Annotated in this window: 55 protein-coding genes, 2 tRNA genes and 3 pseudogenes (2 of these 60 running past the window's edge); 30 read left to right on the forward strand and 30 right to left on the reverse strand. The window is 58.1% G+C overall.

The window, feature by feature from the left end:
* On the forward strand, positions 1 to 813 hold the 3' portion of the coding sequence (locus P3T24_RS25255; RefSeq protein WP_429438952.1) for a UbiD family decarboxylase. 756 nt of this gene lie to the left of the window's left edge; only the last 813 of its 1,569 coding nucleotides appear in the window; the start codon falls outside the window, past its left edge; its stop codon occupies positions 811 to 813.
* 90 nt (positions 814 to 903) lie between these two features.
* Here the strand turns inward: P3T24_RS25255 and P3T24_RS25260 are convergent, their stop codons facing one another.
* From P3T24_RS25260 to P3T24_RS25270, 3 genes are all read right to left on the reverse strand, one after another.
* Positions 904 to 1,869 (reverse strand): threo-3-hydroxy-L-aspartate ammonia-lyase, encoded by a 966-nt coding sequence (locus P3T24_RS25260; protein ID WP_429438955.1) that lies wholly within the window; start codon positions 1,867 to 1,869, stop codon positions 904 to 906.
* 263 nt (positions 1,870 to 2,132) lie between these two features.
* Positions 2,133 to 2,432, reverse strand: coding sequence for a hypothetical protein (locus P3T24_RS25265; protein WP_074263591.1), 300 nt, complete (start codon positions 2,430 to 2,432; stop codon positions 2,133 to 2,135).
* Between the two features lie 416 nt (positions 2,433 to 2,848).
* On the reverse strand, positions 2,849 to 3,010 hold the full coding sequence (locus P3T24_RS25270) for a hypothetical protein (RefSeq protein ID WP_167379372.1): 162 nt from the start codon (positions 3,008 to 3,010) through the stop codon (positions 2,849 to 2,851).
* Between the two features lie 251 nt (positions 3,011 to 3,261).
* Between P3T24_RS25270 and P3T24_RS25275 the strand changes: the two genes are divergently transcribed.
* The 3 genes from P3T24_RS25275 to P3T24_RS25285 all read left to right on the forward strand — a co-directional run bounded on the left by P3T24_RS25275 (position 3,262) and on the right by P3T24_RS25285 (position 5,301).
* Complete coding sequence (locus P3T24_RS25275) at positions 3,262 to 4,200, forward strand: Rossmann-like and DUF2520 domain-containing protein (RefSeq protein WP_429438957.1); 939 nt, start codon at positions 3,262 to 3,264, stop codon at positions 4,198 to 4,200.
* A gap of 77 nt (positions 4,201 to 4,277) precedes the next feature.
* Positions 4,278 to 4,598, forward strand: a complete 321-nt coding sequence (locus tag P3T24_RS25280; RefSeq protein ID WP_074263589.1) for an EthD family reductase — start codon at positions 4,278 to 4,280, stop codon at positions 4,596 to 4,598.
* A gap of 139 nt (positions 4,599 to 4,737) precedes the next feature.
* The gene (locus P3T24_RS25285) at positions 4,738 to 5,301 is read left to right on the forward strand and encodes a YggT family protein (protein ID WP_074263588.1); all 564 of its coding nucleotides are present in this window, start codon (positions 4,738 to 4,740) and stop codon (positions 5,299 to 5,301) included.
* Between the two features lie 140 nt (positions 5,302 to 5,441).
* Here the strand turns inward: P3T24_RS25285 and P3T24_RS25290 are convergent, their stop codons facing one another.
* The gene (locus P3T24_RS25290) at positions 5,442 to 6,323 is read right to left on the reverse strand and encodes a hypothetical protein (protein ID WP_429438960.1); all 882 of its coding nucleotides are present in this window, start codon (positions 6,321 to 6,323) and stop codon (positions 5,442 to 5,444) included.
* A gap of 686 nt (positions 6,324 to 7,009) precedes the next feature.
* Here P3T24_RS25290 and P3T24_RS25295 point away from each other — a divergent pair.
* The 3 genes and pseudogenes from P3T24_RS25295 to P3T24_RS25305 all read left to right on the forward strand — a co-directional run bounded on the left by P3T24_RS25295 (position 7,010) and on the right by P3T24_RS25305 (position 7,893).
* Positions 7,010 to 7,083: transfer RNA gene (locus P3T24_RS25295), tRNA-Gly, on the forward strand.
* Between the two features lie 119 nt (positions 7,084 to 7,202).
* A pseudogene (locus P3T24_RS25300) lies at positions 7,203 to 7,340 on the forward strand (DUF6538 domain-containing protein); the annotation flags it as partial.
* Positions 7,341 to 7,521: 181 nt separating this feature from the next.
* Positions 7,522 to 7,893: a hypothetical protein gene (locus tag P3T24_RS25305; protein ID WP_429439415.1), complete on the forward strand. Its 372-nt coding sequence runs from the start codon at positions 7,522 to 7,524 to the stop codon at positions 7,891 to 7,893.
* Between the two features lie 83 nt (positions 7,894 to 7,976).
* On the opposite strand, the gene P3T24_RS25310 is transcribed toward P3T24_RS25305, so the two are convergent.
* The 4 genes from P3T24_RS25310 to P3T24_RS25325 all read right to left on the reverse strand — a co-directional run bounded on the left by P3T24_RS25310 (position 7,977) and on the right by P3T24_RS25325 (position 11,420).
* Complete coding sequence (locus P3T24_RS25310) at positions 7,977 to 8,480, reverse strand: N-acetyltransferase family protein (RefSeq protein ID WP_429438962.1); 504 nt, start codon at positions 8,478 to 8,480, stop codon at positions 7,977 to 7,979.
* A gap of 155 nt (positions 8,481 to 8,635) precedes the next feature.
* Positions 8,636 to 10,408, reverse strand: coding sequence for an ATP-dependent nuclease (locus P3T24_RS25315; RefSeq protein ID WP_429438965.1), 1,773 nt, complete (start codon positions 10,406 to 10,408; stop codon positions 8,636 to 8,638).
* Positions 10,409 to 10,502: 94 nt separating this feature from the next.
* Positions 10,503 to 11,012: a hypothetical protein gene (locus P3T24_RS25320; RefSeq protein WP_429438967.1), complete on the reverse strand. Its 510-nt coding sequence runs from the start codon at positions 11,010 to 11,012 to the stop codon at positions 10,503 to 10,505.
* 126 nt (positions 11,013 to 11,138) lie between these two features.
* A complete protein-coding gene (locus P3T24_RS25325; protein WP_429438969.1) occupies positions 11,139 to 11,420 on the reverse strand; it encodes a hypothetical protein in 282 nt (93 codons plus the stop codon).
* A 759-nt stretch (positions 11,421 to 12,179) separates the two neighbouring features.
* Here P3T24_RS25325 and trmB point away from each other — a divergent pair.
* Positions 12,180 to 12,965 carry a tRNA (guanosine(46)-N7)-methyltransferase TrmB gene (gene trmB, locus P3T24_RS25330; RefSeq protein WP_429438972.1) on the forward strand — a complete coding sequence of 262 codons (786 nt, stop codon included), beginning with the start codon at positions 12,180 to 12,182 and terminating at the stop codon, positions 12,963 to 12,965.
* Positions 12,966 to 12,993: 28 nt separating this feature from the next.
* Here trmB and P3T24_RS25335 read toward each other — a convergent pair whose 3' ends face one another.
* From P3T24_RS25335 to P3T24_RS25345, 3 genes are all read right to left on the reverse strand, one after another.
* Positions 12,994 to 13,830 (reverse strand): undecaprenyl-diphosphate phosphatase, encoded by an 837-nt coding sequence (locus P3T24_RS25335; protein ID WP_429438974.1) that lies wholly within the window; start codon positions 13,828 to 13,830, stop codon positions 12,994 to 12,996.
* Between the two features lie 92 nt (positions 13,831 to 13,922).
* Entirely contained in the window at positions 13,923 to 14,507 is a 585-nt protein-coding gene (locus P3T24_RS25340; RefSeq protein WP_074263584.1) for a DUF1439 domain-containing protein, read from the reverse strand.
* 28 nt (positions 14,508 to 14,535) lie between these two features.
* The gene (locus P3T24_RS25345) at positions 14,536 to 14,889 is read right to left on the reverse strand and encodes a YkgJ family cysteine cluster protein (protein ID WP_074263583.1); all 354 of its coding nucleotides are present in this window, start codon (positions 14,887 to 14,889) and stop codon (positions 14,536 to 14,538) included.
* Positions 14,890 to 15,122: 233 nt separating this feature from the next.
* Between P3T24_RS25345 and hemN the strand changes: the two genes are divergently transcribed.
* The 3 genes from hemN to P3T24_RS25360 all read left to right on the forward strand — a co-directional run bounded on the left by hemN (position 15,123) and on the right by P3T24_RS25360 (position 18,077).
* Entirely contained in the window at positions 15,123 to 16,508 is a 1,386-nt protein-coding gene (gene hemN, locus P3T24_RS25350; RefSeq protein ID WP_429438977.1) for an oxygen-independent coproporphyrinogen III oxidase, read from the forward strand.
* Between the two features lie 93 nt (positions 16,509 to 16,601).
* Positions 16,602 to 16,686 (forward strand) — tRNA-Leu (locus tag P3T24_RS25355).
* 173 nt (positions 16,687 to 16,859) lie between these two features.
* Positions 16,860 to 18,077: a tyrosine-type recombinase/integrase gene (locus P3T24_RS25360; RefSeq protein ID WP_429438980.1), complete on the forward strand. Its 1,218-nt coding sequence runs from the start codon at positions 16,860 to 16,862 to the stop codon at positions 18,075 to 18,077.
* 190 nt (positions 18,078 to 18,267) lie between these two features.
* Here the strand turns inward: P3T24_RS25360 and P3T24_RS25365 are convergent, their stop codons facing one another.
* The 3 genes from P3T24_RS25365 to P3T24_RS25375 all read right to left on the reverse strand — a co-directional run bounded on the left by P3T24_RS25365 (position 18,268) and on the right by P3T24_RS25375 (position 19,891).
* Entirely contained in the window at positions 18,268 to 18,882 is a 615-nt protein-coding gene (locus P3T24_RS25365; RefSeq protein WP_429438982.1) for a hypothetical protein, read from the reverse strand.
* 14 nt (positions 18,883 to 18,896) lie between these two features.
* Positions 18,897 to 19,439: a hypothetical protein gene (locus tag P3T24_RS25370; protein ID WP_429438985.1), complete on the reverse strand. Its 543-nt coding sequence runs from the start codon at positions 19,437 to 19,439 to the stop codon at positions 18,897 to 18,899.
* A gap of 185 nt (positions 19,440 to 19,624) precedes the next feature.
* Positions 19,625 to 19,891, reverse strand: coding sequence for a helix-turn-helix domain-containing protein (locus tag P3T24_RS25375; RefSeq protein WP_429438987.1), 267 nt, complete (start codon positions 19,889 to 19,891; stop codon positions 19,625 to 19,627).
* Positions 19,892 to 20,073: 182 nt separating this feature from the next.
* Between P3T24_RS25375 and P3T24_RS25380 the strand changes: the two genes are divergently transcribed.
* The 4 genes from P3T24_RS25380 to P3T24_RS25395 all read left to right on the forward strand — a co-directional run bounded on the left by P3T24_RS25380 (position 20,074) and on the right by P3T24_RS25395 (position 21,751).
* Positions 20,074 to 20,403 carry a hypothetical protein gene (locus P3T24_RS25380; protein WP_429438990.1) on the forward strand — a complete coding sequence of 110 codons (330 nt, stop codon included), beginning with the start codon at positions 20,074 to 20,076 and terminating at the stop codon, positions 20,401 to 20,403.
* 64 nt (positions 20,404 to 20,467) lie between these two features.
* The gene (locus P3T24_RS25385; protein WP_429438993.1) at positions 20,468 to 20,839 is read left to right on the forward strand and encodes a hypothetical protein; all 372 of its coding nucleotides are present in this window, start codon (positions 20,468 to 20,470) and stop codon (positions 20,837 to 20,839) included.
* An 81-nt stretch (positions 20,840 to 20,920) separates the two neighbouring features.
* Positions 20,921 to 21,199 carry a hypothetical protein gene (locus P3T24_RS25390; RefSeq protein ID WP_429438995.1) on the forward strand — a complete coding sequence of 93 codons (279 nt, stop codon included), beginning with the start codon at positions 20,921 to 20,923 and terminating at the stop codon, positions 21,197 to 21,199.
* A gap of 27 nt (positions 21,200 to 21,226) precedes the next feature.
* Positions 21,227 to 21,751, forward strand: coding sequence for an HD domain-containing protein (locus P3T24_RS25395; protein WP_429438998.1), 525 nt, complete (start codon positions 21,227 to 21,229; stop codon positions 21,749 to 21,751).
* Between the two features lie 76 nt (positions 21,752 to 21,827).
* Here P3T24_RS25395 and P3T24_RS25400 read toward each other — a convergent pair whose 3' ends face one another.
* On the reverse strand, positions 21,828 to 22,196 hold the full coding sequence (locus P3T24_RS25400; RefSeq protein ID WP_429439001.1) for a helix-turn-helix transcriptional regulator: 369 nt from the start codon (positions 22,194 to 22,196) through the stop codon (positions 21,828 to 21,830).
* Between the two features lie 473 nt (positions 22,197 to 22,669).
* Between P3T24_RS25400 and gspG the strand changes: the two are divergent.
* Positions 22,670 to 22,984: pseudogene (gene gspG / locus P3T24_RS25405) on the forward strand (type II secretion system major pseudopilin GspG); the annotation flags it as partial.
* Between the two features lie 94 nt (positions 22,985 to 23,078).
* Here the strand turns inward: gspG and P3T24_RS25410 are convergent.
* On the reverse strand, positions 23,079 to 23,438 hold the full coding sequence (locus tag P3T24_RS25410) for a metallophosphoesterase (protein WP_429439004.1): 360 nt from the start codon (positions 23,436 to 23,438) through the stop codon (positions 23,079 to 23,081).
* Positions 23,439 to 24,340: 902 nt separating this feature from the next.
* Here P3T24_RS25410 and P3T24_RS25415 point away from each other — a divergent pair.
* Complete coding sequence (locus P3T24_RS25415; RefSeq protein WP_429439391.1) at positions 24,341 to 24,886, forward strand: HNH endonuclease; 546 nt, start codon at positions 24,341 to 24,343, stop codon at positions 24,884 to 24,886.
* A gap of 49 nt (positions 24,887 to 24,935) precedes the next feature.
* On the opposite strand, the gene P3T24_RS25420 is transcribed toward P3T24_RS25415, so the two are convergent.
* Together P3T24_RS25420 and P3T24_RS25425 are read right to left on the reverse strand one after the other, a co-directional pair.
* Complete coding sequence (locus tag P3T24_RS25420) at positions 24,936 to 25,721, reverse strand: HNH endonuclease (RefSeq protein WP_429439007.1); 786 nt, start codon at positions 25,719 to 25,721, stop codon at positions 24,936 to 24,938.
* A 76-nt stretch (positions 25,722 to 25,797) separates the two neighbouring features.
* Positions 25,798 to 26,400: a recombinase family protein gene (locus P3T24_RS25425; protein ID WP_429439009.1), complete on the reverse strand. Its 603-nt coding sequence runs from the start codon at positions 26,398 to 26,400 to the stop codon at positions 25,798 to 25,800.
* 355 nt (positions 26,401 to 26,755) lie between these two features.
* Between P3T24_RS25425 and P3T24_RS25430 the strand changes: the two genes are divergently transcribed.
* Positions 26,756 to 28,045: a hypothetical protein gene (locus P3T24_RS25430; RefSeq protein ID WP_429439012.1), complete on the forward strand. Its 1,290-nt coding sequence runs from the start codon at positions 26,756 to 26,758 to the stop codon at positions 28,043 to 28,045.
* 225 nt (positions 28,046 to 28,270) lie between these two features.
* On the opposite strand, the gene P3T24_RS25435 is transcribed toward P3T24_RS25430, so the two are convergent.
* Together P3T24_RS25435 and P3T24_RS25440 are read right to left on the reverse strand one after the other, a co-directional pair.
* Positions 28,271 to 28,939, reverse strand: a complete 669-nt coding sequence (locus P3T24_RS25435; protein WP_429439015.1) for a hypothetical protein — start codon at positions 28,937 to 28,939, stop codon at positions 28,271 to 28,273.
* A gap of 219 nt (positions 28,940 to 29,158) precedes the next feature.
* Positions 29,159 to 30,124, reverse strand: coding sequence for a hypothetical protein (locus tag P3T24_RS25440; RefSeq protein WP_429439018.1), 966 nt, complete (start codon positions 30,122 to 30,124; stop codon positions 29,159 to 29,161).
* 775 nt (positions 30,125 to 30,899) lie between these two features.
* Between P3T24_RS25440 and P3T24_RS25445 the strand changes: the two genes are divergently transcribed.
* The 5 genes from P3T24_RS25445 (at position 30,900) to P3T24_RS25465 (ending at position 36,826) form a co-directional block, all read left to right on the forward strand.
* Positions 30,900 to 31,874, forward strand: coding sequence for a transcriptional regulator domain-containing protein (locus tag P3T24_RS25445; RefSeq protein ID WP_429439020.1), 975 nt, complete (start codon positions 30,900 to 30,902; stop codon positions 31,872 to 31,874).
* A 284-nt stretch (positions 31,875 to 32,158) separates the two neighbouring features.
* Entirely contained in the window at positions 32,159 to 32,371 is a 213-nt protein-coding gene (locus P3T24_RS25450) for a helix-turn-helix transcriptional regulator (protein WP_429439023.1), read from the forward strand.
* A gap of 115 nt (positions 32,372 to 32,486) precedes the next feature.
* The gene (locus tag P3T24_RS25455) at positions 32,487 to 33,560 is read left to right on the forward strand and encodes a phage/plasmid replication protein, II/X family (RefSeq protein WP_429439026.1); all 1,074 of its coding nucleotides are present in this window, start codon (positions 32,487 to 32,489) and stop codon (positions 33,558 to 33,560) included.
* A 426-nt stretch (positions 33,561 to 33,986) separates the two neighbouring features.
* Positions 33,987 to 36,377: an ATP-binding protein gene (locus P3T24_RS25460; protein WP_429439028.1), complete on the forward strand. Its 2,391-nt coding sequence runs from the start codon at positions 33,987 to 33,989 to the stop codon at positions 36,375 to 36,377.
* Positions 36,378 to 36,388: 11 nt separating this feature from the next.
* The gene (locus tag P3T24_RS25465) at positions 36,389 to 36,826 is read left to right on the forward strand and encodes a response regulator (RefSeq protein ID WP_074263580.1); all 438 of its coding nucleotides are present in this window, start codon (positions 36,389 to 36,391) and stop codon (positions 36,824 to 36,826) included.
* A gap of 79 nt (positions 36,827 to 36,905) precedes the next feature.
* On the opposite strand, the gene P3T24_RS25470 is transcribed toward P3T24_RS25465, so the two are convergent.
* The 3 genes and pseudogenes from P3T24_RS25470 to P3T24_RS25480 form a co-directional block, all read right to left on the reverse strand.
* A complete protein-coding gene (locus P3T24_RS25470; RefSeq protein ID WP_429439031.1) occupies positions 36,906 to 38,540 on the reverse strand; it encodes a PAS domain-containing sensor histidine kinase in 1,635 nt (544 codons plus the stop codon).
* Between the two features lie 106 nt (positions 38,541 to 38,646).
* The gene (locus P3T24_RS25475) at positions 38,647 to 39,282 is read right to left on the reverse strand and encodes a biliverdin-producing heme oxygenase (RefSeq protein ID WP_429439034.1); all 636 of its coding nucleotides are present in this window, start codon (positions 39,280 to 39,282) and stop codon (positions 38,647 to 38,649) included.
* A gap of 124 nt (positions 39,283 to 39,406) precedes the next feature.
* A pseudogene (locus tag P3T24_RS25480) lies at positions 39,407 to 39,688 on the reverse strand (aromatic amino acid transporter AroP); the annotation flags it as partial.
* Here P3T24_RS25480 and P3T24_RS25485 point away from each other — a divergent pair.
* A complete protein-coding gene (locus tag P3T24_RS25485; protein WP_429439036.1) occupies positions 39,641 to 40,129 on the forward strand; it encodes a transposase in 489 nt (162 codons plus the stop codon). The pseudogene P3T24_RS25480 and the gene P3T24_RS25485 sit on opposite strands and share 48 nt — an antisense overlap.
* Positions 40,130 to 40,424: 295 nt before the next feature.
* Here the strand turns inward: P3T24_RS25485 and P3T24_RS25490 are convergent, their stop codons facing one another.
* The 6 genes from P3T24_RS25490 to P3T24_RS25515 all read right to left on the reverse strand — a co-directional run bounded on the left by P3T24_RS25490 (position 40,425) and on the right by P3T24_RS25515 (position 50,483).
* Positions 40,425 to 40,910, reverse strand: a complete 486-nt coding sequence (locus P3T24_RS25490; RefSeq protein WP_429439039.1) for a hypothetical protein — start codon at positions 40,908 to 40,910, stop codon at positions 40,425 to 40,427.
* A gap of 3 nt (positions 40,911 to 40,913) precedes the next feature.
* On the reverse strand, positions 40,914 to 43,802 hold the full coding sequence (locus tag P3T24_RS25495; protein WP_429439042.1) for a muramidase: 2,889 nt from the start codon (positions 43,800 to 43,802) through the stop codon (positions 40,914 to 40,916).
* 461 nt (positions 43,803 to 44,263) lie between these two features.
* Positions 44,264 to 45,640, reverse strand: coding sequence for an amino acid permease (locus tag P3T24_RS25500; RefSeq protein ID WP_429439044.1), 1,377 nt, complete (start codon positions 45,638 to 45,640; stop codon positions 44,264 to 44,266).
* Between the two features lie 181 nt (positions 45,641 to 45,821).
* A complete protein-coding gene (gene poxB / locus P3T24_RS25505; protein WP_429439047.1) occupies positions 45,822 to 47,546 on the reverse strand; it encodes a ubiquinone-dependent pyruvate dehydrogenase in 1,725 nt (574 codons plus the stop codon).
* Between the two features lie 143 nt (positions 47,547 to 47,689).
* Positions 47,690 to 48,934 carry an MFS transporter gene (locus P3T24_RS25510; RefSeq protein WP_429439050.1) on the reverse strand — a complete coding sequence of 415 codons (1,245 nt, stop codon included), beginning with the start codon at positions 48,932 to 48,934 and terminating at the stop codon, positions 47,690 to 47,692.
* A 118-nt stretch (positions 48,935 to 49,052) separates the two neighbouring features.
* Positions 49,053 to 50,483, reverse strand: a complete 1,431-nt coding sequence (locus tag P3T24_RS25515) for a PLP-dependent aminotransferase family protein (protein ID WP_429439052.1) — start codon at positions 50,481 to 50,483, stop codon at positions 49,053 to 49,055.
* Between the two features lie 210 nt (positions 50,484 to 50,693).
* Here P3T24_RS25515 and P3T24_RS25520 point away from each other — a divergent pair, with 210 nt between their 5' ends.
* From P3T24_RS25520 to P3T24_RS25545, 6 genes are all read left to right on the forward strand, one after another.
* A complete protein-coding gene (locus P3T24_RS25520) occupies positions 50,694 to 51,833 on the forward strand; it encodes a mandelate racemase/muconate lactonizing enzyme family protein (protein ID WP_429439055.1) in 1,140 nt (379 codons plus the stop codon).
* Between the two features lie 101 nt (positions 51,834 to 51,934).
* Positions 51,935 to 52,975: an ABC transporter substrate-binding protein gene (locus P3T24_RS25525; RefSeq protein WP_429439058.1), complete on the forward strand. Its 1,041-nt coding sequence runs from the start codon at positions 51,935 to 51,937 to the stop codon at positions 52,973 to 52,975.
* A gap of 80 nt (positions 52,976 to 53,055) precedes the next feature.
* Entirely contained in the window at positions 53,056 to 54,045 is a 990-nt protein-coding gene (locus P3T24_RS25530; protein ID WP_429439060.1) for an ABC transporter permease, read from the forward strand.
* A 36-nt stretch (positions 54,046 to 54,081) separates the two neighbouring features.
* Positions 54,082 to 54,903: a quaternary amine ABC transporter ATP-binding protein gene (locus P3T24_RS25535; protein WP_429439064.1), complete on the forward strand. Its 822-nt coding sequence runs from the start codon at positions 54,082 to 54,084 to the stop codon at positions 54,901 to 54,903.
* 118 nt (positions 54,904 to 55,021) lie between these two features.
* Positions 55,022 to 55,726: a pseudouridine synthase gene (locus P3T24_RS25540; protein WP_429439067.1), complete on the forward strand. Its 705-nt coding sequence runs from the start codon at positions 55,022 to 55,024 to the stop codon at positions 55,724 to 55,726.
* A 189-nt stretch (positions 55,727 to 55,915) separates the two neighbouring features.
* Positions 55,916 to 56,104, forward strand: coding sequence for a hypothetical protein (locus P3T24_RS25545; RefSeq protein ID WP_074263569.1), 189 nt, complete (start codon positions 55,916 to 55,918; stop codon positions 56,102 to 56,104).
* Here the strand turns inward: P3T24_RS25545 and P3T24_RS25550 are convergent.
* Positions 56,097 to 56,616 carry the 3' portion of an NAD-binding protein gene (locus tag P3T24_RS25550; RefSeq protein ID WP_429439069.1) on the reverse strand. It continues 488 nt past the right edge of the window, so the window shows 520 of its 1,008 coding nt (coding positions 489–1,008); the start codon falls outside the window, past its right edge; the stop codon is at positions 56,097 to 56,099. The two genes, P3T24_RS25545 and P3T24_RS25550, sit on opposite strands and share 8 nt — an antisense overlap.

Consider the following 56,616-nt stretch of genomic DNA (forward strand, 5'->3'; position numbering starts at 1 on the left):
CTGCTGCGTGGCGGCCGCACCGAGCTCGCGAAGTGCATCACGCCCGGCGTCGACACGCTGCAAGTGCCGGCGCGCGCGGAGATCGTTCTGGAAGGGTTTATCTATCCGCAGGAAGGCGCGCCTGCGCCGGCTCCCGCAGGTGCGCCGCCGCGGCCCTCGAAAGGTGCGAGCGCTACCTATGAACACGCGCTCGAAGGTCCCTACGGCGATCACACTGGCTACTACAACGAACAGGAGTGGTTCCCCGTGTTCACCGTCGAGCGCATCACGATGCGACGCGACGCAATCTACCACTCCACCTACACCGGCAAACCGCCCGATGAACCGGCCGTGCTCGGCGTCGCACTCAATGAAGTGTTCGTGCCGTTGCTGCAGAAGCAGTTCGCCGAAATCACCGACTTCTATCTCCCGCCCGAGGGCTGCAGCTACCGGATGGCCATCGTGCAGATGAAGAAAAGTTACCCCGGCCATGCCAAACGGGTGATGTTCGGCGTGTGGAGTTTCTTGCGACAATTCATGTACACGAAGTTCATCGTCGTGGTCGACGAGGACGTGAATATCCGCGACTGGAAAGAGGTGATCTGGGCCATCACGACGCGTATCGATCCGGTGCGCGATACGGTGCTGGTGGATCGCACACCGATCGACTATCTGGATTTCGCCTCGCCGGTGGCGGGACTCGGTTCGAAGATGGGTCTCGACGCCACCAACAAATGGCCGGGCGAAACTGATCGAGAGTGGGGCCGCCCCATCGAGATGGACGCTGCGGTGAAGCAGCGTATCGACACGTTGTGGGGCGAACTGGGTCTGTAGTTAGGTGCGCTCGTCGGACCGTGAATTAGGTGCGTGGCCTGGGTCAATTACTTAAGTCCGTAACTTGCGGCCTTAGCTTTGGTCCTTAGCTCACGCAAGAAACTGCGCGAGGCGCGCCAGATCCACATTGCCGCCGCTGATCAGCACGCCAACCCGCTTGCCCTTCACCGGGACAATGCCGTTCATCACGGCGGCCGCGGCGAGGCAACCCGTCGGCTCGGTAACGATCTTCATGCGCTGCGCGAAAAAGCGCATCGTCTCGACCAGTTGCGCATCCGTCACCGTCACAATCTGCTCCGCCAGACGCTGGATGATCGGGAACGTGTAAGCGCCCAGGTGTGGAGTCGCGGCGCCATCGGCGATGGTTTGCGGCACGTCGATGTGCACGATCTCGCCGCGCGCCAACGATTGCTGGCCATCGTTGCCGGCCTCCGGCTCGACGCCGATCACCTTGCATTGCGGACTCAACTCGGCTGCCGCGAGCGCGCTGCCGGAAAGCAATCCGCCGCCGCCGAGACACACAAACAGCAGATCGAGCGGACCGGTTTCCTCGAACAGTTCTTTCGCCGCCGTGCCCTGCCCCGCGATGACATGCGGATGATCGTACGGCGGGATCAGTGTCATGCCGCGCTCTTTCGCGAGGCGCCGGCCGATCTCTTCGCGATTCTCTTTATAGCGGTCGTAAATGATCACTTCGCCGCCGTAGCCCTGGGTGGCGGCGACCTTCGCCGCAGGCGCGTCGTGCGGCATGAGAATCGTTGCGTGGATTCCCGCGAGACGTGCCGACAGTGCAATCGCCTGAGCGTGATTGCCCGACGAAAACGTCACGACGCCAGCGTCCCGCTGCATGTAGTCGAAGTGCGAGATCGCGTTATAGGCACCGCGAAACTTGAACGCACCCATGCGCTGAAAATTTTCGCATTTGAAGAAAATCGACGCACCGGTCCGTTCGTTGGCCGTGGTGGACGTCAGAACCGGCGTGCGATGCGCGACGCCCTCGAGACGCGCAGCGGCATCGACGACATCGACATACGTGGGAGCGGGAAGCACTTGCATTGGCGGGACACTCCAGAGCGGTGAAATAAGCAGGCATTCTCCCAGCTTCAGCCGCACTATGGAATGCACGAGGGCGACGTCAGCGCCTCGCCGGATGTCCAACGAATTCGCAAAATAGGCGTAGCGCCGCTCAAATGAAAACGGCGTGATGCAGGCAACCGAGCCTGCATCACGCCGTTTAGCCGTTTCACCGACCTTCGATAAACATTTGAGCCACGAACTACGTCGAAGTCAAACTGCGACGCATCCCGCGAGCGCGTTTATCAATAGTGGTGATAGCCACCGTGGCCGTAGCCGCCGTGACCATAATAACCACGCCCGTAGTATCCACGATGGTAGTACGGGTGACCGTAGTAGCCGTAGCCACCACCCACCACAACGACCGGCGGCGGAGCATAGACGGGCGGCGGTGCGTAGTACACCGGCGGCGGCGCCGCATAAACCGGATAGGCCGGAGCCACCGGAATGCCGATCCCGATACCAACGGACACATGCGCCTCGGCAGCAGAGGCAAAGCCAACACCAAGCGCAGCGGCAACAACAAGCGGAATGATCTTTTTCACTTTTCTTCTCCAAGCGCGGCCGGATGACCGTGTCGCATGACATGCATGCTATGGAATTGAATGTATCGAAAAAGGACCCGCATAGCTGTTCGCATTTGTTGCAAATTGCAATCGGTGTAGACGAGCCGTAATTCGCCGCAACGGGTAAACGCGTGAACACTCTTGCACACCCTGCCCGCAACATCTCGGAAACCAAGGGTTTGCGCCGGATCACCCATCGGCAAACTCCACTTTTACCGGCCAGCAGTCTGGGAAATCCCCGGCAGCGGTAATCTTTAATTACAAATTCACTTCAATCACGTTCGGGTTGAAGGCTGACCGAAACCAAACGCATATCCGCTCAACGCGCATCGCCGCTCAGAAAACGAAAATGCCCGGCTCATGGCCGGGCATTTTTTACACATAGGGACAAATCTTTAACCCACCTTGACGTAGGTAAATTCGCGTATGACATTCGGCGGCACATAGGCACCGCTGATTTTGACACGTGGCGTCAGGCGCTTTTTTTGATCCCACCAGCGGCGCCGCTGCGAATGAGTCAAGAACCGCAAGTGCTTTCGGTAAGAAAAGATGCTCATGGTGACCTCCCGAATCAGACTGCGAGACAGAAAACTCCAACCCCTCACTTCATCGACCAAATTCATTGTGAGCAGTTTCCGGGCCTGCAGGGGTCGCGCGGGCAAATGTGCCGCCGGCCAAACCATATGGCACGAAATTTAATCTGAGGAAAGGTTTCGCGCAGTGCACCGCCACCCCGCCGTCTCGCGAGCGACAATTGAATGCGCGATACTCCAGCTTTCCGTTCATCGTGCCGTCCGGAGCAGTAACCATGTCCCAGCCGTCCATGCCGCGTCTCGGCTTCATCGGCGCAGGGCGCCTTGCGCGCTGCCTTGCGCTCGGCTTCGCCCGCGCCGGCTATGCGGTCACCGCGGTGGCCAGCCGCACGCCTCAATCAGCACGCCAGCTCGCCGCCCAGATCGACCAGTGCGCGGCGTACGACAGCCCCCAAGAGGTTGTCGACGCCGCCGATATCGTCTTTTTAACCGTTCCCGACGACAGCATCGGTTCGACGGCGAACACTTTGCGCTTTGATTGCGCGCCGCAAGCCGCTGGGCGCGTGCGCGCGCTGGTGCATTGCAGTGGCGCCTCGCCGGTGGATCTGCTCGCGGCAGCCGGGGCGCAGGGTGCGTCGATAGGTGGTTTTCACCCACTCTACCTGTTTAGCGGCGATCTCGCAGATATCGAGCGCATCGCTGGCTGCTCGGTGACCATCGAGGCCGACGGCGCACTGAAAGACGCGCTGACTGCGCTCGCGCTGGCGTTGCGCTGCCACCCACTGTCGATTCCACCGGGCACGCGCATGCTTTACCACGGCGCCGCCCACTACGCTGCCAGCTTCGCCTTGTGCGGCCTCGCCGAATGCGTCGCCCTGTGGCGCACCCTCGGCTTCGCGGAGGACGACGCGCTGCGCGCGCTCCTGCCGATGCTGGCCGGCACGATCCAAACGGCCCGTGAAAAGGGCTTGCCGGGCGCCCTCGCCGGCCCCGTGTCACGCGGCGATGCGGGCGTCGTGCGCAAGCAGCTCGAACTGTTCGAAACGCTCGGCGGCGACCATGCGGCGCTGTACGGCCTGATGAGCCGGCGCGCGATTGCACTCGCGCGGCGCCGGGCTACGCCGCCGGCTGCCATCGACTCAATTGCCGACGCCGTTGAAGAATCGCTCGGACGGTCGCTGAATCAGGCGCCGGCTGGTACTAGCGTCAACTAAGCCGTGATAATGTGACGTCCGGCGCAGCGCGCAATCCGCCAGCGCCTCGCACCGGGACCAACCGACGAGAACACATAATGATCAAGGTCAGCATCCTCTATCCGTATCGAGAAAACGGCCGCTTCGACATGGACTACTACTGCGGCACGCACATGCCGCTGGCCGCGAAGCTGTTCGGCGCGGCACTCAAAGGCTGGTCCGTCGACGCCGGCATCAACGCCGGGCCGCCGGGCACGCCGCCACCCTTCGTCGCAGCTGGGCATTTTCTGTTCGATACGCTCGAGGCGTTCTATACGGTATTCAAGCCAGCGTCCGAAACACTGCTCGCCGACATTCCGAACTACACCGACGGCGGCAACGGCTCGATCCTGATCAGCGAAATCAAGGTAACGGTGTAACTCATCGCGGTGTGGCCCGGTCTCGGCCGCGCCAGCTCGCAGTATGCAAACTGATAAACACGTCGGCGCGTCCATAGCGGCGTGCCGACGCCCGGCGGCCGGTTCGCACCGGCCGCTACCCTGAAGGAAAGGACACGAGATGTTCGGCGATATCGCCCGTTTTCTGCTCAATACCGTTTTCACGTTGTTCGGCGCGGCATTGCTGTTGCGCGCATGGCTGCAGGTCGTCCGTCTGCCGCCGTACAACCCGGTCTCGAACGCCGTCATGCATGCCACCAACTGGATCGTGCTGCCGCTGCGCCGGATCGTGCCCAGTACCCGCCGCATCGATTGGGCGAGCATTCTCGCCGCGCTGATCGCAGCGGTCGTGTATGTGATGCTGATGGTGGCCGTGACCGGCGTCGATCCGCTCGCGCTGTGGCCCACGCTGCTGATCGTCGCACTGCTGACGGTGATCAAGTGGGGGCTCAACCTGATCATCTGGCTGACGATCCTGATGGCGCTGCTGTCGTGGCTCAACCCGCGCTCGCCGGCAATGCCGATTCTGTTTCAGCTCACCGCGCCATTTCTGAATCCGTTGCGCCGCGTGGTGCCAAACCTGGGCGGCATCGACCTGTCGCCGATCCTGTTGTTCGTGATCGTGCAGGTGCTGTTGATGGTCGTGACGCGAGCCGCTGTGCAACTAACGTATTTCGTGATCTGAGCGGCGAGTGCGGGCGCGGTTGTTGGCCGCGTCCGCCTCTGCATGTGTAGACCTCAGAACCGGTAGCCGCGAGCGGTCCCGATAAGGCGAGCGCCGCCGCCTGTCTGACGCGACGGCGGCGGCGTTATTTCATGCTGCTTTTATTGCGGCGACACCTGACCGTAGGCGACGGCCGAGTTGTCCGACGAGTGGATCACGTAGAGGATCGAGCGCGCGTACAACGTGCTGCCCGAGATCGGCAGAAACACAATCGCCGCGTTGCCCGAAAGCGTCTTGCCCGGAGTTGCGCACGCTGCGGCCGTGCCGGTCGTGAGGCTCAACGAGTAGAGATTCTGACTCGAGCCTGCACTCGTCAGCAGCAGCGTGCCGGTGACCGGGCAGCTGCTCAACGTGCCGGTGACGGCGCCGCTGCTATCGACCGTGATCGAGGAGTTGGTCTCTGCCCACGTCCCCACTACGGATGCCTGCGTCACAGCGAGAGCGTTCGCGGGATCGTAGGTCCACGACAGATTGACCGTGCTGCTGTTAGCGACAAAGCTGCCACTGAATGCCTGATTGCCCGTGAACGTCCCCGAGCCCGAGGTGGTCGCGTAGAAGAAGGGTTGCAGAAACTGGACGCCCGAGGTCAACGTCCACGTCGTGCTGGTCGGCGAGATGACGCCGAAGAACTGCGACACGGGGAGCGTGAGAACCGTGCTCAGATACGAAATGTTGTTTTGCGCATCGATGAAGGCGGTGGTTTTGTCGCCGCTCGCGTTCGCCGTCCAGATCCCCTGCAGACCGTTGCCGGTTGCCGCGGTCGAGCCGGCTTGCGGGCTCGTCAGACTTGGCAGCGTTTCGCCGTTGACGGTGGGCGTCGATGCCGCCACCGGAGCGCTGGCGACCGGCGCGCTGGCCGCCGAAGGTGATGAAGCACTGGTCGCGGCAGGCGTCGTCGACGAACCGGAACCCCCACCGCCCCCGCAAGCGGTCAGAACAAGCGATGCAACAAGAGACAACGCCAATAGTGGTTTGTTTTTCATATCTGTTTGTTTTATCCAGGCGAGCACGGGCTCTCACGTCCACAATCTCACGCCATTAGTTAGATTTGACCTCGATTTTTCCTGCTAGCACGTGCTCTCGGAATTACTTCTCGATCTGCTTGACAGGTTTCTTCAAACGGATCCATGTAATTTTTTGAAAGGGTGCTGAAGATGTATACGGCACGGTTTTCGCGATCTTTAGTTACGATGCGAGTATTTTTCTGCGAATCTGGGTGAACGTGGATTGGGTGACGCGGAATGGTGAGCGCTTATGGATAGGGGCTAGCGCGTCGATCTGCGGCGCTCGGGGGCTTGCTTGTTCATCGACGCATATATCTATGCGCTTTAGGTAGATATTTGACTTTTCGGATGTAGTGCGCCTGTCATGCTTGACTGAAAGACGGCAATCAGTTAGTGCCTCAGATAAATTAGCTCGTTAGCTTCAAGATTAATCATTTGGCATAATAGTGCTTGCGCTAGCGGGATATTCATTTAGCAAAACGAATTGATACGGATTCGGGAGCGGTGATAGATCTCATTTGGATAATTCTCGAAGTACCGCGTTAAGACTTTGAATTTCCGGCTAATTCTTGCGGCCACCAGGCTCGGATGGGATCCACGCGCCCGTCACCCTACCGCCCCGCATTTGCCTAAACACCCCAAACCCGCGTAAAATAGCGCGCTCTGCGGGCGTCGTATAATGGTAATACCCTAGCTTCCCAAGCTAGAGCCGTGGGTTCGATTCCCATCGCCCGCTCCAAAATGGCTCGGAGCCTTGTCCCATAAGGCTCTGCCATTCGGCCAGAAGTGGTCGTACCCACACCTTTTACTCACACCAGCTACCCACACCTGTCCCAAAATAGGCGCTAGGAGCCTTCCTTGCCTATCAAGACACCACGGCTACACCGTGACAGGAAATCGGGTGGATATTTCTTCCGGTACAAACTTCCGGCTATCCTTGCGGAACGGCTCGGGAAGGTAAGCGTCTATCAGTCGCTCAAGACGAAGGACTTTGCCCTAGCACTCCGACCGAAAGCGAATCCGTCAACCGATCGCTCAGTCTACGCGGGAGCATTGGCGAGGCGCATAACGAAGGAAAGACTTCACCCCGACATGGGCATGAAGCAAGGCACGTACACTGCGAAGAACATCGAATCTGTGCTTATGGGGAGGAATGTTGAGCGCGTGCAGTTCAACGGTGCTGGTGACATTCTCGTTAAAAAGGACATCGCCGACACTGGGGCCAAAAACGCCATACAGCCCTTCAAAGCGAAGATTGCAGAGGTTCGCATCGACACCAGCACAAGCGTCTCAGGCCGCCTCGAAGCCATCAGGAAGCGTTCCAACCACACACAGCACCGATCTCACCTCCATCAATCTCGCCATCGGCAATCTTCAAGGCTCCCTCATTGAAGCAGCGGCCAAAGGTGACATCGAAGGAGCCGCTAAGATCAAGCAGCAGATTGCGCAACTGGAAGCACAGGAGCGTGAACTCATACGTCAAGCCAACGACCGAGCGTATCAGGAGCAAATCAACGCATTGAATGCCGGTAGAGCCCTTAGCAATTGACGAAAAACACGCACTGGCGTTTCTTGGCGTGCACTATCCCCTCGCGATAGCAAGCTGCGACTCATCCAACTGGGCCTCTCTGATTACGGCTTTCGTAGGTAGTGCATTCCAGAGCCTGGGGAAATTCGCTCTACACGATATCCGTGCTTTTGAAGAAAAGCGATTGCCCACGTTGATTTCGGATAGCACCTGGCATAAAACGACGTCCCGGCCACATGCCGCTCCTCCTCGGTTCGAATGAGCGCAGATGCCACGCCTTGCCGGCGCGCTGATCTGAGTACACTCAGCACATAGATCTCGATTGCCGACGTATCAGCAGGTGTTTCTGGTGACGTAAGCAAAAAGCCAACAGGCTTTCCGTCCGCTTCAGCTATAGACGTAGCTATTCGGACCTGCTCAATGATAGAAGACCCATCAGGCCGAAAGCATTTTCGCACCATGAAGCCCTTCGCCAACCACTCATGCCATATTCTCGCGGTCGGCACCCCGGGCTGCCCAGCAAAATGGCCACCTGAGACCCCTTCGTCAAATTGTCCAACTAGAAACGGCAGGTCGTCCAGTGTTGCGTCACGGATAATGGCTTTCATTGTAATTACTTGGCTTCTCTTCACATCTATTTGGTGATGTGTAGCAATTCGCGTTCAGCTATCGACAGAAATTTCCTATTCCCTGCTTCTTTATAAATTAACTATGTTGCAGTCTGGTACTGTAATCGCAGAGATCAAGCGCTCTAGCCAAGCGCTTATTTTGCGACACCAGCCTCAAGCTGTTCAAGTGCATTCCAACGGATACAGCCGTCGGGCACAGGCAGATTTGAGTCTAAAAGTGCATCAAGCAGCCCACAAACCTTCGTCTGCAACGCCTCGTCATCACGGATGCGCACAAGCGCGTTGTATGGCTTGTCACTCGTGGCCGCCTTTTCGAACATCGCCGCTTCGAAGTTTTCGATGCATGCGACAAGGCGAATGGCGCTGGAATCCGAGGCGCTGTTGACGGCGCTCAGAATTCCGGAATTCATGCCCCATGCTGGATTCTTGTCGCCCTTGTCCGTTTCCGGTTGATCGGAATCGTGCAAGATGGCATAAGACGACGAGAATTGATTAAGAATCTTGGCAATTGTCGCGATGATACCCTTTCCTCGGGCACGGATCACGTGCAGATCCCTGTACTTCTCAGGAAAGAGGTCTCGGACAAGCGAAAATGCTGTGTATTCGGTGTCTCCTTCAACAATCACAACGCGGCCACCAAAGAAGAATTCATTCACGTACGGATCACATACGTTTAATGCCTTCAAATTCCTCTTGTCGTCATCATCAAGTTTTGAGCGATTTGGTCGGTAGAGCGTGACTCCGTGAATTGCGTTATCTTGTGCCCGTTCAACGCGGACGATAGTCGTGTTATCTCTGGAAAGGTCGATGAACACTGGCGAGTGGGTCGTAATCATTACCTGCCACGTCTTGGTCTTCGGAAGGTCGTACAGAACTGTCCGGGCTTCACGGATAGCCGAAGGATGCAGACAGATTTCAGGCTCATCCAGCAAAAGCACGTGAGGTCGAGTACCACCATCGTTTGGAGTCTTCGTTTCGGAAACGAATTTTAGGGCAGTCCACAAGAGTGTGCGCCTAGCACCGCTGCCCTGTTGGGAAACTTTGGAGAAGTAGCCGTCTTGCGGTCCCATCAGCAAGTCAGCGGATGCTTTAAATGGCGTATATGTCTTCTCCGGATCGACCTCGGGTTTCGCATCCAACTTGATGCGGTATTTCGGAAAAACCTTTTCCAATAGGGCCGACACCTGCCCTTCCACTACATCAATTTCTGCCTTCGTGGATTCAACGACATTCTTCTGCAAGTTAGAGATCGATTCCATCAACTGGTCGTAGTCGGACTTCTCCTGTCCTTCGCCCCCAGTTTTGTGGGTCTTGATACGATCTTTCAAGATCCCCATCAGCAAGTTTGAAATCTCGCTCGCCTGAATTTCCGGAGACGCAAACGCTTCGATTCGATGCGGAAGCGGCCGACGCGAATTCGCAACAGCAGGTGCCCCCCAAGGTACCTGGTCGTCCCAGTCGCCTTTCTGAACATCAAAACCTTGGCGCTTCGGCTGGACATTTGGACTACTCCACGTCCACTTTTCACGGATGAGCATTTCACCGTCTTCGGTCGCGCCTATCCACCTGTCGCCTGGTGCCTTATCGAAAACGATCGTTTGAAGCTCGATTTCCGGTAGTGCAGCGTTATCCACAATGCCATTCGGAAAGTCTTCCGTTTCGAGCTTGCCTTCGTTCGACCCTTGTTTCATCACCAAGTCGTAAGCGCGCAGGATCGAACTCTTGCCGGAGTTATTCGGGCCAACTAACACAACAATCTCATCAAGCTCGATCACAACCGGTTGAGCGCCGATAGCACGGAAATTTTTGATGATTAGCTTGTGCAGCCTCGGCCGTGGAACATTCGGGTCATCGGGGATTAACGAGATGGTGTCATTGCCTGCATCTTTCTTCGCCGCTCGTGCCATAGGTCACTCCGTCTCCGAACTATTTCCACACGTTCCACGCCCTACAATCAGCGACAACCTGAGTCGCAGCGATGGCAGGCAAAAAATCGGGTGTTTATTTAAGCATTGCTACCAAGCTGCCAACCGCACCACCGAGGACCGCGGACACAGCGGGCGAATTCAGGAATGCCGCTAATTTCGAGAGTGCCCCCTGCTTTTCCTCTAACGTTGCCCCCGAGTCTTTGACGAGTCCGACCAATTTTTCCAGTTCATTCACTATGGATATCGAGTTGTGGTCGCCGATCTGCACATTGGATGACGAATGGACGTTGATGTGCTGACTGTGATCGAACGAAATAGAAATGCTAGAACTGCTCGTGCGTTCAACAACATCAACCCCATGCGCGGTTATCCGAACCATCCCACCCTCTGTCCCACCCAACGTTCGAATTGATTTCCATTCGACTAGACTATGATCAGAAAGCTGATCGCAAATTGCGAAGAGAACGTTAGATTGGATGCCGAGGGCGGACAGATCATCGTTTGTCCACTGGTGGAATCGATCAAGGTGTCGGTACTCATAAAGTTTCTCAAGCACCAACGCCCGAAGTTCGTTGTCTTTCATTCATTTCCCTAATGCGTGCGATTCGATATTGTCAGATAAGTACGTGATTTAGTCCGTCAATCTCTGCATGAGATCGGGCGAAATTTCTTAGATCAATCTACTTCCATTCGCGACGAGTTCACCGGTTTATTCGGGAGCCTTCTTGATCGACTTAGAAATTTTCTCAAAAACTACAAGTGGGAGTTTGTTCGTCACGATGCAGCCATTCTTCCCCGCCGCCTTGACCGCAAGTACAACTGAATTTTTTTGGGACTCCGCGAGCGATCTACCTTTCTCTGGATTAGCCTCTTTGACATGGCCCAAGGCTTTCGTGGCAGCGGCTTCTTCGCTCGGCGCTGACACAATCATCTCCAGCACATGTGGGTGATCAAGCGTCTTTACATATGCCTTGTACAGTTTCTCGGCCATATTATTCCCCAGCTTCTAACGAAAACCATCGCCACGCATAGCGCATAAAGCACCAAGTGACCTCGTGGCGTCCCATCGCCTATACACAGGCGTTCAGATAGACGCTCCGTAGGCAACATGTGCATCCACCACGTTCACAAAACAAAACGCAGGCGGCTACGTTTTGAAAGTTACGAGGTAGCTGGGATGTTTTACCCGAGGGGATGCCGACTATTCCGGTAGTTACAAGGCCAAGTTCAATCAGCAATCCGAGTAAGCCGGCTCCCCCAAGATCGGTATGCAGCGTCGGCAACTATTGCGCACTAATGTACTGCGATTTGTCAGACTTAGAAAGTTTTTACTACTCGGAGTGAACGATATGCAAAATGCATTGGTAATTTTTACTCGGCAAGCGAAAACCTGGCGCTTCGGAAGCCGCTCTGGACGATGGGTTTTGGGTTGTGCTACCCTACCCACCCTTGCAACGCAGGACTATTACTCACACTTTTTGCCTATTTTTTGTGCAGACGAAGCGCTGTAGCTGTTGATTCATAAAGGTTTTTGGGTCGAATGGGTTACTCTCCCATCGCCCGCTCCACATTCAGCTGACCCTCAGCGGAATTCCAGCACGAGAGCCGCCTCCACGAAGGCGGCTTTTTTGTACTGGCCGTACTGACGGGACGGCGGTCACTGCCGGCTATCGATGCAGTCGCGCCTTCCGGTGCACGCAACGCCGCCCATACCGCCTTGACCTTGCCGCTACCGTTGTAGCCATCGAAGATGACCCACGATCCGAACCAAGCCGACCTGCCCGGCGAAGCGAACCAGGAACCCTCCGCAACTTCGGCTGAAGGCACGGCGGGCGACGCGACCGGCTCGAACGAAGCGCTGCGTTTGCGCCGCATCCGCAGCTTCGTCACCCGCGCGGGGCGCGTCTCGACCGGTCAGCGTCGTGCAATGGACGAATTCGGTCCGCGCTTTGTGATTCCGTACGCACCGCAGCAGCCCGACTGGAACGCGGTGTTCGGCCGCGAAGCCGCACGCGTGCTGGAAATCGGTTTCGGCATGGGCGCGACCACGGCCGAAATCGCCGCGCATCGCCCAGACGACGATTTCCTCGGCGTCGAGGTCCACGAACCTGGTGTCGGCGCCTTGCTCAAGCTGATGGGCGAGCAGCAACTGTCGAATATCCGCATCATCCAGCACGATGCGGTTGAAGTGCTCGAACAGATGATCGCGCCGGAAAGTCTCGACGGCGTGCACATCTTTTTCCCGGATCCGTGGCACAAGGCGCGTCATCATAAGCGCAGGCTGATTCAACCGAAGTTCGTCGCGCTGCTCGTCTCGCGTCTGAAGCCAGGCGCGTATCTGCACTGCGCCACTGACTGGCAAAACTACGCCGAGCAGATGCTCGAAGTGCTCGGCGCAGAACCAGCGCTCGAAAACACCGCCGACGGCTACGCGCCGCGCCCCGACTATCGTCCGGTGACGAAATTCGAGCGCCGCGGCCTGCGGCTTGGTCACGGTGTCTGGGATCTGGTGTTCAAGCGGCGCAGGGGCAGCTGAAACGCAGGCTAAAGCCAGCGAACAGCCGTCACTCAGCCCAGTCCAGCTGGTCGCTGTATCCTGCGACCAGGATCAGCAAACCGAACGCGATCCGATACCACGCGAACACCGTGAAATCATGGGCCGCGATGTAGCGCAGCAACCAGCGCACGCATACGAAGGCGCTCACAAACGCGGCGACAAAACCAAGCGTGAACATCCCCAACGCATTTGCCGACAGCAGATGCCAGCTCTTGACCAGTTCATACGCCGTCGCGCCGAAAATAATCGGCATCGCAAGGAAAAAAGAGAACTCGGTCGCCACCCGCCGTTCGAGACCGAACAGCATGCCGCCGATAATGGTCGAGCCCGAGCGCGACATCCCCGGTATGAGCGCGAAGCACTGAGCAAGGCCTACTTTGAGGGCATCGAGAGAGGTCAGCGCGTCGACCGACTGCACGCGCGGTGGCACGGCATCGCGTGTGCGCTGCCGCCCTTCGGCCCACAGGATAATCACGCCGCCCACCACCAGCGCGAACGCGACCGGCACAGGTGAAAACAGCGCATCCTTGATCGCCTTTTCGAACAGCAAGCCGAGTAAGACCGCAGGAATGGTCGCGATAATCACGTTGAGCACGAAGCGGCGCGCGTCGGGACTCGCCGGCAAACCCGTCAGAACATCGCCGATCCGCCGCCGATACTCCCAGCACACCGCCAGAATCGCTCCTAGCTGGATCACGACATCGAAGGTTTTGGCATGCTCGCCGGTGAAATCGAGCAGGCTGCCCACGACGATCAGATGGCCGGTGCTCGATACCGGCAAAAACTCGGTCAGGCCTTCGACGATGCCGAGTATCAAAGCCTTGCAAGCGAGTAACCAGTCCATCTACCCCCCTCATCGCCAACAGTTGTCGAATCAGGGCTTGCAAGGCGCACGGAAACAAGCGGCGCACGGCGGCCCTGGCGGCCGCGCGCGCGTCATTTCTCGACGATCTGCACGCGTATGCCGTTTGTAAGGATGGTGATTGTACCGGGTTCGTAGTTCACGCCGGCAAATTGCAACTGGTCCGGCTTGAAGGTGTAGATGGGATAGTTGTTCAGCAACTGCGTCGCTAGCAGCGCGGCGGCGGCATTGATCTGCTGCGTGTAGGCCTGCGCCCCACCGCTCACGTTCACGCTATCCACATTCGGCGATTTCAGCACCACGGACTTGCTGGCTTCGTCATAGGCCAGTTCGCTAGACAACGTGAAGACGCCATCCACCGGTTCCTGCAGGAACGGGCTGGCGAGGTGCGCATCGAGCCGGATCGAGACGCGGTTGGCATCCGGCAGGAAGCCGACCACCGGGTTGGCCAGCTGAACCTGGAACACCTGCGAGATGGTGCGCTGATAAGGAAATTTGCGCTGCACGGCCTCTTGCACCTGCTGCTGCGAGAACGTGTAGTGCGACGGGATGAACGGAAACGTCGAGGCCGCGCAAGCCGCCAGCGACACAGTGATGCCCACCGCCGCAGCGGCCATGAGCAGAAATCCGCGCCGGGTCGGCGCAACGGGTTGGGTCATGCAGGTTCTCCGGTCCAATGCAAAGCTCTTACGCCATTCCCATGCAACGGGTTGCGGTTGAAACAGCCCCGTTGCGGGGATCGGATGGCAGGGCGGGTTGCGTCAGCGTTTCGAGCTGGGTGAGCCAGGCGAGCGCTTCGGTACGCGTCGTGCCGCACATCTCGCCCTGCGGTTGCAGACCGGAGCAGCACGCTGGCCGTTCAGGCTCGCCGAAGATCGCACAACGCAGATCGTCGCCGAGCTGGATGCAACGCACGCCCGCCGGCTTGCCGTGCGGCATGCCCGGGATCGGGCTCGAGATCGACGGCGCAATACAGCACGCCCCGCAATCTGGGCGGCACGCATGACCGGCTACATTGAACGGAGATTCGACGACAGTCACCAGACTCTTCCTGAAACGCCCAACAACCTACTGAACGCGCGCTTGCGGCACGCCAACCCTGCATTGTGCCATTGAGCGGCGTGCGACCTTATTACACAAGGCCTAGCTGAAGTGCTCCCGTAAACTGGACCGCTACACAAGGCCACGCTCGAGAGGCGCCTGTCCCGTTCCACCGGTCTTGCCGGCACACAGGTGTCTCCGTACTTCCCGGCGTGGCGTCCACCGAGCCGCCCATGACCACCGCCGACACCCTCTTCCGTCCCGATCTGCTCGCCAGATACAGCGCAAACGGCCCACGGTATACGTCCTATCCAACCGCACTTCAGTTCCGCGACGATTTCGATCACGCCGACTATCTGCGTGCCGCGGCTGATCCGGGCGCGTCGGCGACGGATCTCTCGTTGTACTTCCACATCCCCTTCTGCGACACCGTGTGCTTCTATTGCGGCTGCAACAAGATTGCGACGAAAAACCGGGCGCGTGCCCGTCCTTACCTCGAGCGGCTCAAGCGTGAGCTCGCCTTGCAGGCGGCCTGCTTCGATACCGCACGGCCGGTTTCACAACTGCATTGGGGCGGCGGCACGCCAACGTTTTTGTCGCACGACGAGATGAGCGAACTGATGGCGGCCACCCGCCAGCATTTCTCGTTGACCCCGGACTCGCAGGGCGAGTTTTCGATCGAAGTCGATCCGCGCGAAGCCTCCGCCGAAACCATCGCCCATCTGCGCAAACTCGGCTTTAACCGGCTAAGTCTCGGTGTGCAGGATTTCGATCCGGTGGTCCAGCAGGCTATCAATCGTATCCAGCCGCTCGAGATGACCGCATCGGTGATGCAAGCCGCACGCGCCGTCGGTTTTCATTCGATCGGCGTCGATCTGATCTACGGCTTGCCGCATCAGACAGTCGACAGTTTCAGCCGCACGCTCGATACCATGCTTGCTCTCACGCCGGATCGGCTGTCGGTGTTCGGCTATGCACACATGCCGCAGATCTTCAAGATGCAGCGCCAGATGGACGCTGAGGCGCTGCCCTCGCCGGCAGTGCGGCTCGCGATTCTCAAGCTGGTTGTCGAGCGTTTGACGGGTGCGGGATATGTGTACATCGGCATGGACCACTTTGCCTTGCCTACCGACGAGTTGGCTATCGCGCAAGCCCAGCGCAGCTTGCATCGCAATTTCCAGGGCTATAGCACGCGCGCGGAATGCGATCTGATCGGCTTCGGGGCGTCGTCCATCGGCAAGGTGGGGGATGTCTACGCGCAGAACGCCAAAGACCTGGCAGACTACGACGCCGCAATCGACGCCGGACGCCTCGCGCTCACGCGCGGGGTGCGCCTGACCGCCGACGACCGCCTGCGCCGCGACATCATCACGCAACTGATGTGCAATCTCGAACTGCGTTTCAATGACTTCGAGACTGCGTATGGCATCCGCTTCGCCGAGACGTTCGCGCCGCAGTTGGAACGTCTGCGCGGGTTCGCGGAGGACGGCCTGGTGTTATTGAGCGGTGGCAAGCTCGAAGTGCTGACGGCCGGGCGGATGCTCGTGCGCAACATAGCGATGGTGTTCGACCGGTATCTCGGTCAACAGACCTTGGAGCGGTTCTCGCGGACGGTTTGAGGCGGTCGGCGCGCAACTTGCCCGGAACGGCAATTTCGGCCATAATCTGCGTTTCCCGCCGCGCGCATCCTTTGCGCACGTGTCGCAAGACAAGCCCAGGTGGTGAAACAGGTAGACGCAGGGGACTCAAAATCCCCCGCCGCAAGGCGTGCCGGTTCGAGTCCGGCCCTGGGCACCAACAAATCTTCCTAGCAATTCCCGACAAGTCGCAAGAAACCCGATAAATCGAGGCTCGGAGGGAATTTCTGTTCCTGAAGATTCCGGTCGAATCTGTTGAGAGCCGGGGGTATTCGGGGGTACAAATTGGGGTATGTCCTCGCTTTGAGGCTCCGACAGGAAGGAGATACCCCCTTGGCCCTCACCGATACCGCGCTCAGGAGCGCTAAACCACAACCCAAAGCTAAAAAGCTGTTCGACGGTGGCGGTTTGTTCTTGCTGATCACGCCGACCGGGCACAAGTACTGGCGATACAAGTACCGCTTTACCGGCAAGGAAAAGCTGCTCGCGCTCGGGGTGTACCCCGACGTCTCACTGGCGGCAGCTCGCCAAAAGCGCGACAAAGCACGGGCGAAAGTCGCGGCTGGTTTTGACCCGAGCGAGGCGAAGAAAATCGAAAAGCGCTCCGCCAAGTTGAACGCCGACAATACCTTTAAAGCGGTGGCACTCGATTGGCTGGAAGAACGCAAGTCCACCGTCGAAATCGCCCAGCATGAAAAAACCTCGGCGCGCCTAGAAAACGATGTATTCCCGTGGCTCGGCAAGCGTCCCATCAAGGAAATTGACGCCCCAGAGATTCTGTTGGTGCTCAAACGGATCGATAAACGTGGTGCGCGCTTTACGGCCCATCGGGTCCGCAGTGAGATCAGCCGCGTTTTCCGCTACGCTATTAAGGAAGGTAAGGCAGAAAGCGATCCGGCCAAAGATTTGATCGGCGCGATTCCACCGGCAGTCGGAACCCACTTTGCCGCCATTACCGATCCGAAAAAGGTCGGCGAAATGCTACGTGCGTTCGACGGGTTCAGCGGTACTTTTCCGGTGCACTGCGCGCTCAAGCTCGCGCCAATGCTGTTCGTTCGTCCTGGCGAACTTCGGAAAGCAGAATGGAACCAGTTCGACCTCGACAAGGGTGAGTGGCGCTATCTCGTCAGCAAAACCAAGACGGAACACCTAGTGCCGCTCTCGACACAAGCCGTTGCGATTTTACGTGAACTACAAGCCTTGACGGGACGAGGTCGCTATGTTTTCCCAGGTGGCCGTTCCGTCGATAGGCCGATGAGCGACGCGGCGATTAACGCGGCACTCCGCCGCCTCGGTTATGACACACGGACCGAAATCACCGGTCACGGCTTTCGGGCGATGGCGCGCACCATCCTGCATGAAGAACTAGAGCAAAAGCCGGAAGTCATCGAACATCAACTGGCGCATGCAGTACCGGACAACCTTGGGGCCGCGTACAACCGTACAAAGTTCATCAAGGAACGCCGCCTGATGATGCAATCGTGGGCGGATTACCTAGAGCGGCAAAAAGTTGGCGCGGAGATTATTCCACTCAGCGTTGCGGCAAGCTGAGCCGACACGAATCGGGTTGTGCCAGCAGCAACTGGCATATATTCCACGTCACGTAACGACATCGGCACAAGGACGGCTGAACCGATTTTTGTCAACGGACGATCTTTTGTTCATCGCGGACGCTTAGAGTTTGTCGGGACGTAAACGGTTGAATTCATCTTCGAGCACTGAGCGGAGCGCTGTCCAAATCCTAACTAGTCGGCCAGACGTTCTTGAAGTCCATCTTCACCCTGATCGGCGTCTCGAAGTCCATGATCTTGCGAGCGCAGTCGACTTTTCCCCACCACCGATCTATTACATAGGTGTTGATCTGGTCGCGGTAGTGATACAGGTTGTTGCCGATTTTTTGATCGGCGTTTGCCGGGGCCAAGACGCAGATAAGGCCGAGGCCATAGATGGCGCTCTGCGGCAGGGTCATCGACTGATTTTTGAAGTCGATCAGAAACTGCTGATGACCGTCCGCAATTTGCACCGATACTCCGAAGCCATCGGGGAGTTCGTCTCCGTGGGCTAGGTTGCAACGAAATTTCTCGTAGACGATGTCAGCGAATTTGATCCCAATATTCCCCTTCGAATCTTTGAACGGGAATAGCGTTTCTTCCAAGTTCATCCCTCCAAACATTAGTTCGATGATATCCAAATGCTCATTGACGAACTTGCGATAACGCTCGCCAACTTTGTTGATGTTCGGGTAGGTTTTCTTAGCCGTGCCATCGACGGCCAAGCATGCGTGCAACATCGCTTGATCCAGCTCCTTTCGGTCGCTGGCGTCAATGGAAAGCTTTATATGCTCGGAAATCTTCAAGTCATCACCTCTGCCTATTCTCCGCTCGCCTTCTTCTCCTCTTGGATCACTGCGGCGAGGGTGTACAGTCCGTCATCATTCAACTTCTGCGCCAACCCCGGCGCCATAGCTCGCAGGGCCATGTTCACGTCGCGCGGCGTGACGTGCCCCGATGATCCGTTGTAAATCTTGAACACCGCATTGAAGGTATCGTACATCGCATCATCGTTGTCGGTCTGGCCGCGAGCTTCTACGATGTTCATGTATTGATATGCTTGGTCGCCGATAGGCGTCTTGTCACCCTTCATCTGCATTGCGGACATGGCCGTCGCAAGTTCTTTGGCGATCTTGATAGACGGCACGTGACCAATAGAATTTTGGATCGTCTGACAGACGGTCGCCTCGTCTTCATGCGAGAGCATATCAACATCTAGTGCGTCCATTTGATCCCAATTACAGGCCGTTAGGGTGGTGCGCTTGGGCGTGGCCGCTGTGTCATTGGTGCTGGAGTCGCAGGCGGAAAGTAGAGCGAGTGATGCGATGATCGCGCCGATCGTTCGGGCGTTTGATGTATTCACGGTGGTCTCTCGGGTCGGGCCTCTAACCGCAGGTCTGGCGGAAGCATACCAAGGATCGCCGCTCGCCCGCGCCCATATGCCCCCGTACGGCCCCCTTGATGCGCATGTAGCGCGATTGTCCTCTGTGCTGCCTGATTTCGTCTCGTTCTCCGCCTGAGAGCGGCAGTCAGCAGCGCAATGCCCATTCACCGCCGCGCCGTTTTAGCCTCGTCAGCCAGGACTATGAACTGCTTCAGCAGTTGAATCGGGTCAGCGCCGAGTATGGCCACCACGTCAAGAAATTCGACCATATCCAGTCGCCGTACACCGCTTTCGTACTTCGACACGAACGCCTGCGGTCGATTCAGTTGGTCCGCGACGTCCTGCTGCAGCAGACCTTTCTGCTTGCGCAGGTCGCCTAGCATCTTTGCCAGGACTTGATAGCGAGGTTCGTGGACTGGGTGTTGGGCCATGTGCGGCAAAATTCGTTATACGTATTTCGATTGTATCAGCCCCGACAGACGAACTTTGTTCGTGGCTTATACAAACATTCTAAATACATATATAGGATCAAGTGATCAATCGGTACGTACCGCACTTCGGATGTTCGCTCATGATATATTCGTTATACGTATACAGTATAAATGGTGGTCCGATGCTTCTTTCCGGCTGGTTTGTTTTCGCCGCGCTCGCGGCAATTTCCATCGTGCTCGACATGCGACGCCTAGCCGTGCATCTCGCCGGGTCGCGCTTGCTGGCGTGGGTCTTCTGCTGCGTTGTTCTGGGTCCGCTTGTTTGTCCCGTGTACCTGGTCGTTCGGTCGCGGACGAAACGGCGTTACGTTTGTGCGACGTGGCGTGCGGTTGGCGGCGATGACACGCCAGTCGAGGACCGTCGACAGCGGCTCGTTGCACTGCACGAGATCGGTATGGTTGGCGAGCCGATTTTCCGTCACTGTTCGCGCGTGCTCGATTCGATCCAGTAATGCCGCAGGCCTTATTTACTTCAGGTTGTCTGGTTCCGCAGAGAACTTAACGAGGGAAAAAAAGTTGAACAGACCACTTTTGAAATTTATAGCTGCTGCTATCTGGCTGACCAGCGTTTCGGTCAACGCACAAACTGTCTACGACGCTCGTAGTCAACTGATGAACTCGATAATCACGCAGTCCTGCGACCAGTTTGCCCAGTTGGGCAACGTCATTGCCCAAGCCAATGGTAAAGGCATTCGACGGGAGACAGTCAAGGCAAAGCTCGCACAAGCGCCAGATGCACAAGGGCAACCGCTTGGTAACAACCCTGACGCACTGAACCTGATGTATGCGATCACCGATGCTGTCTACGCACAGGGAGCAAAGACCAACGAGGCAGGCGAGGTTATCGGGCGTCAGGTGTGCACGCAGACCTTGACAGCCGACGAGTGATTTTCCCTTTCTCGTTCGTATGCCAGCAAGCTTTATTCAGCCAACAACAATTGGGGTACCGGAATGAAGGCAGCAGAGGTTGTGGCACGAACCATCGTTGAGCACCTACAGGAGGCGGGGCGTCCACCTGTCGCATGGATCAAGCGCACGGATGTCGCACACATCTCCGGCGTCCTGCCGTCCATTCTGGTTGAAGAAATCTGCAAGGAACTGGCAATGGCGTCTCTCATTTTCGCCGAGGTGCCCGGCGTGGGCTTCCTTCTGATCGATCCGACGAAATTCGTGGAGATGCAGACGCCAACGCTGTGTCTAACGCCATCGATTCACCAACGACGCGGCATCGTGCCGACGCCCGAATGAACGACTGGGCGTAAATCGGAGAGCACTATGCACAGAATTATCCAAGCGATTGCCTTCGCGGCGGAAAAGCATCGGGGGCAGAGGCGGAAAGACCGCGATGCGTCTCCTTACATCAATCATCCGATTGCACTTGCAAACGTCTTGGCGAACGAAGCAGGCATCGAGGATGAATCGGTCTTGGTCGCTGCAGTGCTGCATGACACTATCGAGGACACGGACACATCAGAAGAGGAGATGGCGCAGCTGTTCGGTCAGGCGGTAGTGGATATCGTCAACGAAGTGACGGACGATAAGTCGCTTCCGAAAGCTGAGCGGAAGCGCTTGCAGATCGAACGTGCGTCACAGGCTAGCAGAGAGGCCAAGCTGGTCAAGCTCGCGGACAAGATTTGCAATCTGCGCGATCTTGCGGGTAGCCCACCCGCCGATTGGTCCTTTGAGCGAAAACAAGAATATCTCCGTTGGGCTAAGGCAGTTGTGGACCAGATTCGCGGCGTGCATCCGACACTCGAACGATTGTTTGACGAGGCCTACCGGCTTGGTCTATTGCCATGAGCCAATATCTGCGTCGTTCCCCACGCAGCCTGGCTTGTCGATCCGACAACAAGCCGGAGCGATCCGTGAACTCTACTTACTTACGACGCTTCTTTCCGTCCGAAAGGCGAGCGCACATGGCAGCAACCCAATCTCTGACAAATTCACGATCAACATCCGGGAGGTCGTTGATAAGTAACGACACGTCGAGACCTGGATCGAGGGAGCGGCCAGCTCCGCCAGCCACAATAGTTTCCGGCAGCACGTTATATAGCGACGCAAGCTCAAAAAGACGGCTCAGCGGCGGCAGCGTATGGCCGCGTTCGAACCGGCTGATCGTCTCGGTATTGACGCCCAGTTTTTCTGAAACCTGTTCCTGGCTCATGCGCGCCGCCTTACGAGCCTGAGTCAACGCGTGGCCAATTCGTTTCGCATAAATTTCTTCCCGAACTGCAGCCCTCGCCATTCGACACCCCGTGTTGGACACCACAAAAAATCAGGGTCAATAGTCGTCTCGTACGGGAAGCTGCGTAACACCTTTAAATGTCGATATCAACTCTAAATGTTGCTCTCAAGGTGCCGTTAAAAAGGAAGACATACGGGAAGTCGAGAGCGCGGTTTGGAGGGCGATGACCACGCCTCCGACCTCCAGCAACCCTGCGAACCCAAAATAAACAACATCGCTTTCGAGGAATTTTATCTATGAAAAAACTCGCGATAGCAGTCACTCTATCTCTAACCGCCGTTGTAGCCGTCAGTAAACCGGCCACAGAAATTCCGTCGCTTGGTCGCGTCTATACCGTGGACGAGTTTGACCGAGACTTCGCTCTGCGTCAGCGTGTTCTCACCGCGTGCAACTCAAACCCCGGTCAGTTACGCAACGACCCGAACTGCGTAAACTCGTTGGCATCCCACCTTGGAAACGGCGCGGACGAAGACAGGCAATATCAAGTGCGGCGCGTCGCCGCTGCACAGGACATCGGCGTGATTATGGTTTCCCTTATGCTCTACCGGCTGGACAACGGGGCGTACCCAACCCAAAAACAAGGACTACGGGCACTAACTCAGAAACCAACGATCACGCCAATTCCCAGCAACTGGAAAGAAGGTGGATATCTTCAAAGTTTGCCGAATGACCCATTCGGTCATCCATACAAGTACCTTGATCCAGGCGTTCATGGAGATATTGACGTCTACAGTGTTGGAAGCGATCAGCTCGCGGGCGACGAAAGCGCGGTCATAGGATCGTGGCAACCGTGGGTACACAAGTACACCGAGGCTGTTATGAAACAGGCCCAAGGGTCCGCCCAATAACGATGTAGTTTGCGATTAATGCGACAGAGCGAAATTATTCGGAGACAGCTCGGCTTCCCCGCTCCACCGATACGCCACGAGTGGGGCGCCATTTCCCGCGCTGTAACCAGTTGATGATCTCAGCGTGAAGATTCGGATTTCTCTCAAACTCCTCAAGAAACGCCACGTGCTGACGGCGATTTTTTGCCCAACGTCGCCGTTGCGGGGGCGTAGATACCCGTCGCCATGATCTGGATCGCGCAAGTACCAAGCAACGGCATTCGTGGTTACCCATCACTCCCAGCGCACTCCCGGACTCGACCATTGGACGAACAATGTTCAACGTTTCGAGTTGAGCTGGACCTCGGTCGATGAAGTCGCCGACGAAGATTGCGGTTCGGTCAGGATGCCTCATTGCGCCGCCTCACTTTACGTAACCTAGACGGTTCAATAGCATCCTCGGTTTATCCGCGTGCCCGTGCACATCGCCGATGATGTCAAATTCTTTGGAGATTACCCATAAGTCGCCGCACCGCACTCTATACGCGGCATTTTTGAAGTCTTAATACAGATATCATGTGACCCGAGACGTTGAGAGTCGTTCGGTCCAAGCTAGGGAACCCCGCCCACATAAATGTTCCTGTGCGACGCTAAGCGGCCTAGGTCGAAATTCAACACGGCCGGCTCGGTCGGTGATAGTCGGAATATGTTGAATGGATCATCTTTTGAATCCTAGCTCATCACGCGCATTACAGGAGAATACAGATGCCTGTTCAGCCGCATAAAACGATGGCACAAAGCCATTGGTGGGTTCGCGACCCAGCTGAGCGGTTTTGGTTGGAGGCAACTGATAGGGCTGACATTGGAGCCGATCTGAGGGCGCCCGTCACTGACGCGAGCGGCCGCGATAACTGGCGCTATTCCTTGCTCAAGGAGGCACGGATTGGGGATGTCGTTCTGCACTACAACAAGAACCCCGCAGTCGGCGGCATAGTCGGCTGGTCGCGAATCGCTGCTCCTCCGCACGATGCACCCATAGTGTGGGCAGCACGGGGGACGTTCGCGCGCGCAAGAGGGGATGATCCAGTATCTCGACCTGGCTTTTTGATTCCACTATCAGACTTTCATCAACTGCCGCGCGCATTGACTCTTGAGGTATTGAGAAAGAGCGCACCAACTATGAGGCAGCTCGTAGACGACATGCACGCCCGCCACGGTCCGAAGACGTCACTATATTTTCCATTCGACGTGTCAGGCGTACGCGATTTGCGACTGCTACAGGGCTACGGCTTCAAGTTGCCGAAACACTTTCTGGACATGTTCTCCGAGCTGTCCAGCGTGCCGCGTGATGGGCCTCTCCCACTCGCGGCCGAAGACGCTGACACGAATGCCTTTGATCCTAGAGGGATTGATGACGCTCGCGAACGGGTAACACGCGGAATAAAGATTAGGCGTGGTCAAAAGAACTTTAGAGACGCGTTGCTGGCCGCCTATGATGGTCGCTGCGCAATCACGGGATGCGATATTCAGGACGTGCTAGAAGCGGCGCATATCACGCCCTACCTTGGTCCCGAGACTAATCACGTAACCAACGGGCTCTTACTGCGCACGGACCTTCATACGCTGCTTGACTGCCACTTGCTTGGAATCGAGCCCGCTACCAAGAGAGTGCTGTTGGCGCCGTCACTTCGTACCTCTGTGGATTATGGACATCTGCATGGACAATCCTTGAGGTGCGCGAGCCCGGTATCAGATTCTCCTAGCATTAAGGCGCTTGAAGCCGCCGCTCTCCGCTTAGCGTGGATGTCCGAGACGGTCGACGAGCAGCAGACAACTAGGCGTGGCCACGCGCGTGTGTCTTGACGCGTGGCCGGAGCGCTGATGCTGGAGAATCGGAGAGCGCGCCTAGCCGTCAGCAGTGCAGGTATTGTCCATACACTTCCCGCAGACGCTCGTTCAATTCGACTATCCGGTGCTGGGGATCGAGCTTTATCAGACCAGCATCATATGCGCGATGCAAATCAACGCGCAACGGGATGCCATCGAGCGCGCCGTTGTCGCCGTTCTCCCAACTCCGGTCCTTGAGGTGTGCCGCCTCAAGTAGCTCGGGGACTTCACACCCGGTGACGACACAGCGCGCGCGGTGGTGGGCAAAAACCGCCTTTCTGAATGCTTTCTGCTGCAGGCGCTGCTTTATCTCCGCCATTCGGTAGGCCGGTCCGTCACGTCGGTCCATGTGCGTATCGACGTAGCGATGGATAACCCGACCGCGGAGGTCTGGAAGAAGATCAGCCGGATCAAAGTAGGAATAGATCACAGCGCCGTTTTGCTTCAGGACCCCCTTTAGCCCCTGCTGTCGCTGATCGTCAAAGTTCAAATCCGTGATCTCAAAGCATTGCACATTGCCAACGATCAACGAATAGACACCGCCACCCTCCTCGCGCTCCTTAGCACCGAGGTAGTCTCCAAGCCATAGTCGATTGTGGCGCTCCACGAAGTGGATGGCGAAGCCTTCACCGGGCGATACGCCCGTCGGGCTACCAACCCAATAGCCGTCAAGCATGTCGCCGGGACGTCGCGCGCGAGGCCGATAGTTCGTCTCCGAATCTGGATGCTTGTTCTTTGTGATTACAGCTGGAGCGCCGAGTGACGCAAGAGTTGCGAACAGTTCATCGGCAGTGGTTGTGATCACGTCCATTCTATCCCCCGTCTGTTTGACGAAGGATATTACCTTTGTTTTGGATCGTACTCTGTCTTGGTACGTCGTCTGCCTGTTACGCAACTACGAGGACCCCAACGTTCACAAGTCGTTGGCTGCGGCCTTCCTGATGGTCGGATGGCACTCCATACTCTTTCGCGAGACCGCGTGCTGAAGCACCCGCCTCAAGCTTCAGTTTAATTTCGGCGCGTTGCGCGGCTGACAGCGATAATGGACGCCCGGAAATTTTGCCTTCTGCCCTGGCCCGTGCCAGACCGGCGCGCGTGCGCTCCACAAGTTGATCGCGCTCGAACTGAGCGAACGCCGCAAACATGCGCATCACGAGATCGCCTGCTGCACTTGTCACTTCCATAACCGGCAAGTCCAACACGATGACCGCGACTTTCATATCTCGCAGCATCGCGACCGTCGAATCAATGTCGCGCGCGTTCCGTCCGAGTCGATCCAGCTTTGTGACCACAAGCTTGTCGCCTTCGTCGAGTTTGCCGACCAGCTTGGCAAACACCGGGCGGTCCATAGCCGCGACCGTGCCGCTGATCGTCTCGGCGTACACGTGACGAACTGCGACCACGTAGCCCGCTTTCTCCGCCAACAAAACCTGATTCGCAGTCGTCTGTTCACTGGTGCTGACGCGAGCGTAAAGAAAAGTCTTGGACATGGCGAGCTCAGTGGAAAGATAACGTGGAAATAATATCATGCGGAAACAAATATAGAAACACGGACTTTATTTCCACATTTCCAGAGCGTTCTAACTCGGCAAGGAAACGACCGTTTATTTGCCGCTTTACTCCCGCCAAGCACACGTCGAGGTACGTCTACCGCTCAGGCACGTTTTCTGTCGCTTTCTTGCCGCTCGATTCAGGCGGCCCGAGCACGGATCGTTACGCCCGGCCTAGTTTATGCCGTGCTCAAACTCGCCCTCGGGTAACTAATACTTGAAAATCACGTGAAAATTGCGTATACCGCAACTGGTTAGACTAATGCGTAAAAAATAAAGATAACGGGAGACCTAAGTGACTTGCGAAGTCGCGGTGCTCAATCGCATGGCTGTTGCGCTGGCCGCAGATAGCGCTGTCACGTTCAGCGCATTTGCAGACGGCCAGCTGAAAAGAACCTATGCTTCGGGGGCAAACAAAATATTTCAGTTATCGACAATTGCTCCCGTGGGCGTGATGCTATTCAATAACGCCACGCTACAAGACGTGCCTTGGGAACTGATTATAAAAAGCTTCAGGACAAAACTTGGAACGAACGTAAAGAATTCCGTTCGTGAATATGCTGATGCGCTGTCCGAATTCGTGCGGACCAGCGCAGATTTGTTTCCGCCTGCTCACCGAGAGAAACACTTTAAGCAGCTTGCCGCTCGGTCAGTTTTCTACCTATTACTTAAAGCGCAAACGGAAAAGCCGGTGTTGGCGAGCGCGGGAGACCTCGCGTTGCAGCAAGCGGCCATTACCGATTTCTTTGCATCCGAGACAGCAGTCAACGCGGCCACGACGTTAAATCCGATTTTCGTCGACGCGGACATAGCTAACGCAAAGAACAGCCATGCTGGATGGCTAGCGCATGAAATTGCAACGTATTTGACGGACAGCCCTCAACTTCAACACTTGGCCGCCGTTATATCTGCTCAGGAGTTCGCCGAACTGGCGATAGATTCGCTTTATCGGTTCTATCACGTGCATTTCAACTCGAATCACACTGGTATCGTAGTCGCGGGCTTCGGCGACCATGATTTCTTTCCCCTCTATTCGGAACTCGGGTATTACGGCTTTCTGTTGGACCGACTAGTTGTGGAGCACGTCGCCTCAAAGGCGATCAACCACGACGTCGAAGCGGTAATTGAGGCGTTCGCGAAGAAATCGATGGTCGATACCTTTGTGTCGGGATTCGGCCCCGAGGTTTGGGCAACGGTAAATGGGCTGTTCCGAACACACGCAAGCCAGTTTGTCAACGGCCTCGCTCTTGCGCCGGCGATAGCAGCTACGGTACCCACGCTGCTCGCAACTGCCGAAGGAGAATTCGCAAAAGCCTGGTCGGATCAGATATGGCAAACGCACTATGGTCCACTGAAAAACGTCATTTCAGGGCTCCCGCCCAACGAGATGGCAGAACTGGCAGAGACATTAGTGATGCTAGAATCGTTAAAAGAGAAGGTGACCGAGCGTACACAGTCTGTAGGTGGGCCTGTGGACGTTGCAGTCATCACGAAGTCCGAAGGCTTAGTATGGATCAAGCGTAAGCATTACTTCAGCCCAGAGTTGAACCCTAGGTACTTTGCTCGCCAATCGCAAACACAGTGAGGTTTCAATGACTACGCGCAGTGTTCCAACCCCGCAAGAGTTGATCGAGCAGTTGCGCTCGACGCGTCGGAGTCCGTTCACATCTACGAAGGTAAGATCGGTCGACGCGCCGCCAGCGCAGGACTCGATTTCGTCGCAGGAAACATATGAACGTCTGCGGCAAGAGTTTGATGACAACACACGAGGCGGAGTGAGCCTGACGCGTCTCGCAACACGCTAGCATCACTAGGTGGGCTGGATCAAGGTACCCTCGACGTCCTTGAGCAAGCGCGCAAGTGCTTCCATGTGACAAAACGAGGCGCGAAGGGCCAATGTCCCTTCTTCGTACTCGCAAAATGCGTACGCGAATAGCAGCGTTGCGAACGCACCCGATTTCGCGACCATTTCGAACGCATCGATCCACGGCCCTGCGTGTGCGTGCAATATCGCCAGCCCTCCCTCCATCATACCGTCCTGCCGTCTCACGAAATGCAGATTCGGCGCAAGAACGTTCACATTCGGATGCGCGCCGAAGTCAATCGCTCGTTGATGTAAGCTTCGCGATATCGAGGCAGCGGTTTCGTCGTACAGCCTGAGCTTTTCCACTATCGCGCTGAAGCTGAATTCTCTGCCCCAGACGCGACGGGTTGTCTTGTGCGTTGGCTTCGCTCGCCACCTAGCGACTGCGTCCGGAAACACAAGCAAGTACCAACCGTACAAAGCTGACTCAACTACCGTCCGGCCTATCGCATACGCGCTCAATGCGTGCCCAGTCGATACCATCGATGCTGCGGCCAGAAATTGCGTCCGAGCCGTCGCGAACAGCAATGGCCCATCAATGTCCGGAAAGTCATCAAGACGAGACGCCAAGTAGATGGAAATCGATTCCAACTCGGCTGCGACGTCGTTCAGCACGCTATACCACTCGCGACGTTCCGAAAACAACCTATACCGGTTTTGCTGCCCGTGAACCTCGAAGGCAGATAAAGGATCATCTCCCCAGCCTTCCGGCACATCGAACGAACTTGTGACTCGTGAGTTCATTTTTCTATCCCCTTGGCGGCGCCTCCATCGCTGACCACTTCCCATTTAGCTAGTTGTATCATCGGTAATCGCTACTCCACTCGGACAAGCTCACAACTGCTTCAGGATGCCGTCCAAGGTCACTATCAAACGTGCTTGAAATTCCGCGAGGATTTCGGGCAAGCGCTCGTTGATCTTGTCTTCCCGCGAAAAGAACAGATTGCGGTTTCCAACCCGGTCAAACCTGCCCTCAGTCATATCCGGGAAAAGCAGAAACTTTTCTACAGCAACTCCGTTCTCGATCCGCTCGTACGCCTTTGGCATGTCGTCCAGAAGCCCGTCGTGGATCAAGTGATTGCGTAGTGTTTCAATGAATGTGATGAGCTCGCAGTCCTCAAACAGTGAGCCTGGCAGCTTGTTGAAGCTGACCCACTTACGCCCCCCGAACTGCTTGTTCGCGCTACGCATCTTCGGATACTTCGTGAAGTCTGTCGGCAACCCGTCTGTTTCCAATGCTAACTTGACCGTATAGTCGAGAAGGCTGTGCATGCGCACGAACGTGAACGTCAGTAAAGCGAAAAGCTTGGTCACAGTCGGCGACGTGTTGTACCGAATGCCATCATCTTGCAGGATTGGCGGAACGAACAGCGCCTCTGTATTCAGCGTTCGATAGAACTCACCAACCATCTGAATGAGCTCTTTCTGGCATTCCTGAATCGAGCTTATCAGTTTCTGGACGTCGTACAGGAAGAGAAAACGTTTGATCTCGGGGAAGTTTGCTGTAACGCAGATGACTTTCTCGAAGTCGGTCTTCGACAGGGTTGACTCGGAGTTCAATCCGGCTAGGCAAGCGAACTGAGGGACCCGTGGGAGTAATTCGTTGTAGGTGGCGTCATCGATGATGGCCCGCCTCAATGCCTCGTGGAGTCGGACGCAGATGCCTTCCACATCGTAGGACATGTCACCATGACTCAACCTCCATACCCCTTGGGGGTCGAAGTGGAGGAACGGGATACCATCTTGTCTCGGCTGCTCTGATGGGACTCCATTGAGGTTCAAATAGATCGTGTCAGGCATAGGACATTCGGCATCAAAGAAAAGCCCGTTGAGACTGTCGACTCAACGGGCTGGAATTGGTGGGGGCGCGTCAGCTCTTGACTACTGCAATCCGCTCTCGGTTATCCCTCGCTCTATCGGCCCGGCGCTTAATCCCCCATAGTGACGCGCACTCGGACTTCACAGCATTGAAGACGGTGAACAGGTTAGTTTTCATATAGACCTCTAGGCTGAAAGTGATTGAAACTTCAACGAACAACCGGAGAGAAAACACCAGGCCGCTTGCAAGGTCTTGAATTGAGGTAACGGTAGACAGCATTACTGCCAAGTCTTTGCCAGTTCCAGTATACCGCTAACAATGGCCTGAGTCCCGCAGAACTAAGCGGGCGTGAGGGACCGCCGATCCAGCTAGGGGTACACCCAGTCACGTCAAGCCTGTTGCCAGCAAGCCTGTAAGTATGCAGGCGGGGACTGAGGGCACGTTCGCGCTTAGACGTGTCATTGCGCAAGGCGTTGCCGAGATTAAGCTGCCATGTCATTTATGTCGTGAGGTCAGTCGGCATCGAAGACGACTATTTTGTCCTTCTAGACCAGTCGACGCTACGCCTGTGTCATGCGCTACATGCCACGACACGCCCGTTGAAGAAGTAGCGCGAAAACGCGCAAATCTTCGGAAAAGCAGTCTCGTCGCCCACGCTGTCCGCAAGAGTGGCCCGCTCGTTTGCTCCGCCCGCCGAACGTAGAGGCACTTGCGCGAAGGACTGCGATCGCGCTACGATTGCTTCCGGAAGGCCCGATGCCATCGCTGATCGCATCGAATAGCGCCGACCATCAAAGAAACCCTCGATGCCGCGTTCTAGCGGCATATGAAACTGCAGTCGCCGAACCTCGCCCTCCCGGCGAGGAGAAGTCGTTCGTCCAACGCATCGACAGTCGCATCCGACGACCAACGTTTTTCACAAAGTCCCGTTCTTCCGCAAAGCGATTTGCGCGATTGCGCTCGTCCGGGCGCCGAAAAGCGCTTACTTTTAACAGGAAAATTATGCCTAAGCACCCGTCCCTTCCCGAAGGCACTTGCGTTGACGATTACGCCGGATGGGAATCTTGGAACTATCGCGAATGGGCGTGGCAGTATCTGCGTCGAAACGAAAATTTCCAGAAGGCCTGCCGCGATTTGTCCGAAAGCTCTCAGCATCTATCCGACAAAAAAGAAGATATTGCGAAATTTTATTTCTTAAAAAAATTTAAGGATTTTTCCGAACAGACACTAAAGCACAACGAAGGATTCTCAGCGATTGTGGCGAAATCAAAAAAACCTACTGATACGGACGATTTAAATTTCGAATTTGAACTCAAGTATCACGAAATTGCTTTTGTTTTCGATTTACGAGTTGCCCTTCATTCGAACGACGGAATCAAGGCACAACTCGAAATTCTGAAGTCGATTTTAGAACGCAGGGTCGAATCATTGAAGAAAATCGTTGCTGATTGGAAAGTTAGACCAAGCCCTAAAGTACCTCGCGAAACCCATCTTCACCGGTTACGTGTTTTTGATTTGCATTACACCGGGATGTCCTGGAAACAAATTGCAAGCATCCCGGACATTGGCGACAAAAATATTCCGATCGAAGACATGATCGAGCGCTTGCGCAAAGACCGTGAAGCCGCACTCGATTTGGTCAACTTCGGCTATATCGCGCTCGTGACGTCCACGCGAAGTAGAGAAAAAATGCCCCTCATCTCGCCACCGCAGCAGCACAATCAACACTAACGCGTACTCCTGTGTGGAGGAAATTGAGGTCGAAATTTCCTCCGCTTTCGCAAGCAAGTATGTTTCCCGTTAACGCCAAGCCTGAGTATTGCTGATAAATATCGGAAGAAAAATATCTTTAGAAAACCTCCGACTCGGCCAGTCGTCTCAATAAAACTAACGATTTAGCCAGAAAATTTGGCAAACCTTCTCCACCGGAAAGCAATTTTTCGAGAAAAGTCTCCGCGACAAGCAAATATTCAAACTGCAAAATCAAGGCCCTCTAACATCAATTTGAGGTCTACATGCCAAACCCTGATAACCAAAAAATAAAATTCTTGCGCCGACATGAAGTCGAAAAAATGACGGGACTGTCTCGCTCCCAAATTTATGCTCTTATTGAAGCAGATGAATTCCCCCGGCAGGTGCAGTTAAGCGCGAACAGTGTCGCCTGGCTTGATACCGAAATAGAGCGGTGGATGGATGAACGTATTCGTTTGCGCGATAACCACAACTAAGCCAACGCATCGCTGTAATACAGGCCTTTCACATCCAATTTGCGTACTCGCTGGCTGCGTGCACCTCGCACGGTAGCGTATGCACACCCTCAATACGATTAATAATCAACCAATCATGAAAGAAATTTACAATCAAATCCTGCCTGAAAATTTTCAAGTGAACATAGATACTGTCGAATTTTCGATTGACGAGATCAGCCTTCAAATTCACGACGCTTTGATTTCCATTATCACCACCCCTGACGGAGAAATACTTCAAACCAGGACCAATCGAAAATCAATGCCAGCAACAGAGTATGGGCCGCCATTGCAATTTCGTTACAAATCGCGCCCAAGCTTATCAACCGGCGAGTTATTTGTCGAAGGATCGCCTTACGCACATCTTTATGGCCAAAATGTCTGGACCTCCGATAGCGTGCAAAACGCAACGGCACCAATTATCAAATTAATTTGCAAATTTTTAAAAACTCCAATAAATAAATCCATTAAATCCAAGTTAACTGATGGGAAAATAAAGCTGCATCGCATCGATCTGGCAGTTAATTTCCAACTTGAATCAGAAAATCATGTCAATTCCGCTATAACACAGCTTAAGCATTTGCTCGCTTCGCAGGGATGTCAGTCGCATCTACATCAGAGGTACGTGGCCTTGGCACCCAAAGGAAGCAAATACTATATGATTTCCGCGTACGCAAAAGGGTCGCAGATGCGCATCAATAAAAATTTGGATACCGAAACACATCAACGTCTCGTGCGTGCCTGCGAGCCGCTACTGCGAATTGAAGTTCGCCTTCGGAGCGCTGAACTCAGAAAACTGGGTTTAGCTTACGTTAGCGACTGGACCGATGACACCGCAAGGGAAGTATTTCGAAAATATTTTCATCGCCTTCCGTTAGAAGGAATATCCTTTGGAACCATTTCAGAAGAAGATTTCAAGAACGTCGACGACCGCATGCGCCCGATAGTTGTGTTGCACAAACTAGGCTTCTCGGATTGGCATCTCGCATATTCCGAAGCGACAAGGACTCGACACAAGGCATATTTTCGGCAGCGCGGGATAAATCTGGACTGCCCAACTCAAGCAGATGCTGAAACACCTTTAGTTACAGTTCTCGTCCGCAAGGGTGCAATATCGCCAACACCGGCCTGGCTCGTCAGAGCAGGCATGGCCCCGAAGCGTCGCCGATAAGTAACCGTCGGCGGTCATGGTTACGCACGTCTCTGCATCAATCTGCGCCCTAAAGCATTATCAATCGGGGCGCTTTTCTCTGGCACGCGCGACGATGCGTGGCACCTGCAAGCACTGACTTGCACGAACTGGCGCGGCCATCGGCACCGCGTATTCGCTTGACATCCCAATCAACCCGAACGTCTGGGGGTACTTATGGGGGTACTAAAAGCAGCGAGTATTTCCTCTTCTTTCAGAATCATGCATTTAGCAAAACTATTCCATTCCGGCCCTGGCACCAGTACTTCCTCCCGCAGTACTCCCCCCAAAAATTGCATCCCAATCCAGACTGCGCGTGCATTCTGCGCACGGAATCGCACCTGCTCCCGCAACCCTGCAAACCCGCGCGTCTATGCGAGAATGTCAGCGAGTCCGCACGGAGCGAGCATGACAGACATGACAAACGGCCGGGTCGCGACATCCGACTGTGCTAGCGAACCCATCCATATTCCTGGGGGCATCCAGCCACATGGATTCCTCATCAGCACGGCCGATGACGGCACCGTGCTGCAGGCCAGCGAAAACATCTCAGCCCTCACGGGCACCCCTGTAGAGCAGCTTCTTGGGCAACCTCTCGAACGCGTCCTCGGCGCGGCCGCGGCGCTCGCGCTCGATGCGTTACGCACGCTCGAAGCCGATGGCGTCCCTCTCTACGCAGGCTCGATAAACGATCCGCGCAACGTTGGCAGCGAGCGCGTTTCGCCGCTGGCTGTCGTGGTGCATCGCCTCGACGGCGTCGGCATTGTCGAACTCGAACCGGCCCGGGGCACGGCCGACGTGTTCTCGTCGATCTATCCACTTGTCCGCACGTTTATCAACCGCCTGCAAGAGGTTCAGAGTGTCGACGGGCTCGCGGCACTAGCCGCGCAAGAGGTGCACCGCATTGCCGGCTTCGGCCGCACGCTTGTCTACAGCTTCGACCACGATGGTCATGGACATGTCCATGCCGAAGCGATCGAACCAGGCTACCCGTCGTATCTCGACCAGCATTTCCCCGCCTCCGATATTCCCGCCCAGGCGCGCGCGCTCTATGTGCGCAATCGCATTCGCCTGATCGCCGACGCGGACTACCTACCCGCGCCGCTCGTTCCAGCCCTGCACCCGACCACGGGCCGGCCGACCGATCTCACGTACTCGTCACTGCGCAGCGTTTCGCCGGTGCACGTCCAATACATGAAGAACATGGGGACGTGGTCCTCCATGTCGATGTCGATCGTAGTGCGCGGCAAGCTATGGGGGTTGATCTCCTGCCATCACGCAACGGCGCGCGTCCCGCCATTCGAGGTGCGCACCGCCTGCGAACATATCGCGCAGGTCCTCTCGCTGCAGGTCGAAGCCAAGGAAGAGCGTGAAGAGGCGGAGTACCGGATCGAACTGCGGCGCCGGCAATCGCGCCTGCTTGCCGCAATGGCCAATACCGAAAACTTTGTCGACACGCTCGCCGAGGATCCGAAGGAACTGCTAGGGCTGACCGACGCGACCGGCGCGGCTATCGTGTTCGATGGGCGCATCGTACTGGTTGGCGCGACACCTGCGGCGGCCGAGGTCGATAAACTGGTCGCGTGGATGGACACCCGTCCCGACGACATCTACTCGACCGACGCGCTGGCCGCCGTGCGCGACACGTCCATCGAGCCGGATTGCGCGGGCATTCTCTCCGTATCGATTTCGAAGCTGTTCCGGAATTACATCATCTGGTTTCGCGCCGAGGTGATACGCACGGTGAAGTGGGCCGGCGATCCCCGCAACAAACTTGCGTCGCTCTCCGCATCGCTCTCGCCGCGCGAAAGCTTCGATGCGTGGACCGAAACCGTTCGCGGCCGCTCGCAGCCGTGGCGCCCCGCGGAGCTGGAAATTGCGGCGGAATTTCGCACGGCGATGCTCGGCGTCGTTCTGCGCCGCGCTGAAGAACTCGCGCAACTCGCTATGGAAGTGGGCCGCGCCAACCAGGAACTCGAAGGCTTTTCCTATACGGTGTCGCACGATTTGCGCGCACCGCTGCGGCATATCGTCGGCTTCGCCGATCTGCTCCGCGAGATGGAATCGTCGCGCCTGTCTGAACGAGGCAAGCACTTTGTCGAGCGCATCGTTGCGTCGGCGCGCTTCGGTGGCGAGCTGGTCGACGATCTGCTCGCATTCTCGCAGATGGGCCGCGCCGCACTGCGACCGCAAAACGTCGATTTGCGCTCTTTGGTGGACGGCCTGATTGCAGACGAGCGAAAACAATCCAGCGACACGCAGATCGAATGGCGCGCCGGCCCACTGTGTAGCGTTACGGCTGACGCGGTACTGATTCATGTCGTACTGCGAAATCTGCTCGAGAACGCGGTAAAATTCAGCCAGCATCGTCGCGGGCCGGATGAACATCCGATCATTGAAATTGGCAGCGAGGAAGGCGAACGGGAGTTGGCCGAGCAGCACGTGTTTTATGTGCGCGACAACGGCGTCGGCTTCGACATGCGCTACGTCGACAAACTGTTCGGTGTGTTTCAGCGGCTGCATCGCTTCGAAGAATTCGAAGGCACGGGCATTGGCCTTGCCAGCGTCAAACGGATTATCGAGCGGCACGGCGGCAAAACGTGGGCAGTCGGCGAAATCGACAAAGGCGCAACGGTCTATTTTTCCTTGCCGAAGGTCTTCGCCGCCGAGGCAGCTGACTACGATGAAACGGCCGCGGCTGTCGCGCGTCTCACGGCATTTTCTCCCGGCCGTCCGTTTCGGCCCGTGCCCAAAGAGCCAACCAACGACGCATCGACGGATTCAGCAGAGTCAACGTAAAGGAACGCAGCGTGTTAAGACCCATCCTCTTAGTGGAAGACAATCCTAACGACATCGAGCTGACACTGATTGCGCTCGAGAAATCGCGCCTTGCGAATCCGGTCGTATCCGTACGCGACGGCGCGGAGGCGCTCGATTATCTGCGGCGCGAAGGACAATGGAGCACACGCACGGACGAGAATCCCGCGGTCATTTTGCTGGACAAGAAATTGCCGAAGATCGACGGCCACGAGGTGTTGAAAAGCGTGCGCGCCGACGACCGCCTGAAAAGAATTCCGGTCGTGATGCTGACGTCCTCGCGTGAAGAGAAAGATTTACTGCGCAGCTACGATCTCGGCGTGAATGCCTATGTCGTGAAGCCGGTAGAGTTCGACGACTTCATGGCTGCGATCAGCGATCTCGGTATGTTCTGGGCAGTCCTTAACGAACCGCCGCCTTATACCGACTGAGCGGGACCGAAGGTTCGCCAGGTGCGCCGGTCGTCCGGCGTTCGACTGAATGCACTTCGAAGATGCTAAATCGGCGCCATCATTGATAAAGCGGCAACAGGACGTGAAACGTGGCGCCCTGCCCACGCCCGGCGCTTTCGGCAAACACACTGCCGTCGTGCAGATCGACCAGATGCTTGACCAGCCACAGGCCCAGCCCTAAACCGCCCACACGCCCCGCGCCCTCTGCACCGATCTGTTCGAACCGTTCGAAGATCCGGCCTAACGCCTCAGCCTCGATCCCCGAGCCGCTATCGCGCACGCTCAGTTCCGCCTTGTCGCCGTTCACGCCGACAACCAGTTCGACGGTACCGCTCGCAGAGAATTTGACGGCGTTCGACAACAGATTCCACACCACCTGTTTCATACGGCTTTCGTCTGCCATCACCAGGCAGGAGCGTATGTCATCCGCTTTCAGACGCAGTCCCTTGGCCTCGGCCTTCATGCGGATGTCTTCCGCCACATTGCCGGCTAGCGCACCGAGGTCCACGGGCTGCCGGTTGACCGATAGTTTGCCGGTGGCGATCGCGCCGCTATCGAGCAGATCGTCGACCATATGCGACAACTGCCGGGCGTTGCGTTCGATCACATCGGTTACGCGCACAACATGTGAAGCGTCGCCTGCACGCTGTAACAGCGCCGTCCACGAGAGGATCGCACCGAGGGGCGAACGCAGCTCATGACTGACCGCCGTGACAAAATGATCCATGGCGCGGGCGGCGCGATCGCTTTCTTCGCGAGCACGTTTCTCCGCTTGCGCGATGGCCTGCTGCTCGAGCTCGGCCTCTTTGCGCCGGGTGATATCGAGGGTGAAACCGAGCATTGATTTAAGCGTGCCGTCCCCGAGATAACGTCCCGCGGCGCGCACCAGAATCCAATGCACGGATTGCGCTGGCCAGACCACCCGGTATTCGACTTCGAACGGCTCACGGTTCTCGATCGCATGCAGCATGGTCTCGCGTACGCGCGCGCGATCGTCGGGATACACGAGTTCGGTAAAGAAGCGGTGCTCATCGAGCGCCACGTCGGAAGGCAGCCCCAGGTTGGCCTTGCACTGGGCCGTGCAATCGATGGCGCCAGTCGACGGATTGAGTTCCCAGGCGCCCACATGCGCAAACGCCAGCGCCTGCTGGAATTGCTCCTGATGGTCGCGCAGCTGCGCGGTCGCCTCTTCCACCAGTACCTGGCGCAGGCGCGCCTGTGAGCGCAACTTGGCGCGCTCGCGCTGGTTGCGCTCGTTGGCCGCAATGCTTGCGGTGACATCGAGCACGCATAGCGCTATCAGTCGCCCTTGCGCCGCCCCCCCGGGCATCATGCTGGCCTTGATTTGCCAATAACGCACATCGGGACGGCTCGCTTCGAGGCCACCCGCTGCCATGTCGTAGCGCAGCAGCGGTGACAGACGCATTTCTCCGGGCACCAGATTGTCCAGCGCGTCTCCAAGCCAGGCACGGCGTTCGTTGCGTTGCTGCTCGGAACCGAACTGGTTGATGTCGTAGACCGAGCGCCCCTGTATTTCGGCCAGCGTTACGCCGAGCACGCTCAGATAACGCGCGTTGGCCAGAACCACGACCCGCTGTTCGTCAAGGATGAGGTAAGCATCGGGCAGCAAATCGAACACCGACGCCGGGTCGATGGAGGACGCTGCTGTCTGCTCTCGGGAAGGTCTATCCATAGTCCGAAACTTTACCCGAAACCAGAAAGCTTGACCGCAGGGTTTGGGCCAGCATTCCCGGCATATCTTCGGCACGAGGCCGCCAGGCACCGTGAAGCACGAACCATCAGGCGTGGTCGGTAAAAACTCCCCCGGCATGCCTGCTCGAATGCGGTAAAAGTTCAAGCAAGCTATCGAATGCGTGTCTTGCGCCCTCGCAGGCGCTCAGCACCGCAGCGCCTTCCGTTACGTCCTGCTGTAAACCCTGGACGAACCGATGCCAGCGCGGCCCGACCGGTTCGCCATTGCCAGCCAGATAGCGCAACGGGTGCGGCGCCAGTTGTGCGTGCAACCTTTTATAAAGCACCGCGCCGCCCAGTTGCGATCCTTCCACGACGTAGCACACGCCCCAACGGTAGGCGGGATTGTCGCCGTGAGCGCGCGGCAACGCTCGGGGCTTCGCGTCATTCGTCCGCTCACTCAACCCGGCAATCGCGTCGTGCGCCAGATCGCTTTCGATTAACGGCAGACGCCGCAACGGTGTCAGCGTCCGGGGATCCTGCGGACCATCCGCGAAACCCGCAAGCCAGCTTTCGATTGGACCCAGCCACGCCTTTAGCAGCAACAGATGATCGCGATAATCGGCAATGGACGGATGCGGTTTCGCCAGCGGCATCGAGGAGTCGAGTGTGGCATGTCGTTGCGCGGTGGCCGCGCGCAGCGCGGCAAGGACGTCCGGGGAATGCGGTGAAGATGCGGCCACGAAGTGTTCCAAAGCGGATAACGATCCATGCATTCTATCTGGCGCGGCGCGCGGTCGAATTTCGGCCGGGCATGAAGGTACGGCACGACGCAGGGCCTCCTGAACGAGGCTCCGGGCGCCAGGCTCAACGCGTAGCGTGAACAGCGCCCGCCCGCCGCCGCTTCACCACATAACCCACCCACATCACCAGCAACCACACCGGCACCAGCCACACCGAAACCGACAACCCCGGCGTCATCGCGAGAATAACCAGAATCATCGCCATGAACGCCAGGCAGATCCAGTTGCTGACCGGAAACCAGAACGACCTAAACACCAGCGCCTGCCCTGCCGCCACCATCGCCTTGCGAGACTTCAGATGCGTGAGGCTGATCAGCGACCAGTTCAGCACCAGCGCGGCCACCACGCAAGTGTTCCCGGCCCCGGGGGCCAGGAAACCGGCCCCAACCCGAAAGACCGGGGAAAGCTCGGGTCGAAGCGGCTCATAGTTGGAGACACGCGCGGCCTTCCGCTGGCCATCACCATCACGGGCGCTAACCGACATGACTCGATGGCATTCGAGCCCACGCTCGATGCCATTCTGGCAGTCTCGGGCCTGCGTGGACAGCCGCGCAACCGCTTAGGCAAGTTGCGTGCAGAAAAGGGATATGACTTTGCCCGCTGTCGGCGTTACCTGAAGCCGCGCGGTATTACGGCACATATCGCCCATCGCGCGGTGGAAAGCAAGGAGCGGTTCGGGCGGCATCGCTGGGCGTCGAGCGCACGCATGCCTGGTTTGCTGGTTTCGGCAAACTGCGCATTCGCTTCGAGCAGCATCTCGACATCCATCCCCTGCGGATTCAAATGAGGACATGGCAGACTGAATTCGCGGCCAACTGCTCGCCCGATACAGTTTGAAATAACGAGGAAGTAGATAAAAAATCTGAATGCACGCACACCAAGCCTCTTCTAAAGCCAATCCCAAAAATCCGCGCCACATTCTTGTACGCAATCTTTCGATCAGCGTATCCGTTCTCGCAGGCATTGACCGCATGAGTAACCGCACGCACGTCATCGTTGTCAGCCACGGCATTTACTGCGCGCTTATGGGGGCAGCTTTACGCAGACGCCCCAGTCGAGCCTCTTGGGGAAGTCTGAGGTGATCACTTTGCGCCAATGGAGTGATAAGTTTCCCTGGTAATGGATTGATAGGCGCTCTCATGAATGGAGGCATCATTGCCGCAAACAAGATTTGAAATCTCGCCCTGCTTTTTGTATATAACGATGCCGGCAGAAAATGTTGGCCCCTCGTCGCTTTTGATCGTCTTGTCATATAGATAATAGGTGTATTCCTGGTTTGAAAATCGAACATGAGCCTCTCCACCTCCTGAGTATGGGATATTAGAAAAATAGAAAACAGGCGCGCTTTTGTTATCGCTACTTGACAACTCGAAGCAAATCTTTCCACCGACTCCATTGCGATACGTCAAAGCACTCCTATCCGTGGATTGGCATAGCGATGAAGTTGATTTAGGCAGTTCGCAATTGAAGATCGTCAATTCTCCCAATTTACACATCCCCTCTGCATGAGCGGCTATTGCGATAGTCAAATTAACAATCAATGTGATGATGATTTTTAATTTTTTCATGAATTACTCTGCTTCCAGATTTAAAGTAGGTGCAATCGCGTTGAATCGGCGCAATCGATCCGAGTATCCTGTTTGCCCTCCGTTCACAACCTGAGTCACGTCTTTGACAGTTCCGGAATCAGCAACGGAATTCAGATTGGTACGTGCCCAAAACACAAAGGCTGATTCGACGGCATATTCGGCATTTGAGAACACAAGATCAGGGTTTTCGACAAAATCCTGTCGATCATCTGGCGATCTCCGATTATGCTCATCTTGAAATGACTGATACCCGCTCTTGCCCGTTACTTGAATAAATCCGCGTCCGCGATATTTATACCCATCACCGCTGTCTTCGGCGCCATTTTCCATTCGGTTCGCATATACATAATCAGCGAGATGCTTCGGATTATGGGCATAATATTGCGATTGCCCCCAAAGTTTTTCCCTTAATCTTCCGTGCGTACAATCGTCGCAACGGGAATCATAATTCTTTGGGCCGCCTTTACAGCCAAAGGTTTTTCTCATATTTTGCGGGCTATAGCTTAACTCTTCCTCGGACGCGCGCAGTCGGCTTTCGTGCGCTGCTTGCGAAAGAAAGTGCGCAATTCTTTTTGGTTTATTAACCAGATAGATTGCTGCATACTTGTTCAAGTAAGGTAAAATAGTTTGATAATAATCAGTCGAATTTGATGGCTCAACCGCCACTAACATTTCTAGCGTTATTAGTTGGCTTTGATTCATAAAATTGCCCACCAGTCCGATTGGGTGAATATGCCAAACGTCCGGGCTGGCGGGAAAGCCGTTGATCGCGCTCGCCTTGTCCCACCATTTCAGCTTTTCGATACGCTCAAGCTCGGTCTGCCAGATAGGCTTGCCGTCGTCACCCATCAGCGGCGACAACGCTTCCCACTTGCTCATGTCGCCGCCCCATTCGCTTTCGTAGCTGACGATCAGGTGCGAAACCACTTCCGCCAGCCATGGCACGGTCAACGCCTTCTTCAGGTCAGCCGGAACCAGCACGTTCCCGTTGCCGCTACCCCCACGCTTCACCGCCTTCTCCAGCTTCGCGATTAACGGACTGGCGTTCGCCTTCGTAGCAACGGGGCTGAATGCCTGTTCCTCGCCGTCGAGCAACTGCTTCGTCTCAAACAGGTTGCGCCGGTACAGGTCAATTACGGGGATTCCGGTCGTATCAACCGTATCGAAATCCGGCCACGCCCACGGGCTTTGCCATAGCGTTTCGAGGTGGCCCTTCTCGCACACCCAGCCGTAGATCGCCTTGCCGTCACTGTCGCCCGCATCAATTGACCACCATTGTGTGGGCGTCCCTTGGTTCTTCCTCTCGTCCGCCGCCCTTCTGTCATCGGGAAGCTGGTCAAGCTGGGCGCGTGAAAATACCTCTTGGTAGCCGACCGCCGACCCTTGCGCATTGGCAAGCTGCAACGGGAAGTCCGTCCACGTCTGCACCGTCGCACCGGCAACCTTGCCCGCGTACTTGCGTTCAACCCATAGTGGACTGCCTACGAGCGTGCCGCTGACTTGACGGGTATGACCGTGGCCGTGCGCGCCGGATTGTGCCGCAATCCGGGTCGGCTGCACCTTGGCCCAGCATCCCTTGCCAGGATCGCCCAGCGCGAGTGCAAGCGTGAGACCCGCCAGTTGAGCGTTGCTTTGCGAATCGGAGGGTTCGACGAATTTTGTCCCCTGCCGGATCACCAGCAGGGACTTTCCGCCAGGGACCTTATCACCCAGTTTGTTCGCGCGCTCCCGGCTCTTCTGGATGAAATCGTTGATCTGCGCGCCGGTAAAGACCTCGACGTGAAGCAGCGGTCGCACCGGCGTGGGTGGGAACGCGCTCGACTGGGTGGAGTTCTGATACTCGCCCAGGTAGCCCACTAGATCGCCCGCGCGAACCTCGAACGGCGTATCAAGCACAACGACCGTATCCAGCGGTTTCGGATCGGTGACTCCGTCGAGTTCGTCAAGGTTCACCCAGCCCGTAGCGGCGCGCGGGTCGGGCGTCACGCCTGCGACGGCTGCAACCGGCACGCCCGTCGAAATGGCTGCGATCTGCGCCCATCCTTTCGCTGCATTGCCAACGATGGTGAGTTCGCCACCGCGGGGCAACAGGCCGATTACCGATCCCGATGCGCGGTCGCAAATGCGAACACCGGTCTGCGATGCATCGGTATTCTGGGCGGCGTCAACCGGACTGGCCGGCGACACAGGCAACTTGTCCTTCGCTTTCGCGCCGACCCGAAAAAGCCGGTCGCCCTGCCAGAAAGGCAACCGGCGAATCGAAGGCACAGACTGCGCGCTACTGCTGTCCGCCTGTTCGGCTGCCTGGTAACCCGCCCAGTCAAGCTGGTGCATGTAAAGGCTATAGAATTCCAACACCTCGTCGGGGGGCGGCTGATACGTCTGTGGGGCCTGCGCGCCGCTCGCGCCCGCCGGAGTCGCAGCGGGCGCCGATGCCACTGACGCACCAGCCGGTGAATCGGCGGCCTTCGGCGCGGGCGGCAACACAAGCTTGTGACGCACCAGCACAAACCCCGTCGAATACAGCGCGTAGCGGGGTGGCGTGGTCGGATAAGTCAGTTCGGGATACGCCGAATCCAGCCGGTACGCGACGACCTCGCCATCGGCAATGACTTTGACGCCATCGCCCTGCTTAAGGTCGCCGCCGGTTCCCGCATCGAAGTGGATACCGCCGTGGAACATGCCGTTTCGACCCAGCGGATAGAATCCACCGTCCGCTCCTGCGAGCGCATCGAGCCAGGTCTGGGGATCGGCTGAATCGCCGCTGGCAGGTGTGAACGGGAAGCTCCAGTTCAGCGGCTGCCATTGTGGCGGAGGAGGGGTAGGTGACACTGGCGCTGCGGGATGATGCGAATGACTGTGTGTAGCCATGTGCTTCGCGTACTCCTGTCAGTTTGCGTGTGTACTGAATCGCGAGCGCCGCGTGCCGGCTTTCAATGGGGCGGCGTGCGCGAATTGATGGACACGGCCTCGTGCAACAGAACTACAAAGGTAAGGAGGGCCGCGATGCGGGGCTAATTTCGCCCTTAAAGCCTTTTACCCTGCGAGCTATCTCGATTCAATCCAGCAAAGTCTAAAAATTTGTCATTTATTGTCGAGGCGCAATGCGGCTGGGATCGCGGCTGACTGACCAAGTACCGCTATACGTGCATCGGCGTAGGAAACGGCCATGAGGCCGTTCCCCTGCCCCCTGCATGCGGGTCCGCACGGGGCGGTTCGGAAAGTTGAGGTTATGAGAGTCGGGGTAGGCGCATCTGGTCGAAGTAACCGTGGGTCATCAGGCCGTTGAGCAGTTGAGCGCTGTTGCGCCCCTTGATCAGTAGGCCCAACCGTTATCGCAAAACGCCAACAACCGCCCCCGCCCGCCGCCGCTTCACCACATAACCCACCCACATCACCAGCAACCACACCGGCACCAGCCACACCGAAACCGACAACCCCGGCGTCATCGCGAGAATCACCAGAACCATCGCCATGAACGCCAGGCAGATCCAGTTGCTGACCGGAAACCAGAACGACCTGAACACCAGCGTCTGCCCTGCCGCCACCATCGCCTTGCGCGACTTCAGATGCGTGAGGCTGATCAACGACCAGTTCAGCACCAGCGCGGCCACCACCAGCGCCATCAGCACACCGAGCGCTTCCGAAGGAATCAGGTAGTTGATGATCACGCAGGCAAATGTCGCCAGCGCGGACAGGCCAATCGCCAGATACGGCACGCCACGACGATCGACCTTCATCAGCGCGCGCGGCGCGTTGCCCTGCTCCGCGAGGCCATAAAGCATGCGGCTATTCGCATACACACCGCTGTTGTAGACAGACAGCGCGGCCGTCAGCACCACGATGTTGAGAATATTCGCCGTAAGCGTCGAGCCGATCTGCGAGAAGATCATCACGAACGGGCTGCCGCCGGCCGCCACCTGATTCCACGGATACAGCGACAGCAGCACCACCAGCGAGAGGATGTAAAAAATCAGAATCCGGTAGATCACCTGATTCACCGCCTTGGGAATGCTCTTGCGCGGCTCATCCGCCTCGGCCGCCGTGATGCCGATCAGCTCCAGGCCGCCGAAGGAAAACATGATCACAGCCAGCATCATGAAGAGGCCATGAAACCCGTGCGGAAAGAAGCCACCATTGGCCCAGAGATTGGTGATCGACGCTTGCGGTCCACCATGGCCGCTAATCAGCAGATAGCCGCCGAACAGGATCATGCCGATCACCGCCACCACCTTGACGATCGCGAACCAGAACTCGGTCTCGCCGTAGGCCTTCACATTCGCCAGATTGATCGCGTTGATGCCGACGAAGCACACCAGCGCCGACGCCCAGGCCGGCACACCAGGCCACCAGAAATGCACGTACGTTCCCACAGCCGTCAACTCGGCCATGCTGACCAGCACGTAGAGCACCCAGTAATTCCAGCCCGACAGAAAGCCTGGGAAATCACCCCAGTACTTGTAGGCAAAATGGCTAAACGAACCCGCCACCGGTTCTTGCGCGACCATCTCGCCGAGCTGCCGCATGATCATGAATGCGATGACGCCGCCGATCGCGTAGCCGAGAATCATGGACGGGCCGGCCGCCTGCAACACGCTAGCTGAACCGAGGAACAAGCCGGTGCCGATCGCCCCGCCCAGCGCAATGAGCTGGATGTGACGATTTTTCAGCCCGCGCTTCAGGCCCTCTTGCTGCTGTGGACTATTCAAAATTGCGCCTCAGTGTGTCTCTGTGTGTGGATATCGGTCACCAGGCCAGATTCATGGCCTCGCCTGGAAAAGCCAAAGATTTTAGCCTGTCCGATGTGACCGGGCACTGGGACCAATCCGCGACATGGGACGAACCCGCGACGCGCGACGCAGAAGCAGCAGCAGACCGTTGCCAATAGTGTTAGCGCAGATTCGTATTCGCCAGTTCCACCACTTCATCGCCACGCCCGTTGAGCACCGCACGCAACATATACAGACTGAAGCCCTTGGCCTGCGCCCACTGGATCTTCGGCGGCATGGCGAGCTCGTGCTTTGCCGTGACGACGTCGATCACCGCTGGGCCGGGATGCGCGAACGCATCACGCAAGGCGTCGCCAATTGCTTCGGAATCCTCCACACGTACGCTATAGATGCCAGCACCTTTCGCAATAGCGGCGAAATCGGTGGCGCTAAGGTCCGTGCCGCTATCGAGGTAACCGCCAGCTTTCATCTCCATGGCCACGAAGCCCAGCGAGCTGTTGTTGTACACGACCACCTTGATCGGCAGATCGAGTTGTCGTGCTGTCAGCAGATCGCCGAGCAGCATCGAGAGGCCGCCGTCGCCCGATAGCGAGATCACCTGCCGATCCGGCTGCGCGGCTTTGGCGCCGAGCGCCTGCGGCATGGCGTTCGCCATCGAGCCGTGATTGAACGAGCCGTGCAAAGTGCGCTTGCCATTCATCGTCAGATAGCGGGCGGCCCACAGGGTCGGCGTGCCGACGTCGACGGTGAACACCGCATCCTCGTCGGCGATCTCATCGACGATGCTCGTCAGGTATTGCGGATGAATAGGCTTACCGGGATCGGATGGCCGCGCGAGGTCGTCGAGGGTGAGCCGCGCGGCAAAGTAATGGGTGCGGGCCCGTTCGATAAAGTCGCGATCGGTCTTGCGGGTGAGCTTCGGCAACAGCGCTTGCAGGGTAGGCTTGATGTCGCCGACTAAACCCATCTTCAATGGCGTACGTTTGCCGAGCGCGCTACCCCGGCGATCGATCTGCACCACATTGCCATGCGACGGATAAAAGTTGCGATACGGAAAATCCGTGCCGAGCATGACAAGCGTATCGGACGACATCATGGCGTAGTAGCCCGAGCTAAAACCGATCAGGCCCGTCATACCGACATCGTACGGATTATCCCATTCGACGTACTGTTTGCCGCGCAACGCATGGACGGTCGGCGCGCCGAGCGCGTCGGCCAGTGCGACCACTTCGTCGTGCGCCCCTGCGCAACCGCTGCCGCACAACAGCGTGACGCCTTCGGCCTGGTTCAGCAGCTCGGCGAGTCTGTCTATATCCGCAGCGGCAGGCAACAGCGTAGCCGGCTCCAACGTGCCCGCCCATGCCGGGACTTCATCGGGTGCTTCGCCGAGCGCCACATCGCCGGGCAAAACGATCACGGCCACGCCCTGCTGTTCGATCGCCGTGTGCATCGCGGTGGCCAGAACGCGTGGGAACTGCGACGGGTTCGTCACGAGTTCGACGTAGTGACTGCACTCCTTGAAGAGCTCCTGCGGATGCGTCTCCTGAAAGTAACCGAGGCCAATTTCCGATGACGGAATATGCGCCGCGATGGCGAGCACAGGTTGATGGTTGCGATGGCAGTCGTACAGGCCGTTGATCAGATGCAGATTGCCGGGACCGCAACTACCGGCGCAGACCGCGAGCTTGCCGGTGGCGGCAGCGTCGGCACCCGCGGCGAAAGCGGCGACTTCTTCGTGGCGGGTGTGCATCCAGCGGATCGAACCTAGGCGGTAGAGGCTGTCGGACAGGCCATTCAGGCTGTCGCCGGTCACGCCCCAGATACGTTCGACTCCCGCCGCGTGAAGCGTTTTTGCCAGGAAGTCTGCAATAGTCTGTTTGCTCATGCTCTGCTCCGCCAAAGAAGAGAGAAGTGCACGCGGATGTCATGAGTCGACGTTGCCGCTCCGTGACATCGCATGGGCTGGGTGACGCAACTGACAGGATAGCTGTCGTAGGCGGATCGTGCAGCCAATCGCGCGACCGACAGTCACGCCGCTGCCCCGTCGGGAACCGCTTCTAGCCGCGCCGCTGGCGACCCCACGATGATCAGCGCCTGCGCCACAAACGCAACGGCTGCCATTACCAGACACGCCTCCATACCCCAATGCCCGCTGACCGCGGCACCCAGCAATGCGCCGAGCGGTCGTGCGCCATAGGTCGCCGTGCTGTTGATCGCCGAGACACGTCCCATCATTCCATCAGGCGTGATGGCCTGGCGCAAGGTCGTCGAGCCGACCACCCAGAGAATCGGCCCCACACCGAGCAGAAAGAAGCTTAGCATTGCCAACCAGAACGATGGTACGGCCAGCGTTGCCACCATCACCAGAGAAGCGAGCAGTCCGCAAAAAGGACCAATCGTCAACACGCGCCCGAATCTGAGCCGCTGCGCGATCGACGGCGCTGCCAGTGCCCCACACACCATGCCGACACCATACGCGCCGAGCGTTACGCCCACAGCCGACGCCGTCAGCCCAAGCCGGTGCACCGCGTACGGCACATACACCGCCTGCAGCATGAAGAAGCCGAGATTGAAAAACACGGCCGTGGCGATCATCGGACGCAGCAAGGCGTCACGCAGCACGAAGCGGGTACCGTCGCGCAGTTCACGCAGGAAGTGGCGCTGCCCAGTCAGTGTACGCGGCGGTTCACGCAACCCCGCTAGCAATGCGACCGCCAACGCCGAGAGGCCGGCCGCGCAGCCGTACGCCCAGCCCGCGCCGATCCAGCCCACCAGCATGCCGCCGAGCGCAGGTCCTGCGGAATACGCGACGCTGCGTGCCAGTTCGAGCCGCCCATTCGCGGCTGCGAACGACTCGCGCGACACCAGCGACGGCACTAACGATGGTGCCGCCACGTTGTACGCCACCGTGCCGGTCGCGCCGAGACACCCGAGCGCAGCTAGCCAAGGCAACGTCAATTGATGCGAGATCACCAGTAACAGCACGCTCAGCATGGCGATCACGCGCATGCCTTCAGCGAGCGCCATCAGGGTCCGGCGCGAGCGACGATCGGCCCACACGCCGAGCGGAATCGACAGCAACAGGAAAGGCAAGGTCTGGGCGGTCTGCAGCAAACCTGTTTCACGCGCGCTCGCGCCGAGCGCGAACACGGCAACGAGCGGCGCGGCAGCGAGGCTGATCTGCTCGGCTGACTGCGCAACGAGATTCGACCACGCAAGCCGCTGGAATGCGGCGGGTAGTCTGATGGCGGGTTGGGAGAACGGGACACGCATCGATAACCTCCAGTTTCAATGAGGTCATCGTCGCGGTTTGTGCCTGAAGGTACGCTCCGCTTCTTGCGCTGTTATTCATGTAACAGCGGGTGCAACCTACTTCGCTACCGCCAGGCCTTCATGGCGCGTACGAGGACGCCATCCCACTCTCGAGCCCGTGATCGAGCGTAGTGCGAATAATCGACAACCCACGGAACAGCGCGTCGCGCGAAGTAGCGCCTGTCATGCAAACCCGAATTGCATGCGGCGCCGCGTTACGACCAATCACAAAACTGTCGGCAGTCTTAACCAGCACCCCCTCATGCCGCAACGCCGCCGCAAACTCCGCGGCACGCCACGGCTCGGGCAGCGGCAGCCACAGATGCGAACTCGTCGCCGCGTGCCGGTAGGCGACGCCATCGAGCACTTCCTTCGCCACCTCGTGCTGCGTTTCGATATGCGCGCGCTGCAAGCCATTCAACCGCTCCATCTCGCCGTTTTCAATCCAGCGCGACACCACTTCGGCCATCAACGGCGCGGTCATCCAGCAGTCGCTGCGAATCACCGCCGCGATCTTCGAACACCACGCAGGCGGCGCTTGCAGATAGCCCACCCGCAACCCGGGCGCTACTGACTTCGACAGGCCCGCGATCAGAAACGATTGATCTGGCAGACGCGTCGAAAGTGGTTCAGGCGGCGCCTCGAGCAACATCGCCGGCACCAGGTCTTCGATCAGCAGCACGCCGTGCCGCTGCAAGATATCGGCGACGGCATCGCGCCGCTCGCTCGACATCGTCGCAGTGGTCGGATTGTGGATGGTGGGTACGCAAAAAATTGCGCGCGGGTGCAGCGACTTGCACGCCAGTTCGAGCGCGGCGGGCACAAGACCCTCGGCGTCGATTTCGACGCCGACGAGGTGCAGCCGCAGTTGCCGCGCCAACGCAATGATCCCAGGGTAGCTGACCACTTCGGCCAGCACGGTATCGCCCGGCCGGGCGACCGCGCGCAGCACCGACGCCAACGCATGCTGCGCGCCCTGCGTAACCAGTACGCGCGACGCACTCGCCGGACTGCCTGCGCGCCCCAGCCATGCCGCGCCTGCCAGCCGATGCCGCATCGAGCCTGCTTCCGGCGCGTATTGCAGCAGCTCGGCGGCAAGGCGTTCGTCGTTGGCGATTTCGCGCAGCGTGACGCATAACGCTGTTGCTTCGCCCGTCGATTGCGGCACGTTCTGCCCGAGATCAATCAAGACCGGCGCGGGTGGCATCCCAGGACGCAGCGCGCCGCGCGTCGTCGTGCCCGACGACATCTCACGAGCCCGCGCCTGCGCCACATATGTGCCGTCGCCGACGCGCGCATTCGCCAGCCCCTGCCGCTCCAGCTCGGCATAGGCGCGGCTGATCGTGCCGGTGGTGACGTGCAATTCGCTGGCGAGCGAGCGGTGCGGCGGCAGCTTTTCGCCCGCTGGTAGCTGGCCGTTGAGGATGGCCTGCGCGAAAGCTCGCGCAATGACCTGATATTTTGGATCGCTGCCCGCTTCGATCCTGGGCAGCCACGCGTTCATCGCCATAGCGACGGTCTCCTTCCTGTTCCCTTCCCGCTGGCATCGAGGCCATGGGTGTCATTCGCATCATACGCATTCAATCGCACGACATTGCATGCAGTCATTTACTTTAATTGAAGCGATTGAGTTGCTCGTGCCACCTCCATAGCATGACGTCATTCCTAATCCAATCGTGCCGCCTCATGCGGCATTGCGGCATTCGTCCCAGGAACGCCCATGAGTTTTGAGACACCTCGTATCAGCCGGATTGAGATCACGCACCACCAGCTGGAGCTCGATCCGCCGTTCCCCGCTTCCTGGGATAGCCAGCCGCGGCGCAAATTTCCCGCGACCATCGTGCGTGTCCATGACGACGCGGGCCACGTCGGCATCGGCTCCGGCGATGCGATGTACGGCTTCGCGGACTACCAGCACCTGTTCGTCGGTACCGATCCGCTCGCTCTCGGGCGTCATAGCGCCGTGCTGGACAACATCGGCTTTCATGCGGGACGCCCGTGGCCGCTCGATATCGCGCTATGGGATCTGGCCGGCAAGATTCGCGGCGAACCCTGCTGGAAGATGATGGGCGGCCGCAGCAACCGGATCCGAGCCTACGCTTCGGGCGGCGTGCACCGGCACCCGGACGACATGGCGAAGATGGCGCTGCAGGTCGCCGAACGCGGTTTCCCGGCGCTGAAAATCCGCTTCGGCCGTCCAAGCCTCGCCGACGATTTCGAAGCGCTCGCTGCAGTACGCGATGCGGTAGGCGACCGTCTTGAACTGATGGTGGACTGCAACCAGGGCTGGCGCATGCCGTGGGACACAGCGGCACCCTGGACGGTGAACGAAGCGCTCGAAGTCGCCCGCGAGCTCGAAAAACACGGCGTCTACTGGATGGAAGAGCCGCTGCATCGCGGCGACTACGACGGCCATGTCGAACTGCGCCGCAGCACCGGCATGCGCATCGCCGGTGGCGAAATGACCCGCGAGCGCTACGAGTTCGATCAACTGCTCGCACGCGATTGTCTCGACGTGTTTCAACCCGACGTCGCCTGTTCGCTCGGCATGGAAGGCCTGCGCAAGCTCGCGCAAGCCGTCGAAGCGCGCGGCAAGGTGTTCACGCCGCACACGTGGGGCAACGGTATCGGACTCGCGGCCAATCTTCATCTGACGGCGGGCGCCGCATCGGCGCCTTTCATCGAGTTTCCCTACGACCCGCCGGAATGGTCGATCGAGCGCCGCGATTTCATGCTGACGCAACCGATCGACGTCGACAGCGAAGGCTGGCTGACGCTCTCCGACGAACCGGGTCTCGGTCTCACGCTCGACGAGGCCGTGCTCGCCGCAACGCAAAGTTCTCGAAGTACCTACGCCTGACGCCTCTGCCGAGGCACACACTAAAAACCGACGCAACTACGTTGCATGGGACCGGAGTAAGCGCTGAAGCGTCAACTCCGGTCGACATTGGAGACAAAACAATGCAGATGAAAACCTGGATACGCACAGCCTGCGTGGCACTCGCCGCGGGCGCCCTCTTCCCGGCCGCCGCGCACGCGGGCACCTGGTGCTCGAGTGGCAAGACCGTCCGCTTTGCGGGCGTCACCTGGGAAAGCGGTTCGTTCACCTCGGAAGTGCTGCGCTATATCGCCGAGAAAGGCTACGGCTGCAAAACGGATACCGTGCCGGGCAGCACCGCCGCGACCGAAACGGCCCTCGCGCGTAATGATCTGCAGGTCTGGGGCGAACAGTGGACGGGCCGCTCGGAGATCATCGCCAAGGGCGTCGCGGACGGTCAGGTCAAGCTGATCGGCGATACGCTGCCGGGCGGCACCAACGAAGGCTGGTACGTGCCGGAATACGTCGTCAAGGGCGACCCGGCACGCGGCATCAAACCGGTCGCACCGAACCTGACCTCGGTCGCCGATCTGCCGAAATACAAGGATCTCTTCGAGGACGACGAAGAACCGGGCAAGGGCCGCTTCCTGAATTGTCCGGCCGGCTGGGACTGCGAACGCGTGAACACGCGTCTGCTGAAAGTGCTCAAGCTCGACGACAGCTACACGAACTTCCGCCCAGGCACCGGTGCGGCGCTCGACGCGGCCATCTCGTCCGCGTATCAGCGTGGCAAGCCGATCCTGTTCTACTACTGGGAACCGGCAGCGCTGATGGCCAAATATAAGTTCGTGCAACTGAAGATGCCGCCGTTCAACGCCGATTGCTGGAAGACGCTGCGTGCCGATACCAGCACCTCGCAGTGCGCGTCGTCGTATCTGGTGTCGCATCTGAAGGTCGGTGTGTCGACGCCGTTCTATCAAGCCGAGCCTGAAATGATGGCGGCCTTTGGCAAGGTCAGCTTCTCGATGGACTTCCTGAACCAGACCATCCTCGAGATGACCAGCAAGAAGATCGACGGTCCGACAATGGCCAGGCAGTTCCTCCACGACCATCCGGAGATGTGGAAACCGTGGGTCCCGAACGACGTGGCCCAGAAAGTCCAGGCCTCGCTCACAGGCGCCTGATTCTCCGACGAAGTCACGACGCTTTGCGCTGAACGGCTGACGCACTGCGCCACCCGTTCACGCGCATCGGAGGTTTGATCATGCATTCGTTTTTTCTGCATCTGTCGATTGCCGACTGGGTGAACGATGTCGTTCAGGCGTTCGTCACCGCGCACGGTGACAGCTTCCACAACTTCAGCATCGCACTGCTGCGCTATCTGCTGGTGCCGCTCGAAGGCGCGCTGCGGGCCACGCCCGCGTGGCTGATCCTGCTCGCGGTTGGCGCGATCACGTGGAATGCGACGCGGCGTCTGCCGATCGCGGCGTTCTTCGTACTACTGCTTTATGCAATCGGCTGCTTCGGGCTGTGGGACAAGCTGATGGAGACGCTCGCGCTGATGCTGGTCGCGACCGTGCTGTCGGTCGTGCTCGGTGTGCCGCTCGGCATCTTCACGTCGCGCAGTGCGCTGCTAAGGCGGGTTCTGCTGCCCGTGCTCGACATCATGCAGACGCTGCCGAGCTTCGTGTACCTGATCCCCGTACTGATGCTGTTCGGCCTCGGCAAGGTGCCGGCGATTCTCGCCACCATCATTTACGCGTTGCCGCCGCTGATCCGTCTGACCGATCTCGGCATCCGTCACGTGGATTCCGACGTGGTCGAAGCCGCCCGCGCCTTCGGCACCACGCGCTGGCAATTGCTAGTCAATGTGCAGTTGCCGCTCGCGCGGCCGAGCATCATGGCCGGCATCAACCAGACGACGATGATGGCGCTGTCGATGGTGGTGATCGCCTCGATGATCGGCGCACGCGGACTCGGCGAAGACGTGCTGGCGGGCATCCAGACGCTCGATGTCGGCAAGGGCACGCAGGCGGGTATTGCGATCGTGATTCTGGCGATCGTGATCGACCGTATCAGCCAGGGTTATGGACAGGACCGCCGCACGCGTCGACTGCTGGCGCTGCGCCGCAGGGCGAGGGCGGTGTCGCGGGTGCCGTACAAGGCCGCGGCAACCGAAGCCGGTACGACGGACAGCGCAGATAGCCACGGCGAAGCGGCTCAGAGCGGGCTCGAAACCCGTGCGGCGAAGTAGTCGTCAGGACAGCACGACGGTACGAAGGAGACAGACATGGCAGCGATAGAAGTAAAGCACGTGTACAAGCTGTTCGGCCCCGATACCAGCCACGCGCGCGTGCTCGACCTGCTCAGGAGCGGCAAGGGCAAGGCCGACGTGCTCGCGCAGACCGGCTGCAACGTCGGCCTGAACGATGTGAGCCTGAACATCGGCTCGGGCGAGATCTACGTAATCATGGGCCTCTCGGGCTCCGGCAAGTCGACGCTCGTGCGTCACTTCAACCGGCTGATCGAACCGACCGCGGGCGAGATCGTGATCGACGGTTCGGACGTCATCAAGCTCAACCCGCAGGGCTTGCGCGAGTTGCGCCGTTACAAGGTCAGCATGGTGTTCCAGAACTTCGGACTGCTGCCGCACCAGACCGTGCTCGACAACACCGCCTACGCGCTGCGCACACGTGGCGAGGGCAAAGCCCAGGCCAACGAGAAGGCGCGCACGTGGCTCGGCAAGGTGGGCCTCGACGGCTACGGCGAGCACTATCCCGACGAGTTATCGGGCGGCATGCGTCAGCGCGTGGGCCTCGCCCGGGCGCTTGCCGCCGACACCGACGTGCTGCTGATGGACGAAGCGTTCTCCGCGCTCGATCCGCTGATCCGCACCGAAATGCAGGACCAGTTGCTGCAGTTGCAGGCGACGCTGAACAAGACCATCGTGTTCATCACACACGATCTGGACGAGGCGCTGCGCATCGGCAATCGTATCGCGATCCTGCGTGACGGCACGCTGGTGCAGGAAGGCACGCCGGACGAGATCCTCACGCGCCCGGCCGACGACTACGTGCGGCGTTTCGTGGAGCGACGCGCGGGCGTGCAGTAAAGGTAACGCTGTCGCTCAGGGTAGCGACGGGCGCCGGGTAGAATGCACGCGAATATACGCGAGGCGGCGAACCACACGGTCTGCCGCCAGCATGTCGCCCTGCCGTTCTCTCGTCCTCATGAATCTCGAAAGCGTTCTCTTCACCCAGGGTTTCGGTTCACGACGTCAATGCCGCACGCTGATCGCCGACGGACGCGTGACGATCGACGGTGCTATACACGCCGATCCCGATGCCGATGTCTCAACCGCGGCGCTCACCTTCAGCGTCGACGGCGTCGCCTGGCCGTATCGCGAGCACGCTTACCTGCTGCTCAACAAACCCGCCGGCTACGAATGCTCGCGCGAGCCGCAGCATCATCTGAGCGTGTTCAACCTGCTGCCGCCGCAATTCGCCGAGCGCGGCGTGCAATGCGTCGGCCGGCTCGATCAGGACACGACCGGCCTGCTGCTCCTCTCCGACGACGGCAAGTTCGTGCATGCCTTCACCTCGCCCAAACGCAAGGTGCCCAAGGTCTACCTTGCGACCACGCGCCATCCGCTCGACGAGGCGCAACTCAGCGCGCTGCGCGAGGGTGTGCTGCTGCATGGAGAGCCTAAACCGATTGCCGCCGTCGCCGCGAACGCGCGCAGCGAGCACGCACTCGAACTGACCGTGCTCGAAGGCAAGTACCACCAGGTCAAGCGCATGGTCGCCGCGGCCGGCAATCGCGTCGAGGCGTTGCATCGCGAACGGATTGGCGGCCTCGGCTTGCCCGCGACGCTGGCAGCCGGCGCATGGCAATGGCTCGACGACGCCGACCTCGGATCTTTACGGAGCGGGTAAACAGGTAATCGCGAGCCAATCGCACGGTCCTGGGCCGCAAAGCCCCGTGGCATCGGGCACCCTGCGCGTGCTGGCGCACACACGGCCATCGATACCGCCCCTTTTGCGCTGCGTCGCAGCATGCCCTTCTGAAAAAGTCGCTCTATACTCGATTAAACAACGACTACAAAGGTTTCAGGGAGGTGTGCCATGGTCATCAACTCTTCATTCGAGATGCCGGCCGCGCTGTTTGGTTTGATTTGTATCGCGGCGGTCCTGGTCGCCGCTGTGCTGGTCGTGATACGCCTGCGGCACAAGTATCATCCAAGCCTGATCGGCGCTTTGATCGGCGCGGTATTGTGCTTCCTGCTGCTCGAAGCACTACCGGCTCTCACCTGAGCCGCAGAAAATCCGCGACCGTCGGATAGCGCAGTTGCACGCGCAACTCGCGCTTCATCCGCTCGTTCACAAGACGCCGCGATTCACGCATGAACGACAGCAGCATCGGCTCGATCTGGCTTTCGGCCTGCGCACGTGTGATGCGCGGTGCGCGCTCGAGTCCGTATGCGTCGGCCACCAGATCGAAGTACTCGCCCATTTTCAAGGTCGTATCGTCCGACGCGTGGATCACCCGTCCGCGCCGCCCGAGTCTCGTCATGCGCACCAGAATCGCGGCGAGATCGTCGGCGTGGATATGGTTGGTGTAGACGTCATCGGCATCCACCAGCGCGGGCGTGCGCTTTTCGAGCCGCACCAGCGGCAGTCGGTCGCCCGCATAGATCCCGGGAATGCGCGCGATGCTCGCGGCGAACGTGCCGCGGGCAGTGGCTCGCCGCAATTGCCACTCAGCGGAGACACGCCGTTTCGCACGCGCGTTGGCCGGTCGCACCGTGCGCGTTTCGTCGATCAGC

The sequence above is a fragment of the Paraburkholderia sp. GAS33 genome (genome assembly GCF_050436645.1).
Lineage (GTDB): Bacteria > Pseudomonadota > Gammaproteobacteria > Burkholderiales > Burkholderiaceae > Paraburkholderia > Paraburkholderia phenazinium_B.

Bases quoted from the DNA above. Each gene is read 5' to 3' on its own strand.
- P3T24_RS25260 (WP_429438955.1), bottom strand. From the start codon at position 1,869: ATGCAAGTGCTTCCCGCTCCCACGTATGTCGATGTCGTCGATGCCGCT.
- P3T24_RS25270 (WP_167379372.1), bottom strand. From the start codon at position 3,010: ATGAGCATCTTTTCTTACCGAAAGCACTTGCGGTTCTTGACTCATTCG.
- P3T24_RS25275 (WP_429438957.1), top strand. From the start codon at position 3,262: ATGTCCCAGCCGTCCATGCCGCGTCTCGGCTTCATCGGCGCAGGGCGC.
- P3T24_RS25280 (WP_074263589.1), top strand. From the start codon at position 4,278: ATGATCAAGGTCAGCATCCTCTATCCGTATCGAGAAAACGGCCGCTTC.
- P3T24_RS25285 (WP_074263588.1), top strand. From the start codon at position 4,738: ATGTTCGGCGATATCGCCCGTTTTCTGCTCAATACCGTTTTCACGTTG.
- P3T24_RS25290 (WP_429438960.1), bottom strand. From the start codon at position 6,323: ATGAAAAACAAACCACTATTGGCGTTGTCTCTTGTTGCATCGCTTGTT.
- P3T24_RS25310 (WP_429438962.1), bottom strand. From the start codon at position 8,480: ATGAAAGCCATTATCCGTGACGCAACACTGGACGACCTGCCGTTTCTA.
- P3T24_RS25315 (WP_429438965.1), bottom strand. From the start codon at position 10,408: ATGGCACGAGCGGCGAAGAAAGATGCAGGCAATGACACCATCTCGTTA.
- P3T24_RS25320 (WP_429438967.1), bottom strand. From the start codon at position 11,012: ATGAAAGACAACGAACTTCGGGCGTTGGTGCTTGAGAAACTTTATGAG.
- P3T24_RS25325 (WP_429438969.1), bottom strand. From the start codon at position 11,420: ATGGCCGAGAAACTGTACAAGGCATATGTAAAGACGCTTGATCACCCA.
- trmB (WP_429438972.1), top strand. From the start codon at position 12,180: ATGACCCACGATCCGAACCAAGCCGACCTGCCCGGCGAAGCGAACCAG.
- P3T24_RS25335 (WP_429438974.1), bottom strand. From the start codon at position 13,830: ATGGACTGGTTACTCGCTTGCAAGGCTTTGATACTCGGCATCGTCGAA.
- P3T24_RS25340 (WP_074263584.1), bottom strand. From the start codon at position 14,507: ATGACCCAACCCGTTGCGCCGACCCGGCGCGGATTTCTGCTCATGGCC.
- hemN (WP_429438977.1), top strand. From the start codon at position 15,123: ATGACCACCGCCGACACCCTCTTCCGTCCCGATCTGCTCGCCAGATAC.
- P3T24_RS25375 (WP_429438987.1), bottom strand. From the start codon at position 19,891: ATGGCCCAACACCCAGTCCACGAACCTCGCTATCAAGTCCTGGCAAAG.
- P3T24_RS25380 (WP_429438990.1), top strand. From the start codon at position 20,074: ATGCTTCTTTCCGGCTGGTTTGTTTTCGCCGCGCTCGCGGCAATTTCC.
- P3T24_RS25395 (WP_429438998.1), top strand. From the start codon at position 21,227: ATGCACAGAATTATCCAAGCGATTGCCTTCGCGGCGGAAAAGCATCGG.
- P3T24_RS25400 (WP_429439001.1), bottom strand. From the start codon at position 22,196: ATGGCGAGGGCTGCAGTTCGGGAAGAAATTTATGCGAAACGAATTGGC.
- P3T24_RS25410 (WP_429439004.1), bottom strand. From the start codon at position 23,438: ATGAGGCATCCTGACCGAACCGCAATCTTCGTCGGCGACTTCATCGAC.
- P3T24_RS25415 (WP_429439391.1), top strand. From the start codon at position 24,341: ATGTTCTCCGAGCTGTCCAGCGTGCCGCGTGATGGGCCTCTCCCACTC.
- P3T24_RS25420 (WP_429439007.1), bottom strand. From the start codon at position 25,721: ATGGACGTGATCACAACCACTGCCGATGAACTGTTCGCAACTCTTGCG.
- P3T24_RS25425 (WP_429439009.1), bottom strand. From the start codon at position 26,400: ATGTCCAAGACTTTTCTTTACGCTCGCGTCAGCACCAGTGAACAGACG.
- P3T24_RS25440 (WP_429439018.1), bottom strand. From the start codon at position 30,124: ATGCCTGACACGATCTATTTGAACCTCAATGGAGTCCCATCAGAGCAG.
- P3T24_RS25445 (WP_429439020.1), top strand. From the start codon at position 30,900: ATGCCATCGCTGATCGCATCGAATAGCGCCGACCATCAAAGAAACCCT.
- P3T24_RS25450 (WP_429439023.1), top strand. From the start codon at position 32,159: ATGCCAAACCCTGATAACCAAAAAATAAAATTCTTGCGCCGACATGAA.
- P3T24_RS25455 (WP_429439026.1), top strand. From the start codon at position 32,487: ATGAAAGAAATTTACAATCAAATCCTGCCTGAAAATTTTCAAGTGAAC.
- P3T24_RS25460 (WP_429439028.1), top strand. From the start codon at position 33,987: ATGACAGACATGACAAACGGCCGGGTCGCGACATCCGACTGTGCTAGC.
- P3T24_RS25470 (WP_429439031.1), bottom strand. From the start codon at position 38,540: ATGGATAGACCTTCCCGAGAGCAGACAGCAGCGTCCTCCATCGACCCG.
- P3T24_RS25485 (WP_429439036.1), top strand. From the start codon at position 39,641: ATGCGTGAGGCTGATCAGCGACCAGTTCAGCACCAGCGCGGCCACCAC.
- P3T24_RS25490 (WP_429439039.1), bottom strand. From the start codon at position 40,910: ATGAAAAAATTAAAAATCATCATCACATTGATTGTTAATTTGACTATC.
- P3T24_RS25495 (WP_429439042.1), bottom strand. From the start codon at position 43,802: ATGGCTACACACAGTCATTCGCATCATCCCGCAGCGCCAGTGTCACCT.
- poxB (WP_429439047.1), bottom strand. From the start codon at position 47,546: ATGAGCAAACAGACTATTGCAGACTTCCTGGCAAAAACGCTTCACGCG.
- P3T24_RS25510 (WP_429439050.1), bottom strand. From the start codon at position 48,934: ATGCGTGTCCCGTTCTCCCAACCCGCCATCAGACTACCCGCCGCATTC.
- P3T24_RS25515 (WP_429439052.1), bottom strand. From the start codon at position 50,483: ATGGCGATGAACGCGTGGCTGCCCAGGATCGAAGCGGGCAGCGATCCA.
- P3T24_RS25520 (WP_429439055.1), top strand. From the start codon at position 50,694: ATGAGTTTTGAGACACCTCGTATCAGCCGGATTGAGATCACGCACCAC.
- P3T24_RS25525 (WP_429439058.1), top strand. From the start codon at position 51,935: ATGCAGATGAAAACCTGGATACGCACAGCCTGCGTGGCACTCGCCGCG.
- P3T24_RS25530 (WP_429439060.1), top strand. From the start codon at position 53,056: ATGCATTCGTTTTTTCTGCATCTGTCGATTGCCGACTGGGTGAACGAT.
- P3T24_RS25535 (WP_429439064.1), top strand. From the start codon at position 54,082: ATGGCAGCGATAGAAGTAAAGCACGTGTACAAGCTGTTCGGCCCCGAT.
- P3T24_RS25540 (WP_429439067.1), top strand. From the start codon at position 55,022: ATGAATCTCGAAAGCGTTCTCTTCACCCAGGGTTTCGGTTCACGACGT.
- P3T24_RS25545 (WP_074263569.1), top strand. From the start codon at position 55,916: ATGGTCATCAACTCTTCATTCGAGATGCCGGCCGCGCTGTTTGGTTTG.